The sequence below is a fragment of the Neorhizobium sp. AL 9.2.2 genome, assembly GCF_013317225.1.
GTDB lineage: Bacteria > Pseudomonadota > Alphaproteobacteria > Rhizobiales > Rhizobiaceae > Neorhizobium > Neorhizobium soli.
Genome location: NZ_JAALXU010000011.1, coordinates 1 through 57,671, shown reverse-complemented (window position 1 = coordinate 57,671; position 57,671 = coordinate 1). Strand labels below are relative to the sequence as shown.

At 58.3% G+C, this 57,671-nt stretch carries 48 protein-coding genes, 1 pseudogene and 1 riboswitch; of the genes and pseudogenes, 28 read left to right on the top strand and 21 right to left on the bottom strand.

All coding sequences use genetic code 11. From position 1 onward, the window contains the following. Positions 1-650: 650 nt before the first annotated feature. From G6K99_RS22730 to G6K99_RS22710, 5 genes are all read right to left on the bottom strand, one after another. Positions 651-1,796, bottom strand: a complete 1,146-nt coding sequence (locus tag G6K99_RS22730; RefSeq protein ID WP_174198111.1) for an esterase-like activity of phytase family protein — start codon at positions 1,794-1,796, stop codon at positions 651-653. Between the two features lie 280 nt (positions 1,797-2,076). Continuing rightward, the gene (locus G6K99_RS22725) at positions 2,077-3,186 is read right to left on the bottom strand and encodes a helix-turn-helix domain-containing protein (protein WP_210261662.1); all 1,110 of its coding nucleotides are present in this window, start codon (positions 3,184-3,186) and stop codon (positions 2,077-2,079) included. 146 nt (positions 3,187-3,332) lie between these two features. Further along, positions 3,333-4,049, bottom strand: coding sequence for an alpha/beta fold hydrolase (locus G6K99_RS22720; protein WP_244631604.1), 717 nt, complete (start codon positions 4,047-4,049; stop codon positions 3,333-3,335). Positions 4,050-4,508: 459 nt separating this feature from the next. Next, positions 4,509-4,652, bottom strand: coding sequence for a DUF1127 domain-containing protein (locus G6K99_RS23615; protein WP_371816286.1), 144 nt, complete (start codon positions 4,650-4,652; stop codon positions 4,509-4,511). A gap of 254 nt (positions 4,653-4,906) precedes the next feature. Further along, complete coding sequence (locus G6K99_RS22710) at positions 4,907-7,876, bottom strand: ATP-binding protein (RefSeq protein WP_174198048.1); 2,970 nt, start codon at positions 7,874-7,876, stop codon at positions 4,907-4,909. A gap of 777 nt (positions 7,877-8,653) precedes the next feature. Between G6K99_RS22710 and G6K99_RS22705 the strand changes: the two genes are divergently transcribed. Both G6K99_RS22705 and G6K99_RS22700 read left to right on the top strand, forming a co-directional pair. Next, a complete protein-coding gene (locus G6K99_RS22705; protein ID WP_174198047.1) occupies positions 8,654-9,298 on the top strand; it encodes a response regulator in 645 nt (214 codons plus the stop codon). Positions 9,299-9,378: 80 nt separating this feature from the next. Next, on the top strand, positions 9,379-9,750 hold the full coding sequence (locus G6K99_RS22700) for a response regulator transcription factor (protein WP_174198046.1): 372 nt from the start codon (positions 9,379-9,381) through the stop codon (positions 9,748-9,750). 7 nt (positions 9,751-9,757) lie between these two features. Here the strand turns inward: G6K99_RS22700 and G6K99_RS22695 are convergent, their stop codons facing one another. Both G6K99_RS22695 and G6K99_RS22690 read right to left on the bottom strand, forming a co-directional pair. Next, entirely contained in the window at positions 9,758-10,537 is a 780-nt protein-coding gene (locus G6K99_RS22695) for an SDR family oxidoreductase (protein ID WP_174198045.1), read from the bottom strand. Continuing rightward, the gene (locus G6K99_RS22690) at positions 10,534-10,857 is read right to left on the bottom strand and encodes a nuclear transport factor 2 family protein (protein ID WP_174198044.1); all 324 of its coding nucleotides are present in this window, start codon (positions 10,855-10,857) and stop codon (positions 10,534-10,536) included. Before G6K99_RS22690 ends, G6K99_RS22695 begins: the two co-directional genes overlap by 4 nt. A 102-nt stretch (positions 10,858-10,959) precedes the next feature. Between G6K99_RS22690 and G6K99_RS22685 the strand changes: the two genes are divergently transcribed. Then, complete coding sequence (locus G6K99_RS22685; RefSeq protein ID WP_174198043.1) at positions 10,960-11,901, top strand: LysR family transcriptional regulator; 942 nt, start codon at positions 10,960-10,962, stop codon at positions 11,899-11,901. A 16-nt stretch (positions 11,902-11,917) separates the two neighbouring features. On the opposite strand, the gene G6K99_RS22680 is transcribed toward G6K99_RS22685, so the two are convergent. Further along, positions 11,918-12,916, bottom strand: a complete 999-nt coding sequence (locus G6K99_RS22680; protein WP_174198042.1) for a class I SAM-dependent methyltransferase — start codon at positions 12,914-12,916, stop codon at positions 11,918-11,920. Between the two features lie 494 nt (positions 12,917-13,410). On the opposite strand from G6K99_RS22680, the gene G6K99_RS22675 reads away from it, so the two are divergent. From G6K99_RS22675 to qatD, 6 genes are all read left to right on the top strand, one after another. Further along, entirely contained in the window at positions 13,411-14,421 is a 1,011-nt protein-coding gene (locus tag G6K99_RS22675) for an AAA family ATPase (RefSeq protein WP_180215610.1), read from the top strand. A 93-nt stretch (positions 14,422-14,514) separates the two neighbouring features. Continuing rightward, a complete protein-coding gene (locus tag G6K99_RS22670; protein WP_174198041.1) occupies positions 14,515-16,905 on the top strand; it encodes a S8 family peptidase in 2,391 nt (796 codons plus the stop codon). A 340-nt stretch (positions 16,906-17,245) separates the two neighbouring features. Next, entirely contained in the window at positions 17,246-19,210 is a 1,965-nt protein-coding gene (gene qatA, locus G6K99_RS22665; RefSeq protein ID WP_174198040.1) for a Qat anti-phage system ATPase QatA, read from the top strand. Next, positions 19,210-20,145 (top strand): Qat anti-phage system associated protein QatB, encoded by a 936-nt coding sequence (gene qatB, locus G6K99_RS23465; protein ID WP_305798302.1) that lies wholly within the window; start codon positions 19,210-19,212, stop codon positions 20,143-20,145. The genes qatA and qatB overlap by 1 nt, the downstream gene beginning before the upstream one ends. A gap of 20 nt (positions 20,146-20,165) precedes the next feature. Then, positions 20,166-21,515 (top strand): Qat anti-phage system QueC-like protein QatC, encoded by a 1,350-nt coding sequence (gene qatC, locus G6K99_RS22655; RefSeq protein ID WP_180215609.1) that lies wholly within the window; start codon positions 20,166-20,168, stop codon positions 21,513-21,515. Beyond that, complete coding sequence (qatD, locus tag G6K99_RS22650) at positions 21,494-22,261, top strand: Qat anti-phage system TatD family nuclease QatD (protein ID WP_371816285.1); 768 nt, start codon at positions 21,494-21,496, stop codon at positions 22,259-22,261. Before qatC ends, qatD begins: the two co-directional genes overlap by 22 nt. Before the next feature lie 424 nt (positions 22,262-22,685). On the opposite strand, the gene G6K99_RS22645 is transcribed toward qatD, so the two are convergent. Further along, entirely contained in the window at positions 22,686-23,555 is an 870-nt protein-coding gene (locus tag G6K99_RS22645; RefSeq protein ID WP_174198037.1) for a hypothetical protein, read from the bottom strand. 254 nt (positions 23,556-23,809) lie between these two features. On the opposite strand from G6K99_RS22645, the gene G6K99_RS22640 reads away from it, so the two are divergent. The 4 genes from G6K99_RS22640 (at position 23,810) to G6K99_RS22625 (ending at position 28,877) form a co-directional block, all read left to right on the top strand. Beyond that, a complete protein-coding gene (locus G6K99_RS22640) occupies positions 23,810-25,567 on the top strand; it encodes an SIR2 family protein (protein ID WP_174198036.1) in 1,758 nt (585 codons plus the stop codon). Further along, positions 25,567-27,018 (top strand): nuclease PIN, encoded by a 1,452-nt coding sequence (locus G6K99_RS22635; RefSeq protein WP_174198035.1) that lies wholly within the window; start codon positions 25,567-25,569, stop codon positions 27,016-27,018. The genes G6K99_RS22640 and G6K99_RS22635 overlap by 1 nt, the downstream gene beginning before the upstream one ends. A 385-nt stretch (positions 27,019-27,403) precedes the next feature. Continuing rightward, entirely contained in the window at positions 27,404-28,045 is a 642-nt protein-coding gene (locus G6K99_RS22630; protein WP_202048853.1) for a hypothetical protein, read from the top strand. 175 nt (positions 28,046-28,220) lie between these two features. Next, positions 28,221-28,877, top strand: a complete 657-nt coding sequence (locus G6K99_RS22625; RefSeq protein ID WP_202048852.1) for a hypothetical protein — start codon at positions 28,221-28,223, stop codon at positions 28,875-28,877. A gap of 136 nt (positions 28,878-29,013) precedes the next feature. Here the strand turns inward: G6K99_RS22625 and G6K99_RS22620 are convergent, their stop codons facing one another. Further along, positions 29,014-32,811: a hypothetical protein gene (locus G6K99_RS22620; RefSeq protein WP_174198034.1), complete on the bottom strand. Its 3,798-nt coding sequence runs from the start codon at positions 32,809-32,811 to the stop codon at positions 29,014-29,016. Positions 32,812-33,059: 248 nt separating this feature from the next. Beyond that, positions 33,060-34,142: an RHE_PE00001 family protein gene (locus G6K99_RS22615; RefSeq protein WP_174198106.1), complete on the bottom strand. Its 1,083-nt coding sequence runs from the start codon at positions 34,140-34,142 to the stop codon at positions 33,060-33,062. A gap of 89 nt (positions 34,143-34,231) precedes the next feature. On the opposite strand from G6K99_RS22615, the gene G6K99_RS22610 reads away from it, so the two are divergent. From G6K99_RS22610 to G6K99_RS22580, 7 genes are all read left to right on the top strand, one after another. Further along, positions 34,232-35,884 (top strand): Mu transposase C-terminal domain-containing protein, encoded by a 1,653-nt coding sequence (locus tag G6K99_RS22610; RefSeq protein ID WP_042617858.1) that lies wholly within the window; start codon positions 34,232-34,234, stop codon positions 35,882-35,884. A 6-nt stretch (positions 35,885-35,890) separates the two neighbouring features. Beyond that, the gene (locus tag G6K99_RS22605) at positions 35,891-36,769 is read left to right on the top strand and encodes a TniB family NTP-binding protein (RefSeq protein ID WP_042617857.1); all 879 of its coding nucleotides are present in this window, start codon (positions 35,891-35,893) and stop codon (positions 36,767-36,769) included. Next, positions 36,766-37,647 (top strand): TniQ family protein, encoded by an 882-nt coding sequence (locus G6K99_RS22600; RefSeq protein ID WP_052496828.1) that lies wholly within the window; start codon positions 36,766-36,768, stop codon positions 37,645-37,647. The genes G6K99_RS22605 and G6K99_RS22600 overlap by 4 nt, the downstream gene beginning before the upstream one ends. 86 nt (positions 37,648-37,733) lie before the next feature. Further along, a complete protein-coding gene (gene nhaA / locus G6K99_RS22595) occupies positions 37,734-38,927 on the top strand; it encodes a Na+/H+ antiporter NhaA (RefSeq protein WP_042617856.1) in 1,194 nt (397 codons plus the stop codon). 175 nt (positions 38,928-39,102) lie between these two features. Further along, a riboswitch (Fluoride riboswitch) is annotated at positions 39,103-39,179 on the top strand. 86 nt (positions 39,180-39,265) lie between these two features. After that, positions 39,266-41,083 (top strand): voltage-gated chloride channel family protein, encoded by a 1,818-nt coding sequence (locus G6K99_RS22590; RefSeq protein WP_042617855.1) that lies wholly within the window; start codon positions 39,266-39,268, stop codon positions 41,081-41,083. Between the two features lie 75 nt (positions 41,084-41,158). Next, complete coding sequence (crcB, locus tag G6K99_RS22585; protein WP_082249875.1) at positions 41,159-41,485, top strand: fluoride efflux transporter CrcB; 327 nt, start codon at positions 41,159-41,161, stop codon at positions 41,483-41,485. After that, on the top strand, positions 41,482-41,919 hold the full coding sequence (locus tag G6K99_RS22580) for an EamA family transporter (RefSeq protein ID WP_042617853.1): 438 nt from the start codon (positions 41,482-41,484) through the stop codon (positions 41,917-41,919). The genes crcB and G6K99_RS22580 overlap by 4 nt, the downstream gene beginning before the upstream one ends. 925 nt (positions 41,920-42,844) lie before the next feature. Here G6K99_RS22580 and G6K99_RS22575 read toward each other — a convergent pair. Continuing rightward, positions 42,845-43,816 carry a malate dehydrogenase gene (locus G6K99_RS22575; protein ID WP_042617880.1) on the bottom strand — a complete coding sequence of 324 codons (972 nt, stop codon included), beginning with the start codon at positions 43,814-43,816 and terminating at the stop codon, positions 42,845-42,847. Positions 43,817-43,821: 5 nt separating this feature from the next. Further along, positions 43,822-44,607: a substrate-binding domain-containing protein gene (locus tag G6K99_RS22570; RefSeq protein ID WP_042617851.1), complete on the bottom strand. Its 786-nt coding sequence runs from the start codon at positions 44,605-44,607 to the stop codon at positions 43,822-43,824. A 126-nt stretch (positions 44,608-44,733) separates the two neighbouring features. On the opposite strand from G6K99_RS22570, the gene G6K99_RS22565 reads away from it, so the two are divergent. The 6 genes from G6K99_RS22565 (at position 44,734) to G6K99_RS22540 (ending at position 50,333) form a co-directional block, all read left to right on the top strand. Then, positions 44,734-45,612 (top strand): LysR family transcriptional regulator, encoded by an 879-nt coding sequence (locus tag G6K99_RS22565; protein WP_042617850.1) that lies wholly within the window; start codon positions 44,734-44,736, stop codon positions 45,610-45,612. Between the two features lie 5 nt (positions 45,613-45,617). Continuing rightward, positions 45,618-46,244 (top strand): uracil-DNA glycosylase, encoded by a 627-nt coding sequence (locus G6K99_RS22560; RefSeq protein WP_042617849.1) that lies wholly within the window; start codon positions 45,618-45,620, stop codon positions 46,242-46,244. Positions 46,245-46,307: 63 nt separating this feature from the next. After that, positions 46,308-47,450, top strand: coding sequence for a TDT family transporter (locus G6K99_RS22555; protein WP_082249874.1), 1,143 nt, complete (start codon positions 46,308-46,310; stop codon positions 47,448-47,450). Between the two features lie 77 nt (positions 47,451-47,527). Continuing rightward, entirely contained in the window at positions 47,528-48,136 is a 609-nt protein-coding gene (locus tag G6K99_RS22550; RefSeq protein WP_162196024.1) for a thioredoxin domain-containing protein, read from the top strand. Positions 48,137-48,558: 422 nt separating this feature from the next. Continuing rightward, complete coding sequence (locus G6K99_RS22545; protein ID WP_042617848.1) at positions 48,559-48,960, top strand: DUF305 domain-containing protein; 402 nt, start codon at positions 48,559-48,561, stop codon at positions 48,958-48,960. After that, a complete protein-coding gene (locus tag G6K99_RS22540; RefSeq protein ID WP_092937832.1) occupies positions 48,957-50,333 on the top strand; it encodes a YncE family protein in 1,377 nt (458 codons plus the stop codon). Before G6K99_RS22545 ends, G6K99_RS22540 begins: the two co-directional genes overlap by 4 nt. A gap of 99 nt (positions 50,334-50,432) precedes the next feature. On the opposite strand, the gene G6K99_RS22535 is transcribed toward G6K99_RS22540, so the two are convergent. The 8 genes from G6K99_RS22535 to G6K99_RS22500 all read right to left on the bottom strand — a co-directional run bounded on the left by G6K99_RS22535 (position 50,433) and on the right by G6K99_RS22500 (position 55,722). After that, positions 50,433-51,212 (bottom strand): anti-sigma factor, encoded by a 780-nt coding sequence (locus G6K99_RS22535; protein ID WP_042617846.1) that lies wholly within the window; start codon positions 51,210-51,212, stop codon positions 50,433-50,435. After that, a complete protein-coding gene (locus G6K99_RS22530; protein ID WP_042617877.1) occupies positions 51,209-51,715 on the bottom strand; it encodes a sigma-70 family RNA polymerase sigma factor in 507 nt (168 codons plus the stop codon). The genes G6K99_RS22535 and G6K99_RS22530 overlap by 4 nt, the downstream gene beginning before the upstream one ends. 57 nt (positions 51,716-51,772) lie before the next feature. Next, a complete protein-coding gene (locus G6K99_RS22525) occupies positions 51,773-52,195 on the bottom strand; it encodes a hypothetical protein (RefSeq protein ID WP_042617845.1) in 423 nt (140 codons plus the stop codon). 176 nt (positions 52,196-52,371) lie between these two features. After that, positions 52,372-53,178 carry a universal stress protein gene (locus G6K99_RS22520; RefSeq protein WP_042617844.1) on the bottom strand — a complete coding sequence of 269 codons (807 nt, stop codon included), beginning with the start codon at positions 53,176-53,178 and terminating at the stop codon, positions 52,372-52,374. A 217-nt stretch (positions 53,179-53,395) separates the two neighbouring features. Next, complete coding sequence (locus G6K99_RS22515; RefSeq protein WP_042617843.1) at positions 53,396-53,833, bottom strand: EamA family transporter; 438 nt, start codon at positions 53,831-53,833, stop codon at positions 53,396-53,398. Next, positions 53,830-54,024 (bottom strand): CrcB family protein, encoded by a 195-nt coding sequence (locus G6K99_RS22510; protein ID WP_052496826.1) that lies wholly within the window; start codon positions 54,022-54,024, stop codon positions 53,830-53,832. Before G6K99_RS22510 ends, G6K99_RS22515 begins: the two co-directional genes overlap by 4 nt. A gap of 55 nt (positions 54,025-54,079) precedes the next feature. Then, on the bottom strand, positions 54,080-54,766 hold the full coding sequence (locus G6K99_RS22505) for an SMC-Scp complex subunit ScpB (protein WP_042617842.1): 687 nt from the start codon (positions 54,764-54,766) through the stop codon (positions 54,080-54,082). A 2-nt stretch (positions 54,767-54,768) separates the two neighbouring features. Continuing rightward, positions 54,769-55,722 (bottom strand): DUF1403 family protein, encoded by a 954-nt coding sequence (locus G6K99_RS22500; RefSeq protein ID WP_042617875.1) that lies wholly within the window; start codon positions 55,720-55,722, stop codon positions 54,769-54,771. 123 nt (positions 55,723-55,845) lie between these two features. On the opposite strand from G6K99_RS22500, the gene G6K99_RS22495 reads away from it, so the two are divergent. Beyond that, positions 55,846-56,979, top strand: coding sequence for a site-specific integrase (locus tag G6K99_RS22495; protein WP_132449789.1), 1,134 nt, complete (start codon positions 55,846-55,848; stop codon positions 56,977-56,979). 359 nt (positions 56,980-57,338) lie between these two features. Then, positions 57,339-57,671, top strand: a pseudogene (locus G6K99_RS22490) (integrase); the annotation flags it as partial.

Genomic DNA, 57,671 nt, shown 5'->3' with positions numbered 1-57,671 from the left:
GGCGTTGCGAAGTGCGACCAGTTGAAACCCGCATGCTGCGAGAAAGTTATGCTGCCATCTAGAAAGGGACGGTGACGCGAACGTTCATCAGGGTCCCGAGCAACTCAGAGACTGCCCACGAGTATGCCCAGATCGACGCTAGCGAGATCAAGGTTATTACGCCTGTTCGAAAGACACTCCATACATCTAATTGGGCGAACGTCGGCACGCTTGAAGCCACGTCCGCTTCCTCCAAGCCAGTTCCGGACGTTACGTCCGAGCAGGGCCCGCCGTACCCGTGATCGATAGGCTGAGGAAGCCGACGACGGGTGAAAAAACAGACTACGACGCCTCCGGGTTGTAAACAACCCGTTACGTGCGAGTCACCGCCTTGGGAACATTCACTGCCGCGATCCATCATCATCCAAAATCCAGTTGCTCATGATGAATGTGGTCAAGTTGTTTCCTTTCGATTACGCGGCCGCCGCGTACCATTGCGTTTGCAACAATCGATTGTGGCTGGAACTGGGCTGCGCCCAGACCGATGAGTTTGCATTTGTTGGCAGGAGCGCGTTGATGCCGGCAAATTTCACCTAACCTGCTGCATCAACGTAAAATAACTCCCGCTGGCTGGACCAGCGAGAGCAGTCAGTGGCCGAAGGTTCTCGGGTTCAGTGAGCTGCACGGATGATCTTGAACGCCAGAAACTGGGTCTTCTGTGTCTTTGAGAAATTGTTGTCGGCGGCCAGCAGTAGGATCTCCGTGCCATCGCGAGCCCGGCCAACCGCCATGGCTTCGATGTTGTCGGGTTGGAGACCCATCCCGTTCAGATCCAGCACTTCCGTTTTGCGGATCGGGACTATGCGGTCCTTGCTCTTCGTGAACGCCAGGACCTTGGATGCGTTTGTCGCACCGGCGAGATCGATCATGAACAGCTTGATCGTATTGCCGACGCCTTCGGCGAAGCTCCTCTCGACGGTAAGCGCCCAACCGTCTTCGAGAGCGATCATCTCGGACAGGCCAGTCATCGATTTCTCCCCCTCGACGCTCGCTTCGGGAATAGGCGAGATGGGATAAATGTATTGCGCTCGCGGCCTACCAGACTGGGCATCGTACTGAATCATGCGTGCGAGACTACCCTGCATCAATCCAGGCTTCGGTCCGTCCTGCTGAAGCGACGCTTCAAGTGCTACAAGAACATCCCCTGATGGCAAGACAGCAAGCGCTTCGAAGGCGAGATTGTCACGGATGCCGGATGATCCGTCAGCGCTGGCTGCAAACCCCTCCGGCAGGTCGAAGACCCTTAGATGGCCGCCGTCTCTCGAACTGACGCGAACGGATGGAGGAAGATTGGACTTCCCGCCTCCCTCGCTGGTCCAGTAGATGCCATCGGGAGCGATACGGATCGCTTCCGGATCAGCAGATTGTACCTCGAACGTTTGCTCACTCTCATTGCGCAACGGAATATGCTTGAGCACCGAGACTTCATGAAGGCCTTTAGCATCGACATCCACCTCCAGTTCGTAGACCCGCACCGGACCGCGCTCCGCACGATCGTCGCTGAGCGCGAGATAACGGCCCGTACGTGGATCGTAGTCCAGGCCGGAAATTCCGCCGAACTCAACTCCGGCTTCTTGGTGACCGGTGGGAATGACGACTTCGCCCAGATAGCTGAAGGAGATACCGGCCGAGCAGGCGCCGAGGGGGCAAGCCTTTCCGGTTGTTGTTCCGATCTCGGTCGCGTTTGAAGCAAGTGCTCCGCACACGAGATAGATAGCTGCGGCGCTAAGAGCGAGCTTCAGTCGAGGGAGGCCCATCGGGCGGGAGCTTGAGCTGACACAAGGTAGTTCGCCACCCGAGCGGGCGGGCGCATGAGAGAACTTCATCTGAAAACCTCTAGATTATGGGACATGTCCTCTCAGTGTCCGGGCTGCGCAATCCCATCGTTTCAATGCTGGCACACTTGGTTACAGATCACATTTCGCCGGTCATCGATCGCCGGTGGTTAGCCGGCAGCCTGCATCTTGTCGGGGAATCGTGGTCAGAAACTTATGCGGCGGGTCAGATCACTAAACGAGGTCCGTCGCCGTGAGGCGTTCAGGTATTCAATGGCATGAGATCCAGAGCTGGAGGCAACCTGCCCTGCTCTTCTCCTGCGTCCAGAACCATAAGCCGGATCAGATTGGAAATAGCGTCCGCGATCGTGATCAGAGCATCGCGCTCCTCGTCCTTCAGGACACGCGGAACGACATCGATAACGCAGACCGATCCTAGGGCGAACCCGAGCGGATCGCGAACAGGCGCACCGGCGTAAAACCTGAACCCATAAGGTTCTTCGAGGGTCGGGTTTTTCTTGTAGGTCTCGTCCCGGGTCAGGTCCTCAACCACAGTGAACTCGTTTGCAACCAGCGTCTCGTTGCAGAAGGCCCAGTCGCGAGAGGTGTTCTCGGCGTCGAAACCGACCCTGGACTTGAACCACTGCTGGTCCTTCATGATCAGGGTGAACATCGCAATCGGCGCCTTGGTGACATAGGCTGCCAGCCGAACGAGGCGGTCGAACCTGCTATCTGCCTCGGATCCGACCAGCGCTGATCGCTTGACGGCCTCCAGACGCGCCTTTTCGTTCCAGGGAACGCCGAACGATGGGAGATCACCCACCTCCTGTTGCGTCCCCTTCAGGTAGTCGATCACACTGCCGCTCGTGGCAGCCACATTCGGAAGCATCTGCAACTGCGCACGCTTGGCGCCCCGAACGGCGGACGGCTCGATACTTCTCTCCGTCATCGCAATCACGAGGGTCTGCCGGTATCGTGCATCGCTCCCGAGCTTGGTCGCGAGCTTCTTGCGCTCCGCGTCCTGGGCATCCTCAAGGATCATCAATGTCGGCGGGGCAAGGTCGATACGTTCCAGAAAAACATCGGCATCTTCCTCGACGAAGACAAGGAGACCGGAGCCCGGAAGTCCGACCTTTTGCCACGCCTGCCCGCGACCACTCCCGGCAAGGATGACGGCATGAGCGGCAAGCGTGACTGGCTCCTGCGGGGTATCTTCGATCAGGTCCATAACTGCCTGTCGCGGGATCCGACGATGCCCTCCGGGCGTCTTCCAGGACGGGAGCTGGCCGCTCTCGACCCATAGCTGCGCGGTACGAACCGACACGCCAAGAAGCTCTGCCGCATTGGCGGTAGTAAGAATATCTTTCATCATCGGACCCACTGCTGTGGGAACAAATGTAGACAAAATTAGAAAATTTGCAAGAAGTGGCAGTCGGGTGCGCTGTTTCGGCGCAAGCGCATTGCCAAAATGCGCGGGGCGAGACCGCCTTTCAGACGATACCACCCCGCTGACTGGTTTCAATTCGATGCGAGGGATTTCGCTGCGCCATCAATCGTGTCGGCGATCTCGGTCGCACGGGTGAGGAACAAGGCATGGCTGGCCGAGACCTTCGTGACCTTGGCGCCGATCCGTTCGGCCATGTGAACCAACATCGCCTGGTCGAACGCCTTGTCTTCCGTCGCGATCACAGCCCAGCTCGGCCTGCTGCGCCATGCGGCATTTTTGAGCTTCGTGCTGAACGACGACATGTTGATCGGCACCTGGGAATCTCCCATGAAGGCCGCCTGCGCATCGCTGACATCATGCGCAAAGCCCTGCTTGAACTTGTCACGCTTGATGAAGCCAAAGCCGTCCTTGCCGACTTCCAAAACGAAATCGGGCGTCGGGGCAAAGCCATCGTATTGCTGCGCTGACGTTTCTCCCGCGTCGGGGGAAAGGGCCGATACATAGACTAGACCAGCTACTTTGGGGTGGATGCCGGCTTCCGTGATGACGGTACCGCCCCAGGAATGACCAACCAGGATTGTCGGACCGTTCTGAAGATCCAGAAGCCGGTTGGTCGCTGCGACGTCATCGTCGAGGGAGGTCAGGGGGTTCTGCACGATCTTTACGTTGTAGCCGCGCTCCGTCAGCTTGTCATAGACGTCACGCCAACCTGCTCCATCAGCGAATGCCCCGTGGACGAGAACGACGTTCTTCACAGGCTCAGCCTTCGCGGCGATAGGAGTGAGCATTGCGAGTGCGAGCGTGGTTGCGCCGGCAAGTGAAAGGGTGAGTTGGGTCAGTTCCATCATCATGTTCCTTCTTTCGTGTGTTGAAAAAATTGAAGCGACTGCCTTGCCGAGCAGCGAATAGGAACCGCTGCCCGGGTGGGGGTTGCTGAACTGGCTCGTTTCGGAGGGGACATGAGACCGTCGATCAGCATCCTTAGACTTGCAGGAATGCCAGACTGCGTATATCGACCATCCGTTTCGCCAGAGCATCCGATGGTATTAGTCGACTAAGCTGGTCTGAGGACAAATCGAAGGTCGCCTTAAGCTGAGCTTTGACGCCCCTCGCGTGCTTGGCAGGACGGTATGGCCAATAAATTCACATTGGAAAGACATCCGTCAGGCCAAATACTTTCGCGACAACCTTGACAAAGCGTGTCAACGAATATCACTAATCCCGGTTCTTCAGTTTGGCACCGACGTCTAGTGTTCGCGCTCTTTAAAATGGTCGACTTGAAACCTGGAGATGCCAATGTCGCGGAGGAGATAGTCCGGCATGTGTCGCAGGCTTTCAGAGCCCTGCCGCCTATGCCGCCAGCGGATGAACCGGCGCACGGCGCGCTGCATGCCATCTTGATAATCCGGCCTGAACAGTGGCCGATCCCAAATCCGTCGTAGATTTCTGATCATCTCATCCTCGCGTCTCGATGAAGAATTTTCAGTCGAGCTCGCCGGTCGCACCGTTGAACTCGACCCGACTGTCCACCAGGCGCGACGCGTGCCTGTTTCAGGCACGGTAAAAATGCCTACGAATGCAACGAAGAGATCCAGACGCGGTCTGGTAGTGATGTGTGTTCAAGCAACGGGTAAGCGTAGGCCGTTTACCGCACGACCGGCAGGACGAAGGAGAACCGAGCGCCGCCGAGGGAGCTGTCATTGTCGGCGCTCATGCGCCCACCATGCGCTTCGATGATGGAGCGCGAAATTGGCAGCCCCATGCCCATGCCGCCGCTTTTCGTGGTGAAGAAGGTTTCGAATATCCGGCTTGCCCCCTCCGCTGGGATCCCCGGCCCTGAGTCTTCGACCGAACACTGCACATGCAAACCTTCGTCCGTCGTCCGAAGGACAACCTCGCGCTGCCCGGAGTTGCCCGCGGCAATGGCCTGTATCGCGTTCACCGCCATGTTGACGATCACCTGCTGGAGCTGGATCCGATCGACAGTAATGCGTGCCGAACTGTTGGACGGCAGGATCGCAACCTTGACACCGTGCGCCTGAAACTCGTGTTTGAGAAAAAGCACGGCCTCGGCGACGAGTGCATCCAAGGATATGATTTCTTCGCGCATCTGGGGGGACGCCATGTTGCGGACGCGCGCGATGATGCCGGCTGCGCGCTGCGCATCTTCGACGATGCGTGTCACGATATCGCGGACTTCTGAGAGCGCCGGGTTTGGACGGTCCAGCCAACGAAGGCCCGCCTCCCCGTAGGTGGTGATTGCGGCGAGAGGCTGATTGACCTCGTGGGCGATGGATGCGGTCAGTTCCCCCAGCATCGAGATCCGCGCCGCGTGCGCATATTCTGCCTCGATCTGCCGAAGTCTGCGCTCAGCGTGCCGCTTCTCGGTCATATCGACGAAGGCATTGATCGTGATACCAGACCCCGCCATCCCGGGTGGGAACGTGACAGTTAGCACGCCCTCGCAGATCCGACCGTCATAGGTGGTGAACGTGACGTTCTCCTCGTAACCTCCAGTATCCCGATACCGGGTCTGCAGCAGCCGCGCATAGACTTCGGGATGATCTCGCCACAGCGACGTGATCGGGCCGCGAATCTGCTCTAAGTCCCTGGCTCCCAGCACCTTGATTGCGGCGTCGTTCGCCTGCTCAATCACCGTATTTTCGAGCGCTGTCCAGAGCAGGTCCGGGTGGTCGGCCATATAGATGCCGATGTCATCGACGCCTTGGTCCTTGAGTTCCTCCAACCGGGTCAGTAAGCCCGTCGAGTTGACCTGGAGCACGGGAACAGGGACGTGCTGGAAGAGGTCGCGGAAACGCTGCTCGCTCTGCTCGAGCTGGCTGAAGGCGTTCACGCGTTCACTGATATCGGTGACGGCGGCGAGGCCGCGGCGGCGGTCGTCCGTCGAGAACCAGAGCGTAAACTGGGCATCGAACTCGACCCCATCCAGCCGCCGCAATCGCGTCTCGATCGTTAAACTCTCGTCATTGGTCAAGACGGTCAGGACAGCGGCCGCGCCATCTATCCAGTGCTCGGGCGACCAGAACTGATCGAGCGTTCCAAGCAGGTCGTTCTTCCCTATCCCGCCGAAGAGAGCGAGGGTCTGATCGTTCACGTCGACGATCCGTGCCGCTTTGAGGATCATTTCCACGCAGTCTGGATAGTTCTGAAGATAGGCTGCGAAATTGCCATCGGCACCCGGACGGCGTTCCTCAAGGAGTTCGTTGATCGCGGTCAGATCAAGCTCCCAGAACGAGACGGTCATGGCTTGGAAGAGATCCTGGTAGCGCCGCTCGCTGCGTTGCAATGCCTGTTCTGCGCGCTTTCTATCGGAGATGTCCATGAAAGCAACGAGGCTTTTGTTCGGCAGGCTGCTATGTCTGGATGCAGCAAAGAGAACATCCACCAGGCCTCCATCCATGCGCCGCACCTGGGCTTCTTGCTGGAAAAAGTCCTCCCCTCGATACCGAGCTTCTAGAGATCTGCGCAGCGTCGGCTGGCCGGCATCCCAATAGCGTTTGATGGAGCCCTTCATCTGTTCCCGAGAGCCTGCACCGAAAAGGTCGGCGTTGGTCTGGTTCACCTGCTCCACGAGCAGCGCTTCCATTGCCGCATCCATGAACTCCGGATGCTCGTCGATATAGGTCGAAAGGTCGGTCACGCCCCGCTTGCGAAGTGTAGTGAACAGCTCAACCAACCCGCTGGCGTCAACCTGTGTGAGAGCGATCGGCATGTATTCGAACAGGTGCCTGTAGCGACGTTCGCTTGCCTCGATGTCCTCGAACGCTTGGCGCTCGGTCGAAACATCGCGGATCGCCAATAGGAGACGGGAAACGTCTCCTATTGGCGACAATGGAACCGCTGACACCTCGGCATCGAAGGGCTTGCCTTCGCGAGCAATCAGCCGGCAGGAGCCATGGACCGGCCTTGCGTCGATGACAACTGAAACGATCGTGTTCACAAAGGCTTCTGTACTCTCCTCGGGCCAGAAGGTGGACAGTTCTCGACCAGCGGGCCCGAATGCTGCGACTGCTGAAGTCGACAGGGCTTGCCCCGGTGCCTCTACATCCGCAACCATTGCAGTCCGCATCATCTCAACAATCAGCTGTGGCTCGGCCTGCAAGTATTCGCGGTAGTTGGCCCTTTGATCGGCGCTAAGCGCTGCAATTCTTCTTGCCACTGCTGTGACGTCGAGCGGCACGACGACAACGCCCGCGGCGTCCAGCAGCCGGGCCAGACCGTCGTTGTGAACGTGGCGTTCGCTGGCGACAGGACGCGACGTTTCAACGATGGCGACCGGCTGCCCGTCAACGCGCCGCTGGAGCTTCACGGTCGCTGAGACAGATACGGAAGCAGAGGTTCCTTTCATTACACGCGTGATCGTACCGGCCCATTTCCCGGCCACATCGAGGGTGGCACGGACCTCTGTGCTCAGGTCCTCCGCCGAGTGTTCGATCAGCGCATCCATGCTGACGCCGACCGCTTGCTCGCGCGGGATGCCGTAGACCTCTTCCGCTTTACGGTTCCAGCCAGTGACGCGACCGTCCAGGTCACGAATGATCACGCAGTCATCAAGAATATCTAAGATCTCGCTGCAAACTGGAATGGCACTCATGGCGGCGACTGTCTCCAAGCAAGGTTGGTTAAAGTATTCCAGGTGACGAAGGTTGCAGGCGACCTGGGTTTCGAAGGACAATGGCTCAGCCCCCGAGGGCTCACGACTTCGCAACAACCTTAGCGAAAGTAAAGTTCAACTTCACGACTGATCGCGACGTTTTCAACCCTCCAAAAGCGCCATGCTCCCTCGAACTTGGGGTACGGAACGTCGCTGGCATGACGGCCGGCGCGTATCCAGTCGCGCTGTTGTCAACGACGTCGTTTCGCTCATAGCAATCAAACTAAGATATGCTTCCGGTCGTGTCGTCTGTGTCGTGATAGCCTCTTAAAAGTTTCCAGACCAGTCCTGCCTAGATTGAACAAAAAATCATGGTGGAGCTTTCCGACCGAGTAATCTGGCATGAATGGGAGAAGTGCGAACCGCCTTCATACTCTAAGCCGCTTATATCTATGTAGCGGCCGGCACGTGGAAGACATCATCGTTGGCGCACTTCGAGAGTGGCTAGGTCGCAGAATCAGTTTGGGCTGGCGGTTAGGAGCGAAATCTTTATTCGCGCGTCGTGTGGACTCTTCGATCACAAGTCCCTGTGGAAAAGTTTCGTGATGGTTCGAACCGGAAAACGTTCACGGCATTGAAAATTGGTGAATCGTAGCCGTCACCCGATCTCCAGTGGTCCGCAACATGTTTAAATTTCTTTCCATACGGATGCTTTTTTGGCATCACCTCTGACGAGATTTTACAACCGGCGTCGCCAGTCGACCGCAGAGGCAGCAAGTGAACAAGCGCGCACCGATCATTTACATTCTCGACGACGAGGAATCCGTCCGGCGGTCGCTCGATAGTCTGTTCCGGTCTGTTGGCTTTGCAACCCGAACGTTTGTTTCCACCCGGGAATTTCTGGCATTCGAGCGCCCGGACAGTGATGCTTGCCTCGTGCTGGACATTCGCCTCCAGGGAACAAGCGGACTGGATTTCCAGGAGCAACTCGCAAGTCAGGGCATTCAGATCCCTGTCGTCCTGATGACGGGGCACGGTGATATCCCGATGTCCGTTCGCGGCATGAAGGCCGGCGCGGTCGATTTCCTGACAAAGCCATTCCGCGATCAGGACATGCTCGATGCCATTGCCTCCGCACTGAAGGTCGACAGCAAACGTCGCGCCAATCAGGAACAATGGGTCGATATCGAAAAACGCTTCGAGACCCTGACTTCCCGAGAGCAACAGGTTATGCTCATGGTCACCCGGGGCCTTCTAAACAAGCAGGTTGCGGGCGACCTTGGCATCAGCGAGGTCACGGTCAAGATCCATCGCGGCTCGGCGATGAAGAAGATGGGCGCCAGAACGCTTCCCGACCTCGTTCGCATGGCAGACGCGCTAAAGCAGCGGGGCATGAAAGGCGCCGGTAACACCACCGTATAATTTCCGTACTGGCTAAAGTGTGCGATTGGGGGAGCATCTGAAGTCTCACGCCGAGAAGGCAAGTCTCGATGCCGGCCCCCATGAATATACAGATTGCGGTCATTGACGACGATGACTCCTTCCGGATCGCGACGGAAGCACTGATCCGATCGCTTGGTTACGAAGCGACAGGCTATGCGTCGGCAGAGGCTTTTCTGGTCGACAGGCCGCACCAGGATGCGGACTGTATAATCTCTGATATCCAGATGACGGGCATGACCGGGATAGAGATGAAAGAACGGCTGAACGAGCTGGGATCCGGCGTCGCAGTCATTTTCGTCTCGGCTCACACCGATGCCACCCTGCCCCAGCGGGTACGCGAATGCGGAGGGTTCACCCTGCTGCATAAACCGTTCCACGGGCAGATCCTTATCGACGCCATTGATCGGGCGCTTGCAGCACTTCAAGAATAGGGCAAGCCTAGACCGTCGGAACCGTCCCGCCGTCGATGACAAATTCCGTGCCGGTGATGGAAGCGGCCCGATCGGAGGCAAGGAAGGCTATGAGATTGGCAACTTCTTCCGGCTTTGCAGGCCGACCGAGCGGTATCCCACCGAGACCGTCCATGATGATCTTCTTGCCGCCCTCATAATCCGTTCCCGCCTCTGCGGCCAGTCGCTGAGCCAGGCGCACCGATGCTTCCGTTTCGATCCAGCCGGGCGATACCCGGACAACCCGGACACCCTTGGGAGCGACTTCCTTCGACAGGGCCTTGCTGTAGGTGGAGAGTGCCGCCTTGGCGGCAGCATAGGCCGTCGTCGATTCCGGCAAAGGCAGAACACGCTGGATGGAAGTGACATGGACCACGACACCACGCCCCTGAGCCACCATTTCCGGGACCAGCTTTCTATCCAGCCGAACAGCGGGATAAAGGTTCGTGTTGAGCTCGTTTGCCCAGTCTTGCTCGCCGAGTGCCGCAAATCCCCCGCCGGGAGCAGATGAGCCACCGAGCATATGAACGATGATGTCCACACCGCCCAGCCGCTCGCGCACGGCTTCGGATACGGTCTCGCATCCTTCTTCCGTGGTCAGATCGGCCGCAACGAACAGATCCTCGGCCAAGCTCTCCGGCCGGGACCGCGCGGTTGTGAGGACGCGCGCTCCGAGGCTGCGAAAGAGCGCTGCCGTTGGCCCCCCAGCGCCCTTGGTGCCGGCTGTGATGAGGGCACGTTTTCCTTCGAGTTCAAGAAAGCCAGTCATCCGCCGATCTCCAGTTCGCTAATTTTGCCTGCCTCGAGCACAAAGCGGAAATGCAGCTGTGCGGGACTGTTGGGGAAGTTTCCGCTGACGGTAGCCAGCACGCAGGTTGCGTCGCCAGCGTCTTCCACGCTGATCGGCTGTGCCGTGTGGCTGTATTTCTGCTTGGCATCGAGCCACCACCGGCGCACTTGCTCAAGGCCGCGATGGGTCGCGCCTTCGTCTTTGACAATTGCGTTGTCGGAGAACGCGCTGGTCAGCGCATCGGCGTCGCCGGATCGTTCCGCTTCGAAAAAGCGTTTCAGGGCATCTGGTAAAATCATGGAAATGATCCTTCTCCTTCAGGGAACGAGCAGAAGATAACACTTGACCATTATCTTTATAATCGGGACAGATCAGGACGGAGTATTGAATGGATCGGGACAATGGAACACGCGGCACTCGATGACCTGGCCGCCGTTCTCGCGATCGCGAGGAAAGGAACCTTCCGCGCTGCGGCTGTCGAGCTCGACATGTCGACGACGGCTCTCAGCCACGCGATTGCCCGGCTGGAGGCAAGCCTCGGCGTACGTCTGTTCAACCGCACGACCCGAAGCCTGTCCCTGACGGGCGCCGGCAGGATTTTCGTTGATCAGGTCGGCCCGGCACTGCAGGAGGTTCGTGGCGCGCTCGAAGCGGTGCGATCCGAGCGCGATACGCCGTCTGGAACCCTGCGCATCAATGCCGCGCCGTTTGCCGCACAGGCTATCATGTCTCCGCTCGTGATCGAGTTCCTCCGTCGCTTCCCCGACATGACGGTGGATCTGGTGACCGAAGGACGGCTGGTGGACATCGTCGCCGATGGCTTCGATCTCGGGGTCCGTGTGGCCGGCCTCGTCCCGAGCGACATGATCGCCGTATCGCTTGGCCGCCCGCAACGCTTTGCGATCGTCGCGTCGCCGGAGTATTTCGAGAGGCATGGAAAGCCGATGGTTCCTCCTGATCTCCTCAACCATCAATGCATCCGGGTCCGCCTTCCCGATGGCGCGCTTTTCCGCTGGCGGTTCGAAAAGGACGGTCAGACGCTGCAGCTAGACGTAGACGGTCGCGTCATTCTCGACGAAGCGCACCTCGCCCGTACTGCGGTCATGGCGAATGTCGGCATCGGCTATTTCATGGAGCAGAACGTCATCGAGGACATCGAGGCAGGCCGGCTGATCCGCGTCCTTGACGACTGGACGCCACCTTTCCCCGGACTTTGCGTCTACTATCCGAACCGCCGAAATCTCTCGGCCAGCGTCAGGGAGTTTCTCACCCTCGTCCGCCAAAATGCTGCAAAGGAGCCCCGGCCGTCGACTACCGAAAACGCCGATCCGCCGCCGCGATAAGCGGAGCTCTCTAGGCTCACGGGAGCCTGCCGAAGACGAAGGTTGCGACAGGCGCCACGCTCATTTCGACGTCGACATAACCTCGAGCTTCCATCATCGCCTTGATGGCGGCCGGATCGTTGATGTCGCCGCCGCTTCGAAGCGTCCTAAGATTAGCCATGAGTGCCAGGAACGGGTCCTCCGGTCGGGTGTAGGCACCCGCGACAAGATACGCGTCGCTCATCGAGGCGCGCGCGATACGGTCGATCGCCGTCTCGATGATCGGGCGCTTGAGAAACATGGTTGGCAGCCAGGCGAGCGAGTACCGCTTGCGTTCTTCAAGCGCAGAGACATCGAGATTGCGCACGTTCACGCGGTCCGCATAGGGGCTTTCAGCTACGTTTTGCCGGGCGAGCTCCAGTGCTGGTTCCCATATATCGATCCCATCAACTTTGAGATCAGGGCAGGTCCGGGCTGCTTCGAGCGCGATACCTGCAACCCCGGTGCCAACATCAAGGAATTCTCCCTTCAACGTTTCCTGCATCTTCGGGTACTTCGCAGCAACGGAGTGAATATGGGTGAAGGCGCTTCTCGAAGCACGCCCGATGGCCTGCATCGCAGCGCCATCGGCAATCTCCCAATTCGATCCCCGGTCCGGATTGCGAAAGAGTTCACTCGCCTCGCTCAGCGCCATCTCGACCATGGTGAGAGCCACAGACGCCTGCCCCTCTTCGGCTGTATCGGCACCCTCCCCCAGCGCCATCCATGCACCAAGGTCGATCTGCTCACGAATGGCTGGAACAACCGAAGCGTTCGAGCGCAACTTGATCGACGCGCCGACAAGTGCCAACATTCTCGCCGACTTGGCGAGTTCCTGAAGCTGTGGGATGAACGTTTCAGACATTTCGTTGACCTCGTACACAGGGGGCTGGGAGTGGTTGAAGCAGACTAAGAACAGGCTCCGTTCGAGTTGACCACTGAAAAGCTGTTGCATTTGTAAAGGGGGACGGGGAGGCGTTGGAAATGGAGACTGCATTAGGTTCAACCTGTCTGGGACGACAGCATGCGCCTACATTCGCATGGGGCCGGGACGGCAGTCACCTTGGCCTTTTGGCCCGCCTGGTACGATGTCGATGCCCCAAACGCAAAGCAACCGCAGCTTCTGGGTAGGGTGTTTCGACTGATTTGGTTGCCGGGACCTGAACGCACAGAGACTTGCAAAATTCGTCGCCTTGAAGAGATTCGAACCTTCGACCCGCTGGCACGTCGAACCAAAGCGCTGATTATAAAGGTAAAAGAGATTCACTTGCGCGGCCATCACGTTCCTCATATGTTCTACAATCGATTTTCATGATGTGGACTCTGTGTTTTGAGCGTGATGCAGGATTTGCGGCCGCTGCTTCGACGAGCGTGATAGGAGCGAGTAATGAAATATTGTAGCTTTCATTGCACGATCCCGGTGTGGATGACCTCCGCCGCTACCTTATATTGCCGGCCGGTTTTGTAGTAGTATGGCTCAACGAAGAGAGAATGACCGTGTCGAACGCCAAGCAAATCCTTGCCATGCTGCGAAGCCGCGCTGAGGGCGACGACGACCTGTTTTTCTCGATCGCTCTGCAGATTGCCGCATCCGAGGCCCGTCAGGGACACAAGACCACGGCTGATGAGATGCGAGCCGAGGTTGACAGAGCCCGGGCTCGCAGATCCCGAGGAGCTAGTGTTGCCATTCCGCTCGCGGCGCCTCGAGGCGACCTCGAAGGACTTCTCGAGCTTCGCGAGCCACGCTTCAAGCTGAAGGACATGGTTCTGGCGCCGGGATTGCTCGAAAATCTCGAAGATATGATCCGGCAGCAACGGAAGCGCGACTGGCTGCGGGAACATGGCCGCACACCTAATCGCCGGGTTTTATTCGTCGGGCCGCCTGGTTCGGGCAAGACGATGTCCTCGGAAGCGCTGGCCGGCGAGCTCAACCTGCCATATTACGTGATCCGGCTAGAAGGGCTCATCACCCGCTATATGGGCGAGACCGCAGCAAAGCTCAGGCTAGTTTTCAACGAAACGGCAAAGCGCCGCGGCGTCTACCTCTTTGACGAATTCGACGCGGTTGGTGCACATCGCACGTCGACGAACGATGTCGCCGAGATGCGCCGTGTACTCAATTCATTCCTGCAATTCATGGAAGAGGGTAATTCGACGGACAGCCTCATTGTTTGTTCGACCAATCACCCCTCGCTTCTCGATCGAGCGCTGCTGCGTCGATACGATCTGGTCCTTGAGTTTGAAGCGCCGACGGCCAACCAAATCAAGCAAATTGTCATCAAAAACCTCAAGCCGATGTCATCGGCCAGACTTGGCTGGACGAAAATCGTCAAGGCAGCCGACGGTCTCAGCCAATCCGAAATCGTTCGCGCGGCCGATGATGCAGTCAAGACTGCGATCCTCGATGAACGCAAGACAATTGCAACCGAGGACGTCGTGCAACGTCTTGACCAGCGTCGGGAGATGCGCGACGCTTTCCTTGATGAGAAGCGTGTACACTGACCGATGGCAGGCCGATTCACGCTTCCCCACATTGATGTTTCGGCGCTCCATACCGCAAGCCCATATACCGGTACAGGTAGCGGTGGTTCGAGCGTGCCGCGGATCCGTGCGGAGCATGGGCGCAAACTCAGCAACTCACTGGATGTCGCGCTTGCCGCAATTACGGAACTCAGGGGTGCAGACCCTAGACTGGAACCTGCCGCAGGCGGATACATCGAAGTTGAGTTGCGGCCGGGCACAAGTGCCGACGTCTTAGAATGGAAGAAGCAGGGCATACGCCCAGGGGCGACGAAAGACCGCGATAACTTGCGCACGGTGGCGCTCTATGTTCCGGACAATGCGCGAGAAGCCATTCAGCAGATCCTCGATGACTATCTTTCAGGTCCCCTCTCTCCGAAGGGAAAACCGCCAAACGCCAGCCGCGTGGAGAAAATCGAGGAGATCAGGCGCGTACGCCTGGAAGTCTTCTGGACCGACGACCCTAATGCCCTGCCCGATAATCCTCAGCATCTAATGTGGTGGGCGATTTGGGCGCATCGCGATAATGAAGCGGCCGTTGAAGACGTCTGCCGCCGGCTCTCCCTTCGTGCCGCCTCCGACGATCGCCGGCTTTATTTCCCGGAAGCCGTCGTCATCCCCGTGCTCGCGCGCCGCGCCGCGATCGAGTTGATGACCTTCGCGACCGGCGTCGTCAGCGAGCTCCGACGCGCGAGCGACAATCCGGTGTTTTTCCTTGAAGACGCCCAGGAAAACCAGAACGAATGGGTCGACGATCTTGCTGGCCGTATCGTCTGGCCTGGAAACGAGGTTCCTGCCGTCTGCGTCATGGATACGGGGGTCAATCGCGGCCACTCGCTGATCGAGCCGGCACTTGCTGCAGCTGACCAGCACGCAATCGACCGTGACTGGGGCGTCGACGATCATCATAGCCATGGCACGGCTATGGCAGGCTTGGCACTGCACGGCGATTTGACGGCCGCACTATCCGATCGGTCCGAGCGACGGCTGAACCATCGACTGGAATCGGTGAAGCTCCTGCCGCCGCAGAATATGGACCCGAACGAGCCGCACTCCTACGGCGTGATCAGCCAGACCGCCGTATCGCTGGCAGAAATCGCTGCACCCGAGAGAAGCCGGGTATTTTGTATGGCGGTGACGAACGACAATGTTTCCGGTGCCCGGCCATCGACCTGGAGCGCTGCGATCGACCAAGCCGCAGCTGGCACGATGAATGGCGACGACGACGACGCTCCGAAACGGTTATTCGTCATTTCTGCCGGCAACGTTCCCGCCGAGATCGAATACGCTCGGATTTCTTCGCAGGACGATTACCCCGCCGAAGATCCAAGTCAGGCCTGGAACGCCATCACCGTCGGGGGATACACGGATCTAAATCAGATCGCCGACATGGGCTACGAAGATTGGTCGTGCCTTGCCGGCCCCGGAGAACTCAGCCCCTACAGCCGGACGAGCGTCAATTGGGCTCACGCCCGCGCGCCGATCAAGCCGGAAGTGGTCCTGGAGGCCGGTAATCGCGCGCTCAGCCCGGCCCGCCGAGAAGTTCTCAGCCTAGATTCACTATCACTTCTAACCACATCGCCGACAGCCGGTGCAAACGCCCTAACGGCGTTTCAGGCGACGAGCGCTGCGACCGCACTAGCCGCGCGCCTGGTTGCGAGGCTCACGGCCGAGCACCCAAACTATTGGCCGGAAACCGTCAGGGCGCTTGTCATTCATAGCGCCGAATGGACCGAACCAATGCTTGAGCAGTTGAACAGTCCTGCGGGAAAGAAGGACCGGTATCCGCTGATGAGGCGGTTCGGCTATGGCGTACCTGATTTCGACCGCGCCTCGGCTTCGGCGCAGGACCATCTGGCGCTGATCGCTCAGAACGCTATCCAGCCGTTCCGTTTGAAGGGGCAGCGGGAATTCAACGAGTGCCACTATTACCAGCTCCCGCTTCCGGCTGCGATCTTGGAGGATCTGCAGAACACCGTAGTAGAGCTGAAGGTCACGCTGTCGTACTTCGTGGATCCCAATCCGGGATTCTCGGCCAATGTCGATCCACAGCGCTACCAATCTTTCGGCCTGCGCTTCGACATGCAGCGCCGAGGCGAGCTTGCCGAGCGCTTCAAGCAGCGGGTCAATGCCGCAGAGCGCGAAGATGGTGCGCGGGCGCCAAGTCATGCCGACGATGCCCGATGGATGTTTGGCCCGGGCAGCATTTCGGCAGGCTCCCTGCATTGTGACGTCTGGTCAGGTCCTGCTATTGAGCTGTTGAGCCGTGAGCTGTTATGCGTGAAGCCGGTTGTAGGCTGGTGGCGCAATCGAGCTGCAAAGGATATCGTCAATCGCAAGACACGCTATTCGTTGGTGGTTACGTTGAAGGCTCCAGGGGTCGAGGTTGATCTCTACAGTGGCGTTATCGCCGCGAAGGCTCGCATTGAGACGAAGGTTGCAGCAGAAACAGATATCCTGGTCTAGTCTCGCCACAGAGGCTTATAGCTAAAGATGGCTTGCTCTTGAAGAGATACGAACCAGCGACCCCTTGTGCATCAAGATTCGCGCATTGAAATCACTAACCATTTTCAATTTTGCCAGAAAGTAGGCTAGGATGGACGGCATTATCGCGAGCACGCCATCCGTCGCCAAATTTTTGCTAGGTCGGCTTGATGCTCTTTGCAAAGAACTCACGTCCATCTGCATTCAGAAGATTGTGGATACAGGCCGGTTCCTTGCGTGGCCGACAATGAAGTAATTGACAAGCAAATCGCAGCAGGAGCCAAGCTGTTATCCTAGGTTGAGCAATCAGCGTAGATATCGCTTGGCAAACGCATCTTCTACCCGGAAGTTGGGGTATATCAGCGACCACGAAACGAAGGTTGATCTTCTCCGGAACAAGGCGATAGCAACCACCATCCTAGGCATCATCACCGGAAGCGGAACAAAGCCTCTCACGATCGGCGTTCATGGTTATTGGGGTGCTGGCAAGTCAAGCGTTCTCGAAATGATCGCCGAGCACCAGTTTCCTGGTGGAAAGACTCTGGTAATCCGCTTCAACGGTTGGCAATTCGAAGGTTTCGAGGACGCCAAGATCGCCTTGATCGAGGGCGTGGTCGATCAATTGATCGCAAACAAGACTATCTACGCCAAGGCCAAGGAACAAATCCTCGATGTCGTCAAACGCATCGACTGGCTCAAGGCAGCAAAAAAGGCCGGCGGGCTTGCCTTCACGGCCGCCACCGGATTGCCCTCGCCTGATCAGGCCATCGACCTCGCAAAGTTCGCCATGGGGAAAATCACAGGCGGAGAATGGGCGACACAGGAAAATGTCGAAGCGGCGGCCGAGGGTGTAAAGGGCTACCTCAAGGATGCCGAAGACAAGCCGACGGTTGCGAAAAACATCCGCGAGTTCAACAGCGCCTTCCAGAAACTCATTGAAAAAGCGGATATTGAGCGCCTGATCGTCCTTGTGGACGACCTCGACCGATGCCTTCCTGAGACAGCGATCGAGACACTGGAGGCGATCCGGCTATTCGTCATGCTGCCGCGAACCGCCTTCGTCATAGGCGCGGATGAGGCGATGATCAGGTATGCGGTCACGCGGCATTTCCCCGATCTTCCTACAGGGAACGCGACCCAGGATTATCCACGGGCCTATCTCGAGAAACTCATACAGGTTCCGTTCCGCATCCCTGCCATGGGTGAGGCTGAGACGAAGACGTACCTCACTCTGTTGGCGGTGGGGTCTCTGGTGGGCGAGGGAAGCGATCAGTTCAAGGCGCTCCTTAAGAAGGCCGAAGGCTACATGTCGACACCGTGGCTTCAGAAGTCGATCGGCGATAGCGAGGTCGCTGAGGCCCTCGGCGACGCCTACGACTCCGATGTTGTAGCGGCGGTTACTATGGTCGATCAGATATCCGCCGTTCTGGCATCCGGGACGAAGGGCAACCCACGGAACGTCAAGCGCTTTCTGAACTCCCTAACGCTGCGTCTCGCCGTGGCCAAGGCGAGAGGCTTCGAGAACGCAATCGATAGCCAGGTCCTCGCCAAGATCATGCTTGCCGAGCAATTCTTCCCTGACGTGTTCGAAGAGATCGCGCGTGAAGTCGGGGCAAATCCGGACGGGATAAGCGCTAGCCTGCTACGGCTGGAACAGCGTTGCGACAAGACGGCTAAACCAGCCGAGAGTGCGGTGACCGACCAGGCGGAACCGATCGCGCCGGTGGCTAGCGCGCAGGCCCATGAGCCGCGGATCGATGCGTGGATGATCCAGCCGAACATCATTCCTTGGGCGGGGCAGGAACTCAAGATCGGCGCGCTTGACCTTAGGCCCTATCTGTTCGTGGTCAATGACGTCAAGAATTTCGCGATGCTCGCGGCAGCACTCGACCCGCGCCTTCTCGTCATCGTCGACAAGCTCACGAAAGACGACATTTCGGCAGCTACCGCGCTCGTCTCAGTGGCCGCACTCGTCCCGGAAGACCGGATGCTGGTTTTCGAAGAACTCCGTGCCAAAGTACTCAGAACCACTGATTGGGAGCGGAAGCCCCAGGCGGTCACAGGCATGATCCAGTTCCTGACGAAGGTCCCGGAATTCGAGAGCAGATACCTTGAACTGCTGGCACAGCTACCTGCGGACAAGCTCGGCGCATGGGCAGCGTCGGGCCATAACCGGGCGGTGAAGACTCTGGCAGGAAAGGCACGCCTCAAGCAGATCATCGAGGGCTGGAAGACCACGGGAAGCGACAGCCTCAAGTCGATGATCCAGGTTGATGGGGAAGACTGATGGGTACCTCCACACCTTTCAACGGCGGCAAGAACTCGAACCCGCTCCTGCCATCCTGGCTGGACGACCCCTCCGGCGACCCGGGGGCACCACCCGCACCACCCGCCCCTCCAGAGCCTGGACAACCCGGCCAGCCGCAACCGAGTAATCCGCCACCTGGCGGCCCTCCACCCGACGCGCCGCCTCCCGGGGGGCCTCCAACACAGACTCCTCCCGCAGCGCCGGCGCCGCCTCCGCCCTCCGACAAGCGCTTCACTCCAGGTCGGAAGGCCTTCAACAAGGGCGCGCGATCAGGGGATTCGGGTGATCGGGAACGGGCCTTCGGAAGATCCGCTTCGTCGTACGTGTCTCGTTCCGGCGGCGGAGCGGGCGCGTCTGCAAGAGCCAGCACTGACCGACGTGCCGCTGGACGGCTGGTCGATCTCCTCATGCGCGCAGGTGCCGAGGGCTCTGACATCCGCCAGGAGTTGCGCCGCCTCGACCTCGCGTCGCTGGCACAACGCTCGACCGCAGAGATCTTCGAGGCTCTGATCGACTATGTCTGCGAACCAGGCGGAGACCTCGACCAGGCTTTCGTCCGCGACGCGTATTCCGAGGCGCTGCACGAGGTGCCCAAGGACATGATCGACCGCCTCGAGCGCCCCGACAGCGCGACGATCAACTTCGTACTAGAACGCTTCATCACGAACACCATCATGAGCAGGCTGCTCAACGCCGTCGGGAACGGTGCCATCACGCTGCCTGAGACGGCGGCCTCCGCCGTTTCGTTAAACGATTCATTCCGGGAATGGATTCTCGGGCGTGTTCAGGATGCTATGGAGGCGACCAAGGGGGTGTTCCGCGAAGGACAGGTTTCCGCTCAGATAGACCGCATCTACGAGACCGCCTACGGCATCCTCGAACGGGCCGGACAGCACGATGGAGATGACCAGTGACCAGATACGTAATCGCTCCCTTGCTTGGCCCATCCGACGGTTTTGATCCGGCACCGAGGGGTGACGAGCAGATCCACCGTTTCGACATCCTTCACGACGGTCATCTAAGGCTGGGCATCAAGAGCGCTCTGTCACAACTGAGAAAGGCGGAGGGGGTCCCGACCGGGCATGGTCTCGAGCTGCTGCTTCTGGCCACGGTGGTATCCCTGGCCGACACCCGCATCAACCGGGCTCGTTCAAGCCAGGACGGATGGACCCGCGAGATCGGGCTCTATCTTCCCGTGGCCGACCCGGTGAGCTGGTATCCCGCGAAACCCATCCTCGAAAGGATGCTGCGTTTCCTGACTGGCGACCTTTGGACCGTGGATTTCAGAGCCTGGCTTGGCGAACTCGGTCGAGTGCGTCTGCAAGGCAGCTTGATGACACCGACTTTCAATGCAGTGTCGCTATTCTCGGGCGGTCTCGATAGTCTTATTGGCGCGATCGATAAACTCGACGATGGGGCCGAGAACATCTATTTCGTCAGCCACAAGGCAGACGGCGCGATCAGCAAGCCCCAGAACGATGTCTATGAGCTCGCCACGCGGGCCTTCCGCAACCGCTCTCCAATGCGGTTGGCCTTTCCTACGGGGAAAGTTCAGGACGTATTCCCCGAACTAGGGAGCGAAAATTCCACACGAGGGCGCTCATTCCTCTTCATCGCACTGGCCGCGTTCGCTGGCTCGGCTCTCGGAACGCCATTCCCCATCTATGTTCCGGAGAACGGCCTTATCTCGCTTAACGTGCCGCTCGACGCGACGCGACTGGCGAGCAACAGCACCAGGACGACGCACCCGTTCTATTTCCACCGCTGGAACGAGCTGCTGACGACGCTTGGCATCGCCGGGACAGTGCAGAATCCCTATTGGAACAGGACCAAAGGCGAGATGATCCTGGAATGCGCACGTCCGGACATCCTCAGGGCGACAGCGGGGTTGTCGATTTCCTGCGCCAAGCCCGCGCACGGCAGGTGGGAAGGTAGCAGCGAGCCTCACTGCGGCTATTGCCTGCCCTGCATCATCCGACGCGCCGCCTTTCTCAAAGGAACGGAGGTCATGGCCGATCCGTCCAAGTATCGAATGGAAGATCCCGCGAATTCGGACCTCGATAGCACGAATAAGAAAGGCGAGCAGTACCGCGGCTTCGAATACGCGATCGAACGTCTCCGTCAGGATCCGACCCGGACCCGATCCTTCATCTACAAGACTGGCCCCCTCATGGAGGATCTGGACAAGATCGAGGGGTTGGAAGGTGTCTATTCGAGAGGTATGGAGGAGGTCGCAGCGTTCCTGAAAGGGATCGAGACCATATCTTCAGAGGCCGAAACCTGACCCGTCTTGTAGACTTCCATTGTCACCTTGACCTCTACCCGGATTTCGAGGCCCTCGTCACAGAGTGCGAGCGGCTTTCCATTTACACGCTTGCGGTCACCACCACGCCGCGCGCTTGGACGAAGAACAAGTCCGTCGCATCCAAGACCAAATACATCCGTGTCGGGCTTGGCCTCCACCCCCAACTTGTCGGTACGCATGGCAATGAGATCGATCTCTGGGAGAAGCTTCTCCATGAAACCGCCTATGTGGGCGAAGTGGGTATTGATGCCAGTCCCCAATACGCCAAGTCGCTGCCAGAACAGAAGCACGTCTTCGAACGTGTCCTAAAAGCCTGCTCGTACGAGGGCGGCAAGGTCCTCTCCATCCACGCTGTCCGGTCCGCTTCCCTTGTCCTGGACATGCTTGAAGAGCATCTCGACCTATCGACGAACACTCCGGTACTCCACTGGTTTTCCGGTTCACCCTCGGAAGCGCGTCGGGCTGCTAAGCTCGGCTGCATGTTCTCCATTAACGACCGCATGCTGACCGGATCCAAGGCCGAGCAGTTGCTGAAGGCCATTCCGGAGGAGGCGATGCTTACGGAGACAGATGGCCCGTTCACGGAAACGGGCGGCAAGGCGAGCCGCCCGAAAGATGTCGGTATCTGCGTCAAACATCTCGCTGCCCAGATCGGACGTGATCCGACCGCAGTGCAATCACTCGTATTCGAGAACCTTAAACGCCTGCTCGGCCAAATCCGGTGAGTGGCCTAATCTCCAGCTCACTTCGGCTGCCGTGAACTATGCTGGACTACACGAACTCGCGACGGATAGAATGAGGATTGGTGACAGGCGAGCTCAACTCTTCATCCGTTATTGATGGCCTACATGCGCATAGCCCCAGGCGGCCTGGATCCTTCTCGATTTCTCGGACCTTTCAATCGCTTCAGACATAAGACGGATCACGTGTATACCTACTGAACAAATTCCCTGTCACGGTCCGTGAAATACACTGTCGAGCCGTGGAAGAGGTTGTTCCGTATCGTCCTCACCTGAAGAAGCACATCCACGGAGGTCACAGGAATCAATGCGTCTCGGAATTCACATCCCCCTTCCGCGGTCTTAATCAAAGTGCGCGCCTTAGCCAGCGCCGCGATTGCGGCTACCCGCACTGCGATTTATCTCCGCGTCAGTATTCGTTTTCAACGCCCATTTCAACCAGAAGCAACCGCTCCTGTTCTGCCTCCAAGTCAGATCGAGCAACCTCTATCGCCTTCATGTCGAGCGCATAAAGTGGCATCTGCCAACGACCATACAGGTCGCGAGCATTATCCGTTGTCGCGCTCTCCGATGCCATTTTTCTTTCGAACAATAGCGTCAGCGTTGCTTCAATCAACCGATCGTTTTCCCGCGCCGGCGTCTCATCTCGAAAATTGATCTCGCTCCAAATAGAGGAGATCAGCTCCAGGCCCTCGACCGTAAATGCACCGAACGCATCAAGCGCTTCGGCGACGACGAGGGCGTCAGGCTTGGGATTGTAGAAGCCGACGTAGGCAGACGGTACAACCCATTGCAGGCTACCATCATCCAAGGCTTCGATGTCGGCATAAAGTCTCGTTTCGCGGCGATAGATGAGATCGTTTGGTGCGATGAATTCTCCCATATTGCCTTCGACATAGTGGGTCACCCTACGTCGGTCGATGATCCTGCGAAGTTCCTTTAAATCGACCGGGCGCCACTGGCAGGCTTCAGCATAAAGAAGACGTGCCAAATGGTCGTAATACCATCCCATCAACACTCCAATGCGCCTCGAAACCTCTTTTTTTGGGCACCGTATGATGTCCATGAGGATGAGTATTTTGGCAGCTTCTTCTTCGGCATGCCCTTTGAGCAGCATGGATTCTCGCGGCATTTGCGAAACCGCTTCGGATGCTGCGTGTAGACCTTGCGCGCTCTGAAGGAGAATCGGTAATCCCTCCGCGATGAACGCCAGGCGTTCGGCAAAAGGCAGGTTAACGATCTTTCGAGCCTGCCGTAATCCGATATCAATTCTTGCCATCAATCACCCCTCACCAGCTCATCCGACAGTAACGGTGGATTAGTCTGCGTGCTGTTCTTTCGCGTTAGGCCCCACGCTATCGAATAGATTATAAAACATCGAGAATCGCGCGAAAGAGGAGCGTAGCTATTCCACCCATTCCGACGATTTCTGCGGGAGCTTTCTCGACTGCTCTCGCCTTGAGGCCAAATCTGGTCGCATGGTTTTTGGGCGCTGGCGCATCGGCGGCTTCCGGAATTCCGACCGGTTACGCGATGATCCGCGACTTTAAGGCTCAGATTTTCTGCCGTGAGAACAAGCTCTCTAAGCGGGAGATAGACATCGGCGACCCGGTCTGGATCGACCGGATCGACGCTTTTTTCCATCGCACGTCCCTGCTCCCGCCAGACGGAGATCCGACTGAGTATGCTGCAGCCTTTGAAGCGGTCTATCCGCAGGCTCGCCATCGCCGGCAGTATATTGACGATGCAATCTTGAAGGGTTCCCCATGTTTCGGCCAGAAGGTCCTGGCGAGCCTCATCGCCGGCGGCAAGACTGATTGCGTGTTCACCACGAACTTCGATCCGCTGATCGAAGATGCAACCTTATCGGCCAACGCGCAGCGTTCAGTTGCCATGCAGCGCAGGCCGACGGTGGCAGGGATCGATTCTGCTGAACGGGCGCTACGCTGTCTCAATGAGTCGGACTGGCCGCTGGTTGCAAAGCTCCACGGCGACTATCAGGAGATATCCATCAAGAACACCGGCTCCGAGCTGGAGAAACAAGACGAGCGCATGAGGCATGTGCTGGTGGAGGCCAGTAAAAGGTTCGGCATGGTTTTTGTTGGATATAGTGGGCGCGATGCTTCCGTCATGGACGCCTTGTCGTCTGTGCTGACCGAGCGCTCGCCGTTTCCCAACGGGCTTTACTGGATGACATCGTCCGCGTCCCGTCTGCTGCCGGCCGTGACCGAATTCTTGACGAAGGCGCAAAGGGCAGGGGTCGATGTTGCGGTTGTCGAATGCGCAACCTTCGACGAGCTTGCGGCGGACGTCATCAGTGCAATAGACCTCCCAAGCGAATTGCACGACCACATCATGAAGGCCAGGCCCAACTCTCGGTTAATTCCGGTAACTGTACCCACCTCCGAGGCGCGGGCCTTTCCCGTTTTGCGATATTCCGCCCTCATGGTGGAGACGCTTCCTTCGCATGCGCGAAAGATTGTCCTTGGGCAGTCGACAACCTCCCCCGCCGTAAGGGAGCTCCTCAAAGCTGCAAAATGCCGGGCGATCGTCGCCGCGAACGGTCGCGAGATCGCAGCGTTCGGGAATGACCAGGAGCTATTGAAGGCTCTGTCGTCGCTCAATCCGAAACTTGCCGGAACGGTTTCTCTCGACCCAGAAGCCGACAGCTGGGCTCTCGGCATTCTTTATGACGCGCTGGTGACCGCCTTTTCGCGTTGGCGCCCGCTTACCCCACGCCTACGACGGTCAGGGCACTCCTTGACCGTATCGTCGCCACGCGAGGGCGAAGATGAGCAGCGGCGACGGAGACGTAGCGAGACCCTGAAACCGCTGCGTGACGCCTATCAAACCCCGCTGACCGGCGCAGTCCCCGGGCTTGGTTATCCATTTTCTGAGGGCATTCTGTTGAAGCTCGAACAGATCGACGGACGATGGTGGTGTGGGTTTGACCCATACACCCATGTGGACATTCCAAGGCTGGACCCCACGACAGGCACCGGCGGCATCGTCGACGAACCTTCGGTTGATTCGCTGTCCGCCCCCCGTGAACGCCATGGCGGCGATCCGGCAGGCGACTGGCGACGGGAGCGCTGGGCGCAGAGATACAACAAGCAGTGGGCCGCCATTATTCACGCATGGGCTGGCCTTTTGACCCGTTCCACCGATGGCGAGACCAAGGCATTCGGCCTTGAGGACGAAGTGGGCGTGGATGCTGTATTTCGACTGTCCGAAGTTACGGGATGGAGCCGGCCGAGTCACCACCACCGCTATTTTGACAGGAAGAAGTGATGGCAACCCAAGGTCCTACGTCGAAGCTTCCACCTTTCTCGCTCCTCGACGAGCCGCTGCTTTCCTTTTCGGCGTCCGACGACCGGGAGGTCGATGTTCATCCGCTGCGCGGCCTGCTCAATTTCGGACCTTTTTCGAAAGGTTCTTTTGGCGGCTACACATCCAAACTACGGATTGCGACTGTCGGGCCCGAGGCCTCGTTTAGGCGCCGTGGCGACTTGATGGCGTCGTTGCGCAATGCCTATCAGCCGAGTGATCGCTCTGAATATGTGCCGCCCTATCCCGGCTTCGAGGCGCTTTTTCGCGTCAGCCTCGAACCCGCCGGACGCGGCACCCATATCAAATGGCCGGACGCTCTTGATCAGCTCCCTGGCCAAGGCGATGCCCAGTCTCGTCTCTTCCTTGCTATGGAAGACGCGTTGAGGCGGTTGGACGCTGTCCGGGCAGAATTCGACGTCGTCCTTGTGCATTTTCCCGACGATTGGGCATTCGCGACACGCGGCAAGTTTTTCGACGCCCATGATGCGCTGAAGGCGCTTGGTGCGAAATACAACATCCCGACACAGGTTATCAACGACCGCGTTTTCTCATTCTCACACGCAGCGTCCCGCTCCTGGCGCCTCGCGATCGCTCTTTATGTGAAAGCCGCCGGCACGCCTTGGAAACTTGCCCCTCTGAAAGGTGTTCCGACCGATACGGCCTATATCGGGCTGGCCTATGCGCTGAGAGGAGATCAGCGAGACGCGCATTATGTCACTTGTTGTTCGCAGGTTTTCGACATGGATGGCGGGGGAATGCAGTTTGTCGCGTTCGAGGCGCGCGATCCGGTTGCGGATGCCGCCGAAGCCCGCCGGAACCCCTTTCTGAGCCGGGACGACATGCGGGCCGTGCTTGCCCGCAGCCTGGAGCTTTATCAGGGCCGCAACGGCGGGATCCTCCCGAAGCGGCTGGTGATTCACAAGACCACCGCATTCAAACAATCCGAGATCGACGGAGCATTCGATTCTCTTGCCGGTGTTCCGGAAATAGAATGTATCGAGATCAACCCGTCCCCCGGCTGGCGTGGCGTATGGCTCATCTCGTCAGGGCGAAAGACCCCACCTTCGCAGCCGTCGGGCTATCCCGTCCCAAGGGGAACCTGTGTCGTCAGGTCTGGGACCTCGGTGCTTGTCTGGGTGGCAGGCAATGCGCCTGAAGTTTCGACCAAGGGCGACTACTATCAGGGTAAGAAGAGCATCCCAAAGCCGCTGCAATTGATCAGGCACGCTGGGAGCGGCCCGCTCGAATTGTCGGCCCATGAAGCACTGGCATTGACAAAAATGGACTGGAACAATGATGCGCTCTACGATCCGGTCCCGGTAAGCATACGCTACTCACAGCGGCTCGCGCGAACGATCGCGAATGTCCCCGACCTGCCAAAGAGTGTCTATCCGTACCGTCTTTTTATGTAATAGGTTTCGATCGCGGCCTGACATGATGGCGCGATCGGCGACAGCCGGCAGGTTAAAAATGCGCTTTTAGCTGGGTCAGGCCACCACCTGAAGCCCCCTAAAACCCCAGGAGCATCGGGAAGACAGGGGAGGACGGCAGCACGGGAAGACGCGGAGCACCGCACACACTCCGCAACCTACTGTATTGCAACCATAATTTCCACACCTTTGCGCTAAATCGCGCAGTTCAGGTAATCAGGCCCTGCCAAATCGTGTCTCTACCACTACGCCGAAGGCGATTTCGTGGGATTGAAGACAGCAATCTGGCGCGCGTGTTCCCTCGTTGCGGCGCGCGTCCGGTTCAGTCATTGTCAGTTCAGCAACGAGCCGAAGAGGATCTGGTCAAATGGCCAACGGACGGCAATCAACGGTAAAGCGCCTTAAGATGGCCGAGCGGGCACAGCAGCAGATGCAGCTGCATTTTCCTGGCGTGCCGGCAGCTTTCTTCTGGCACCGCAAGACGAATGATGGCTATACCACCCTGCCGCGTACCCTCCCGATCGCCATGCAGGCGATCGACGACCAGTCTAAGGGACACCCGGCCGGCCACACCCTATTCAGCTTGTGGGCGCGCGCGCCCGACTACCCGTTCCTGACAATCGAGAACCCAACGACCTTTGCGGCAGAAGCTGGCTTTGCAGGTACAAGGGTAGTCGATACCTGGCGAAAGCGGATGAAGGCCTTGCGAGCCCTGTGGTTTATTCAGACCAAGGCGGGTCCGTCGGGAGAATTTCATTACGTCTTTCTCGTCAACCCCAACGTCGCGGTCGAGTGGATGAAGATGAACGGGCAGATCCAGGATGGTCTTTACGCCCGCTTCATCGATCGGGTCATGGAGGTCGGTGCTTTCGGCGAGATCGAAGGATTTCGCGAGCATATGGACCTAGTGAGACAGCAGCAGGCCGCAGCGGAAGCAGCGAAAACCGCAGCCGCGGGGCAAGTCGCCTCCGAAGCACCCGTTGCAGCTGCCAGCGAGCAGACCGTCTGATGGCGGCGGACCAAAACGAGAAATGCCCGCCAGAAGCGGGCATTTCCCTTAGATCGTATGACGATGAGGGTGGTGTTAACCCGCGACCTCACGCGCCTTTCGGACACCCGTTTACTACAAGCACGGCACTACTGTCAACGAAATCGTCGCCTGCTGACCATATGGAATAGAGACAATGCCATTCACGCCCGAAGAGATCCATAGGTTGCCGACCGTCCTGTCGGCTCCTCGCTTTGCGACCTATCTCGCCGAGAAGACTAGTGACAAGGAAGCGGCGTTAGAGCTGTATCGCTGGAACATGGAAGTATCGGCAGCGTTTTTTGTTCCTCTTCAGATATGCGAAGTCAGCGTCCGAAATTCAATCGTCAGCGCCATTGAAAACACGTACGGCGCCAACTGGCCGTGGGAGAAGGGCTTCGAGATTTCGCTCAGAAACCCACAGCGCGGCTATAGTCCGCGGCGCGACCTCACCGATCTTGCACGCCGGCTGCCGACGGCCGGCAAGATCGTCGCCGAACTGAAGTTCGTCTTCTGGGAACGCATGTTCACTTTGAGCCATGACAAGACGATCTGGAATTCTCAGCTGATGGCGGTCTTTCCCAATGCCGACCCGGCCAAAACCGTCCAGCAGCTGCGCGGCGAGGGTTTTGACAAGCTTCAAAGGATCCGCGACCTGCGCAACCGCATCGCCCATCACGAACCTATCTTCCGCCGCAATGTCCAGCAGGAGTATGATCGCATCCGCTCGATCGTCGCCTGGACCGACGTCACCACCGCCGATTGGCTCGACAAGGTCGAGACCGTCACTTCAATGATCGCGACCAAGCCCTGATCCCGCCTGTTCTTGCACTAATCGCACACCACATCTATTGATGACTACCACTCCACCGGGGCCTTTCGCGTATGCCAAGCTCCTAACCGGTCTCCCGCGCCGCCCGAATAGCCTTGTCTGTCAGCCCTCTCGGCCATCAAGGGTGCATCCATCCTACTGGCTCCGGCCATTCCTTTTCGCCAAGCAGGTGCTTTTTCAGCTTGCCACCCAAGGCCAAATTGTTAAGGCGCAGCTTTTCTAGCAGTTCGTTGAATTCGACATTCTCTTCATTCGGATCTGTTAGAAGTCTTTGAATGCGACCGTAAGTGCCGTGCAGACGGGGAAGTTGTCTATTAAATTGCTCAAGGAGCTCGAGCGCTGCTGAGAGCCTGTCCTCCCTTTCAGAAACCTCCCTCGAGGTCATGATCGCTTTGATATCCGGTTCGAGGATGTGCAGCGCAATTATCTTATCGCCTTCGTCAAGTAACCAGAGCTCTAGGTCTCCCAAGTCTTCTAGGATCACTGTCGTGTAAATTAGCGCGCGGCTGAGCCATTCGGTCCGCGTGTCGCGATCAGGGGCTTGGTCCAGAACAGCGGACCATGCTTGAGGCATAAAATCCCCGACGCGTCCAACCTTGTGTTTGATCAACAGACCGAGAAACAGTTCGGCGTGCTGGAGTCCACAGTCCTCGATGATTTGGCGCACGATGTTGGCCTTGCCCGTCCCCGATATCGCATTCCATGCCAATTCGAACAACGGATGATCCGGCCGGCGCACGATGAGATCGACCACCGGTTGCCATACGGCTGCATTTCTGTGAGCCCTATTCCACAGCCGCGACGGCTGGCCTGTGAAGGCTTGGATACATGCCGTCAAAAGCTCGACTGGAATATCCGCCAAGAGGGTTTCGGGGGGATCATCGAGTGTTAGGCATGCCGGCAACAGCAAATGCTCCAAATCCTTCGGCACTACGGACGACGTAAGAACAGACGCTTTTAGCCACACGGCATCCGAACGGGATGATTCGAGGATGTCTTTGAGGAGTTCACGCTCCGTATTACTTAACGTCTCCCAGTGCTCCGCGATATCGCTCACTACAACATAAGACGCGCTGCTTCCCGGCAATGAGAGGGCGCGTGCAAGCCGTCCCTCTCGGAGCTCAGGTTTCCCATTTGTGATATCGAGAAGCAGGTCGACAAAACCAAGTGAAAAATCGTCGGGGACCAGTCCCTCCCCTGTAAGTCTCTCGAGCCAGTGCAGCCAACTCTCGCAAATGGACGTCAGAAGTTCGGGTGCAATCTTTCCTCGCGCTTCCATAACGACGTTGAATAGGCGTGCCTCCGTGAAATCGGTCGTTGCCGGTAGCGCATCGAGGGCACTCGGCATTACTGCGGCGAAGAGATCCCATGCGCCGGCCGGCCCCGTATACTCAATGCGGTCAAACCTCACGAGGTTCGGCATCATGGCCGCCGCCGCGGCCGGAGACGACGCTTGCGCGGAGATAATCCCAATTAGGCGCGCTCTCCTGTCTTGAGAAAGAGTCGGCCAGCCCTTTACCGCCCCATCAAGCATGGCGGACGCGACGGCTGGGTGGTCGTCGGCGTTGAGTTGACGGAGGACGTCGTCATCTGCTGAACGATCCACTGAAAACCAAATTTCAGCGGCGGTTGCGCGAATAAAGCCTTCCCCATAGTTGAGGAGGCGAGACATGGCCTGGTGACCAAGTGCAAAAGGTTCGCCTTTGTAATAGCTTAGGGCGCGGCAGGCACCTTGTGGCCGGAGATAGGACTCTTCTGGTGCTTCGAGGAGATTCAACTCAGTCAAAACGTCTTCTCGCTCAGGCGGAAACAGAAGGGCTTCAAGCCGTTCTGCGCCGCTGAAGGTCCGGCCGAGCGGAAGGCAAGCTTCATCCTCTCGCCACGCCATCGTTGCCACGTCCCGTCGTTGGATTGCGATTACCCAATCAGGCAGGCGTGCCTGAAAATCCCGGGGTAATTCGCCGATGTAGCGCATAAGAAACGCATAGCAAAGGTCGCGCGTCGCCGGAAAATAGCTCTCTAATCCGCGTTCCGCGAGCTCCGGAATTGCGTTTGGTCTTCCGGAACGCACAAATCGGTCGTGGATCCAATCGAGATTCCGGGCGGCCGCCTTCGAGGTCGACCCGCTCCTGCAGAACAACGCCCGCGTGAGTACCATAAGTGCGTCTTCGACCTGCTTTTTGGTCGACACCCCCGCTGACGCTTCGCCCGCTGCACGGTAATAGGCATGTGCGAAATTGACACTCTCTGAAGACCCGTAACTGATCAGGCGGCGCGTTTCGAACGCGTCCAAACCGACGAGTGCCGTTTGGTCGAGCCTTGGTTTTTCGTCATAATCTGGATCGGGTGACGGTTCGGGAGGATCACCGCCGATCTGAGTAACGGTGAAGTTTGAGGTTGGCATACCCGGAAGCCCCTCCCCTCCCTTCCCCAGCAGGAACGCAAGTTCCAATTCTGAGATCGGCTCCATGGCAGTGGTCCCGATTGCGAGGCTTCGCGCAAGCGCCTGCAGACCCTCCGCTTTCCATACATCGGCCAGCGCTGAAGCGCGCTCGTGCGCAATCCGCTCAATTTGTCCTACCTTGTAAGGCACGCGAGCCTTTGCGTAGTGTCGCGCCAGGTGACGGATACTGCCGGCATCCAAAACCAATTTTCCGGACGAGAGTGCATCGTTCACAAACCGGGCGAGTTCGGGAGGCATGGCGACTGGTGCAGCTTCCTGACACCAGATTCTGGCGGAAAAGGCTGCCCTGAAGTCGCTGAGGTCGTGCCATGGGTGGCCGTCAATATCCAAGTTTGACGCATCACGCGCGCCAGTCGTCACCAAGAGCTGCTCCTGCGATTGAGATACAATCAACCGTCGGTCGTGGCGCAGGTGACCAATCAGATCCTCCAGCTGCTGGTACATCTTCACGTGTTCCGGCTCTGTATGAGTCCCGCCCAAAGGGTCATCCAGAACGGCGAGCCGCTGGGAGCTACTGGGTTCGCTCAAAAAACGTTCCGCTTCTTTAACGTCAGACAGGACGCGAACGCTGTAACCGAGCGTTTGAAATTTTGCGGCGACGTATCGCGCAGCATCTGATTTCCCAGTTCTTGGTCGGCCTGTCAGCAGTAGGACCTTGCTTTGGGAAAGCGTATCTTCCCAATGTGCTTCATCGCCCCGCTCGATGTAACCCTGGGGCAAGAGCGAGCCCGCCGAAGATGCGTCCAGAATTCGCGCAATGTCAGGCAAGACATTCGCTGCCAAGCCTTTAGCTGTCTTGATCACGTCTCGTAGGCGACTGATGGTGTCGCTCGTGCGGTCTTTCGGAACGTCGTGAATGCGCACGAGAATATCGTCGCACACCGAGGTTAGTCCAATTTCGTCAAGCCGCTCGATCAGCGCAAGGCGTTGTAGCGCGATATTCAACAAGTCCGGTGTAAGGCCGGCCGCAATAGTAGCTCTATGCTGATCTCGCGCCTTCGTCAGTTTGCTTGGGTTCTTTTCGCGTGATGGTTTAGCAAAAGCTGTCAGCAGTGCTTGGGCGTTCGCTATGCCAAAGGAATGATCGCGCTGGGATTCTTTCCACCCGAAGGGTTGCACCAGCGCTGAGGTCGCGTCGTCGCACCGGCTCGACAACACGAGTACGACAAAACGGGAGCTGTCCGCCAGCAGCCTTTCGAGAAGCGTATTTCCCGCGACCCTTTTGCCAGGATGACCGAGGTAATCGGCGAGGTCTTTGATGCCGAACCGACCTTCCGCACCCTTCACCTGGATTTCCACGACGGCGCCGTTCTCTCGAAGCTCGCAGTCTTCGCCACCATCAGGTTCGATTAGCAGTTCCGCCCCAGTTCGGTGAACCGATCGAAGACCAAAAGCAATGCAGACCAAATCTTGAAAGTCATATTTTTTTGGTCCCGTTACGTTGATCGTCAATTCATCCTCCCAAAGCGTAGCTAGCAGGCCGCGACTTACAATTGAGTAGCACGTTTCAGCATGCCTACCTTTTATATCGACCGCCCGTCATCTGCCCAAGCTCGACGTGTAGCTTCGGTGGTTCGGCAATCCGTTCATCGGCGTTGGTGTCCTGCCAGAGAAAGCGCATCAGAAAATACTGACACCGCTTTTGTCTTCACGACCCCGCCACCACCTGCCGACTCCATCTAGAGAAAGACAGTGGGTGCCTACAGAATTCCCCATGCCCGAAACCTTCCCCTCCCGGTCATCTCGCGCAGACCGAGCTCCAAAACGATCCGCCGCGCCGCCTGCGGCGTTACATCCAGCGTCTTCGCCACCATCCCGGCCGACACCAGCGGTTTTGCTATCACCAGCTCGACCAACTCCGGCAGCTTTGACGACGTCCGCCGCCCTTCCAGCTTTCGCTCCATCAGTGTTCGAGCCAGCGCCAGCCTGTCATGCTCCTTGAGCCCGGTCTCCGCGGCCGCCAGAAGCCCATGTGCGATGGCGAGTAGCCGGGTTTGGCGATCGCGATGCCGGCGCCGATCGACGGGAATGGACTTGAGCCCAAGATTGAGCGCCGCAAGATGGGTACCGGTGGTGACGCCGGCCTGGCGCAGGATCGACGCGGCCAGCAGCCGGCCGAGCCAAGGGGCGTGCTGCAGCACGGCCAGCTCATTCCAGGCATCGAGGGCGACGATCGCCTGCAACACCGCCGGCAGTTTTTCGGCCTGCCGCAGCACGCCACGCCATTCATCGAGCCGGGCATCCTCGTCCCAGTCGAGATCATAGACCAGCGGATCGGCCGGAGCCCGGCCGGGCTTTTTGGCTCGTTCGATCGCAGCGTCAGAGCGCGCGAGCAGCGCATCGATAGCCGCATAGTCGACGCCGGGGAGATCTTGGGCGTCGTCGGCGTCATCCCCCTCCCCTTCCGAGTCGATCGCGATCGCCGGCCGAATAACTCCGGTCGTCGTACCCTCGTCCGCGCCGCCCGCCCCGATTTCCGAGGTTTTCCGTAGCGAGCGGATGCCGTCGGCGGACATGGCCCAGTCCGGCGATTGCCCAGCGATGCGCCGGCGGGTGCGCAGCACGTCGCGGGCGATTGTCAGCTCATGGGTGGGTGTGCGAATATCCTTAGTGGCGTCGTGGAGGACAAGGTCCTCGAGATGGACCAGTTCGCCGTCGATCCACAGCGAGGCACAGGCGTCGGCGAAATTCTGACGCTCGATCCACCCGCTTCCGACGGTCGAGCGGGCGATGCGCTCGTCAAGGCGCGCCAGAGCGATACCGGCTGTGGGTTTTAGTTTAATTTTTCAACTCGGAAATTGTCATACGGACGTAAGGGTTAGGCGATAAATTTCAGTAGATTTTTCGCTAAGGATTTCAGCGAGGTCTGCCCATGCCAAAGCAATTGCATGATCAGGGATTGCCGGCGACACGCGCGATCTCAGATGAGCATTGGTCAGTCGCGCTCCGCATGGCCCGCGAACTGGACAAGATCCTTGATGGCATCGGGCCGAAGCAGGTGGCCGTTTCGCGCGCGGCGGCCGAGTTGCGGCTAACGCGGCGACAAATCTACAATCTCCTCGTCCGCTATCGCATGGACAGGAAGGTGACAGCCTTACTCCCGCGCACCGCAAAAAGCCGCCGCAAGCGGCTGTCAGAAAAACTTGAAGCAATCATAGCGACAACACTGCGCGAGCAATGGCTGACACTGGAAGCTCCGCCCCTTGCCCCGGTCGTGGCTGAAATCCGCGCTCGTTGCGAGGAAGCCGGGCTGACCTTGCCGTCATACGTTACGGTTGCCCGACGTATCCCGATGCTGTTTAGCGCTGAAGAGATCGCCAAGAAACGGTCAGCCAATCCGAAACACCTGCTCCGGCTGAGGCCACGACCAGGATATATTCACGCAACTCACCCGCTCGACGTCTGTCAGATCGATCACACTCCGGCTGATATCAATTTCGTGGAGGTCGTTGACGGAACTGGCGTGTTTGTGGGTCGGCCTTATCTCACGATCGTGACCGATGTGGCATCACGCGTTATTTTAGGTTTCTGCCTGACTTTGGAGAAACCATCTGTTCTGTCGGTCGGACTTTGCCTTGCCCATGCGATGTGCGCGAAGGACGAATGGCTTGCCAACCGTAGCCTTGCTCATGCCTGGTCGACATTTGGCAGGCCTCGGGTACTCGTCACCGACTCGGCGATGGAATTCAAGGGGCACGCTTTCCAGCGTGGCTGCGACGATTATGGCATCCGCATTCGATATCGTGACCGCGGAAGAGTGCATCAAGGCGGCGTGGTCGAACGACTGCTGGGCAAACTCAACGCTATCCTCGCCACCTATCGCGGTTCGACCGGAAGGTCTGTGGTTGATCGCGATGAATATCCCTCGGAACGGCGCGCCTGTCTCGGATTCGCGGACCTGGAGCGGTGCGTTGCGCTGGCCATCCTCGATCACAACCGGCAGGAAAACACCAAGACACTGAATGTGCCGAATACGGAGTGGCAGCGCAACAACGCAGCTTTACCGCGCTTCAATGACGATCCACACACCGTTCTATTGTCGTTTCTGCCGGGTACGGAAAGAAGATTGTCGCCGCAGGGGATCAGCATGTTTGCCGTACATTATTACGCGTCATGGCTTGGCGGCCTCATTCCGCAGCGCGACCGGCTGGGAAAGCTGGAAGTAAGATATGACCCTCGAGACATCAGCCATATCTATGTCCGGGATCCGGAAGGCAGACACTTCCGACCCGTCGAACGGCGCGATGGCAGGCTTACGTCGCTGACGCTATGGGAACATGAGGCTGAGCGCGCCCGCCGGCGCGATGCAAACCATCGCTCAAGTGTTGCAAGGGTGGAGTTTCGCCGCGAAATCGCTGCTATCGTCGGGACTGCGAAACAACCCAGACGCCAGTTGCGAACTGCTGTCCGCGGTATCCACGCGGGCGCGTCGCAGAAGCCTTATGCGGCTATGCAGGAACAGGCGCGCGTTGCCTCACCTCATCCCACCCGTCAGAAAAGCCGACTACCGGTCGAAGACTGGTAGCATGGCATGTCGGACCATCTGCTCGACCATGTCCGATCCTACCTTGAACGCGACCAGGATGAGCGGATCGCCTACATCCGTGCCCCACGATGGATCGGACATCAGGTTGCTCAAGACAGCCATATACGGCTCACCGAGCTACTCTCAAGACCGCCGTCATTACGAACCCAGGGCCTGATGCTGGTCGGCCCCTATGCCAATGGCAAGACGATGATTGCGGAGCGGTTTGCCGTCGAACACCTGCGAACATCTGTCCAGCAGAAGCTTTGGATGGTCCAGACGCGAGAGGGCGCGGGCCTTGGCCATTTCTACGCGAGCATTCTCCAGGCGCTCCACGCTCCTGGGGGCGACATTTGGAATGTCAGCCGCAAGGCGGAACAGCTGGATCACTTGCTGGCAAATCTCAAGCCAAAGGTGTTGATCTTCGACGAGTTTCACAACGCATTGCGCGGACGGGCGCGCGACATCGAGGCGATTTTTGCATTCCTGCGACGAATCGGCCGTCAGTATGACATCGCCCCGGTTCTGATCGGGGACGTATCCGTCTACGACTTCCTCAACGCCACCAGCGAGATGGCAAGCCGTTTTGATCTGGTCGCAGTCCCGCGATGGCAATACGATGAGCCCTATCTGATGTTGCTCGATAGCCTTGAAGCAGCGTTGCCACTTGCCAGGATCTCGGATCTGTCCAGCGAGCCGTCGGCGCGGCTTATCTTCAGGTTATCGGAAGGTTTGATAGGCGAGACCGTCACCATCGTCACAAGAGCGGCCGTCGCGGCGGTACAATCCGGAGCCGAACGTATCACCAAGGCGGGCATCGTCGAACTGCGGCACATACCAATATCGCAGCGGCGCCTACCGGCTTTACGGGACAACCTGTTATGACGATGGGCGATGCTGGTATCCCGACAATCAGCATACAACGGAGATACCGTCACGTCGTTTCCGACCAGTGGCCCATCGACGTCTTACCGCAAACCGACGAATTGCTGTCGAGCTGGCTGCACCGCCTTGCTTATGCCAACGGTGTTGCACCACGTGGATTCGCCCGCGTCTTCGGACTTGGATCTGGCATGTGGTCACCAGCCATCGATTTCAGACCCTCGAGCGACATCGAAAACCTGCTTCGCGCAAATGCCGGTGTATCCCACGCTCAGATCGTGGCAATGACCCTGGCAAGTGGCATCCCGACGGAGCTCTTGCTGCCGTTACGAAACAGCGGTCGGCGCGGGACTTCAACCTGGTTGCAGTACTGCCCCCAATGCCTGGCTGGCGATGAGCATCCATATTTTCGCCGCAGCTGGCGTTTGGCGACCAAAGTATCTTGCCGCCACCACCGCTGCGGCTTGCGCGACCGGTGCCCATCCTGCCAAAGACGTATCGAAGCCTACGGTCAAAGCAAGCTTGTTCCCCAGCATTTTTGCGTCCACTGCGGTTTCGATTTGCGCAAGGCGTCAAAGGTCATCATCAGCGTTGCAGCGCACCTGGTGGATTATCGCATTGATCAGATGTGCCGCGGGGCGAGTGTCACTCCAGAACATCAGCGCGTTTTCCTTGCACGATTGCTGCAAATCCCCACGCTGGTGATGACCCACACTTCCGGCTCGCTGCTCAACTTTTCCAGCTCGACGCGAATCCGATGCTTCGAAAAGTTTGCAGATCGCGTTTGCGTACGAATAATGCGTGATGACGATAGTGCTGTCTGGCCAAGCCCCTATAGGGCCGAATCTGCTGGAAATCGTCGAGCAAATACCCTAGTTTAAAGCTTACAGTGCGTGCTGCGTGCGCTGCGGGCTTCCCCCGAAATTGACGGATACTTCGATCAACCTCTCACAAGGAGCGCGAACCCATGTCTTCGACATTTTCTCAGGGCCGCATTCAATCCACTCTCCGTCAGTTCCTCGATAATGAAGCATCGGGGGGCATCATCCTGATGGCAGTTGCTGCTCTGGCAATTGCCACGGCGAACTCGCCGTTGGCAGAGAGCTACTTCCATGTGCTGCACGTCTATGTCGGCCCGCTGAGCATCCAGCACTGGATCAACGACGCCTTGATGGCCGTCTTCTTCCTGCTGGTTGGCCTGGAGATCAAACGCGAGATGCTCGACGGCCAGCTTTCAAGCTGGAGCCGGCGCGTCTTGCCAGGCGCGGCTGCTGCAGGAGGCATGCTGTTTCCGGCACTGTTTTACCTCTACTTCAACTGGAGCGACCCGACAGCTATCCGTGGCTGGGCAATCCCGACTGCGACCGATATCGCCTTCGCTCTTGGGGTCCTTTCCCTTTTCGGTAATCGTGTTCCCGCATCGCTGAAGATATTTCTGGCGGCGCTGGCCATCATCGACGATCTCGGCGCCGTTGTGGTTATCGCTCTCTTCTATACTGCGGAACTGAACCTGCTCGCATTGGCTGGCGCGGGCCTCGTCGTTGGAAATCTGATCATCTTCAATCGCATGGGCGTGAAGGCCCTCTGGCCCTATCTCGCCCTCGGCGCGGTCCTGTGGGTGTTGGTTTTCGCATCAGGCGTGCATGCCACCCTTGCAGGTGTCTTGCTGGCGTTGACGATACCGCTGAAGCTGACGCCGGGGACGCCGGAGGCCACACACGATGAATCACCTCTGCACAGGTTCGAACACTTGCTGCACAAGCCGGTCGCCTTCGCGATCGTGCCGATCTTCGGCTTTGCCAACGCAGGTGTTTCGTTTGCCGGTTTATCGATGTCGGTCTTCGAAGAGCCGCTCACAATGGGCGTAGCGGCCGGCCTGTTGCTCGGAAAGCTGGTCGGCGTTCTGGGAACAGTGGTCGTTCTGGTAAGACTGGGCCTAGCCGATCTTCCAGCGAGCGCCAGTTGGGGTCAGATGACCGGCGTGGCCCTGCTGTGTGGAATCGGGTTTACGATGTCCCTTTTCATTGGCCTGCTGGCCTTCAGCGATCCAGTTGTACAGGATCACGTCAAGATCGGGATCCTGATGGGGTCGCTTGTGTCCGGTCTTTTGGGTGCGGTCTTTTTGACCGTCTCGGGCCGGCGAGCGAGGCGTGCGGTCTGAGTTGCTATTACTCTCCCGCGACCTTCTCCGACCTCCGCACCCCCCAAATATGTGCTGAGATAAATCGGTATCACTTAAAAAACTGCGTTCAGGTCGAAGATGTGGCCACCGTGCCAAGCAATCCCGCTCACCATGGTGAGTGGGATTGACATTATTCGGATCAATTGGCTATTGAAGTCACAACGGTAATGGATTCTGCCGGGCATTACGCCGAACCGCTTCCCCGATGAAGCTGATGACTCCTACTCAACGCGCAACACGCGAAGGAGTAGAGTCGTGCCTAGAATTCTGTACCTGTCCTCCAAGACGAAATGTGACCGTGCGGGAGCGTCCATCTGATGGCGTTTTCTGCATTTTTCGGACTTCGTATCGCCCAGGTCCGTAGCCTCGCGAAATGGATCGTGATCGTCGTACCGATGGCTGCTGCCGTCGGCTCGCTCGTAGCCCTGTTTCTCTGGAGCCTTGACCGGGCAACGGAGCTTCGTTTCGAATTTCCCTGGTTGATTTACGGCATGCCTGTCGCAGGTTTTGCGATGGTCTGGGCCTACCAGAAATTCGGTAAATCGGCGGAGGGTGGCAACAACCTCATCGTCGACCAGATCCATGAGCCGGGCGGCGGCGTGCCGCTGCGCATGGCGCCCTTCATCCTCGTCACCACCGTACTTACCCACCTCGTCGGCGGCTCGGCCGGTCGCGAGGGAACCGCGGTCCAACTCGGCGGCAGCCTGGCCAGCGCTTTTGGCAAGATGTTCAAGCTGACGCCGGGCGATGTGCGCATTCTGCTAATGGCCGGCATTGCTGCAGGCTTCGGTGCGGTGTTTGGAACACCCATTGCCGGCGCGATCTTCGCGCTCGAAGTCCTGACCATTGGCCGGATGCAGTATGAGGCCCTGTTGCCGGCTTTGCTGGCTGCCGTCGTTGCCGACTGGACCTGCCATGCATGGGGCATCGGCCACACCCACTACGCAATTGCCTATCTCGGCGGCGTTGGAGAAGCGGTCGGTTTCCACCTCGATGCCCTCCTCCTGCTCAAAGTGGTCACTGCCGGTTTGGCTTTTGGCCTGGCGGCCCATTTCTTCGCCGAACTTTCCCACCTCGCGTCGTCCGCCTACAAGGCGATCCTGCCTTATGCGCCGCTGCGTCCGGTACTCGCCAGCGCCATATTGCTGGGCCTCGTCTACCTCCTCGGTACGCGGGAATATCTCGGTCTGGGTGTCTGGTCCCCCAATCCCGACGACGCGACGATCCTAGGCTTTTTCCGTCCCAATCACGTGGATTACTGGAGCTGGGCCTGGAAGGCGCTGTTCACGATCGTCACATTAAACGCCGGTTTCAAGGGCGGCGAGGTCACACCGCTGTTCTTCATCGGCGCAGGTCTCGGCAGTGCGCTGGCCGGTGTTCTCGGCGCACCGGTCGATCTTTTTGCGGCACTTGGCTTCGTGGCCGTCTTCGCCGGCGCCACTAATACGCCGCTGGCTTGCATGATCATGGGGATTGAGCTCTTCGGCGCCACCCATTCGGTCTACCTCGCTGTCGCCTGCTTCGTTGCCTATCTGTGCAGTGGCCATTCCAGCATCTACCTGTCGCAGCGCGTCGGCGTTCCGAAAACCGCTGCCGCCAACGATATTCCTCCCGACATCTCGGTTCGCCACATGCGTGACATGCGGACTCAGAGCCTCGGCGAAATCGTCGGAAAGGTCCGTCTCCGGTCGATCGCCACAACCGCAACACTCAACGAAAGGCCCATCATCGTGAAGCAACACAAGCTGCATTCTACCGAAATTGGCATGGTCCGTATCTACATGAAGCCGCGTGAGAAGACGCCCGGCAAGGGCGGTTGGTTCGGATCGAAGCCTCTTTACCGGGAATTGGTCGTGCAGGCGAAGTCGGCCGGCATCAAGAATGCCGTCGCGCACCATACGCATTTTGGCTATTCGAACAGCGGTAAGCTTCAGGACGAGGGCTTCGAGATCCCCAATCCGGATCTGACTATGTGCGTCGAGATGATTGCATCACGCGACCAGCTCGAAGAGTTCTGCCGGACCCATGGCGCGGTCCTGAAACACAAGGTGATCGTCTACAAGCACCTGGAACAGTGGGATGTCGTCCATCACGACGTCGAAACGGCAGAAGCGCTCAAAGTCACGACATCCTGAAGGAGGCGCGATCTTGGTTTATCTGATCGTTTCCTTGGCGCAGGTATCGGTGGTGTTTTCCGGCACGCCGTCAACATGGGAGCGGCGCGCCTGTTCGGCTTCGGCTTTCCCTACGGCACACTCACCGTCAATGTTGTCGGCTCCGTCGTCATGGGCCTGCTCACGGAATTTTTCGTGTTTCGCTCAGGCCTGCCACAGGAGTTGCGCCTGTTCCTGACCACCGGGTTGCTCGGCGGGTTCACCACCTTCTCGACCTTTTCGCTGGATGCCGTGACGCTGTGGGAACGCGGGCAATGGGGTGTTGCTGCCGGATATGTCGCTCTTTCGCTGGTCCTGTCGATGGCGGGACTTTTTGTCGGCCTCATGCTGATCCGGATGGCCGGACATGGACAAGCCGCATGAAAATCTTCCTTACAAGCTGGCCGTTCTGGGCCCTCCTTTCGGCCGGCTTTGCAGCCCTGACGGCGATCTTCGCCAAGATCGGCGTCGAAAACGTCAATTCCGACTTCGCCACCTTCATTCGCACCATCGTCATCCTGCTGGCCGCTGGCGCGATGGTCTATATCACCGGAAATTGGCAGGAGCCGTCGACGGTCTCGACCAGAAGCTGGCTATTTCTTGTACTTTCCGGTTTTGCCACGGGCGCATCCTGGATTTGCTACTTCCGGGCGCTGAAGCTTGGTGACGCCGCCCGCGTCGCGCCGATCGACAAGCTGTCCGTGGTGTTCGTGTCCATTTTCGCTGTGCTGCTTCTCGGTGAGCGCCTGACGCTCCCGAACTGGCTCGGTGTCGTGATGATCGCGGGAGGCGCCGTTCTCGTCGCCTACAGGGCTTAAGACCGTCAAAAAACTTCAAGGGGGAGGAATGCACGATGTTGAAGGTGTCGTTTTGCATTTAATCGTGAGATTCCAGTCCTAACAGTTTCAGTAAGATAGCCCGGCACTTAATTTGAGACTTGGCATTTAATTTGAGACTCTGGCTTCTGTTTGGCACTTAATGTGAGATTCGCCGCCAGGAAAATATGGCTGTTTACGGCCACGCCTCAATGGAATTGCGAGAGACCGATTGTCGTCAATGGCCTTGCAGCCATGTGATTACAGACACATGCCGCTACCACTGGTCATCAAAGCCCGTCGTGCTGCTTCGACGTGGCTGCAATTCTGTCCTGCGTGCCTCGGTTCTGATCAGCCCCCATATTTTTCGGAGGCGATGGCGACACTCGACTAGAATCTCCTGCTTTATCCACGGGTGCGGATTACGCGACCGTTGCCCATCGTGCCACCGCGGAATTACTGCCTTCGCTCAGCCACGGCTTGTCGGCCAGCATGTCTGCACCTCTTGCGCTTATGACCTGCGGCGGGCGTCCAAGGTGCCGGTGACAATTGAAGCGCAATACTTTGAACAGATAATCAATCGTTCTATCGGTACAGTGGCGAATATCCTTGCGACGAACAATCCGCCGAAATGGCCTTGGCGACGAGATTTGATCGCAGTTCTACCGACTCGGTTTCCAGCCGGATACGCTTGTTCGAGCGCTTCATTCCCGACGACGCCTATCTGGATGAGGGCTTCGTCCTTCCCATTCGGCGGTCAAAGCGGATTATGAAAGATAAAATCGAACCGGCCCGTCAAACTGCAGCTCGCTGATCGTCGTGGTGGCATTCGCCTCTTCTGAGGCTGGCGCCTATTCTCCAAAATTAGGCGGAGAATAGGCGTGCAATCTCCGCACATCTTTTGTGCCAGCCTCCGCATCCCGCGATATCAGGATAAAGCGTCGCGCTCGCCGACAAGCTCTTCTATCGTTTTGTCCAGCATACTTTTCTGAAACCCGTCCAGATCGAGACCTTCAACGACGCTATAGTCACCGTCCTTGCACATCACAGGTACGCCACACACAAGCCCTTCCGGTATGCCATACTGCCCCTGCGATATAACAGCCATCGATGTCCAGCGCCCATCAGTACCACGCATCCAATCACGCATCTGATCGATCGCTGCATTGGCGGCAGATGCTGCAGAGGACGCGCCGCGCGCCTCTATGATCGTAGTGCCCCGCCTTGCGACCTCAGGGATCAGCACCTCCTTGTACCAATGGTCGTCGCCGATGGTGTCCGGCAGGGGCCTGCCGGCAGCCGTTGCGTAGGTCCAGTCGGCAAACATGGTCGGCGAGTGATTGCCCCAGATCACGAGCTTATCGATGTCGCCGACGCCACAGCCGACCTTGCGCGCCAGTTGGGTCAAAGCCCTATTGTGATCAAGCCGGATCATCGAGCTGACCTGCCTTGGGTTAAAGTCCGGCGCATTGGCGATCAGGATGGAAGCGTTGGTGTTGGCCGGATTGCCAACGACCAAAATTCTAGCTTGTCGTCCGGCGACCTCGTTGATCGCCCTCCCCTGCACCTTAAAGATCTCTGCATTCGCTGCAAGCAGGTCTCGCCGTTCCATTCCCTTTGACCGCGGCCGGGACCCGACCAAAAACGCTGCGTCGACACCGTCAAACGCTTGCCGAGGATCGTCGGTCGTGACGATGCTGTGTAGCAGCGGAAAAGCGCAGTCCTCCAGTTCCATGACGACGCCGCGAACGGCGTCCTGGGCTTGAGGCAAATCGAGCAGCCGCAGTTCGATCGGCTGCGACTTGCCATAAAGGTCACCATTCGCCAATCGAAACAGCAGGGAATAGCAGATCTGGCCGGCAGCACCGGTCACGGCGATCTTTTTGGGAGTGGATTGCATTGTCATTATCTTTCCTGAGACGGGATAAGGTTATTCGAGGGCGTGGTCCAGCCGGCCTTGGCAAAGATCGCCTTGGCCTCGGTGCCCTGAAGGAATTCCGAAAACGCCTTGGCGTCGGCATTCTTGCCTCCGCGCTCGGTCAGCACGATCCCGGTGTCTCGGTAGATGCGATAGTCCGGTTCGACCTCGACGACGTCTGCGAGTTCTGGGTTGGCGACCTGCCAGATATTCCAGATGATCCAGGCATCGAAGGACTTGTCCTCGGTCCAGGCCTTCTTGGCTTCGGCACTGTTGGCGGCAAAGGTCCTGATGTTGGCGCGAAGGGCCTTCACCTTCTCGATGTCACCGGTCCGGCCGGCCATGTCTTCCCAAAGACCGTTCTGCCCGGCACCATTGACGACAAGCACTTTGTGGCCGGGCTTGAACAGATCAGCGAGGCCGGTGATCTTCTCCGGGTTCCCCGGACGCACCAGGATAGCGGAAGGACGCAAGTAGAGCGGTACGACATCGGCGTCCTTGATCTGGCCGTCCATCGCCTTCACGAAATCCGACATCATCGTCTCTGAGCCGCTGAAGATCAGGTCGGCATTGTCTTTAGCCTTGCCGATCCATTGCGGCGTTGGGCCGGCGGTAACGATCACCGTGTTGCCGGAGCTTTTCTCGAAGGCGGCTGCCGCCTCCTTCATGGCAGGGAGTGGTCCACCGGGACCATAGACGTGGATATCGGCGGCAAGCGTTGGTGCTGTCGTGGCGCCAAGCATCACCGCGCCGGTGATGATGGATTTCAGCATGGTATTTCCTCCGTGTCTGGTAGGAGAAAACTAGCGCCATTCTGCATCAGTTCCATCGCATAATTTTGCTTCGAACATTCGGATAAATCGATTATAACTCGGAGCCGATTCAAGGTTGCTATCCTCATGACCCTCGACCAGTTGCGCATCTTCGCCGAAGTCGCCCGCCAACAGCACATCACCAAGGCTGCCAAAGCGATGAACATGACGCAGTCGGCCGTCAGTGCTGCGGTCATCGCGCTTGAGGAACGGCACGGCGTGGCTTTGTTCGACCGGATCGGTCGTTCTATCGTTCTCAATCAAACCGGAACGATCTTTCTCGAGCATGCACTTCAGGTCTTGGCTGAAGCGAAAGCCGCCGAGTCTGCGCTAAGCGACCTTGCCGGACTTTTGCGCGGGGAATTGTCGGTTATGGCGAGTCAGACTGTTGGCGCCTATTGGCTGCCCTCCAGGCTTGCGACGTTCCACACACGCTATCCTGGTCTCGGTCTCGACGTCGGGATCGGCAATACCGAGGCGGTAGGCGACGCGGTTGAGGCAGGGCGGGTTGAGCTCGGCGTTGTAGAGGGCGCGGTCGACAGACCGGCCTTGTCGTCGCGCATGATCGCCACGGATGAGATGATCCTCGTCGTGTCGCCAACTCATCCATGGGCCAAAGGCAAAAAGCTCGGAAAGGCCGATTTTGAAGACGCGACATGGGTTCTTCGCGAACCCGGATCGGGAACACGGCTCGCCTTCGAGACGATGATGACGAAAGAGAAATTGAAGCTGCAGGCGTTGAACGTTGCAATTGTCCTGCCCGGAAACGAGGCCGTGCTCGGCGCAGTCGAGGCCGGCATGGGGGCAACACTGACATCGCGAAGTGCTGCCCAGACCGAACTCAACAGCGGCCTGCTGGTCGAGGCCAATGCTTCTCCGCTTCCGCGCCCATTCTTCCTGCTCCGGCATAAGGAGCGGTATCGCTCCAAGGCGGCCGATGCGTTCGAAGCCCTGTTGTCGGAATAGACACGATGACCTATCGCGGACCTGATACGCTCTGGCACGAGCATCGACGCGAGGAGCGGTTGGCCGCGCTTGACAGTGCGCATATGCAGCCATTGAACGCCTTCCGGGAGCACGTTCAGCTCAACTCCGACCGGGATATGCCGAACTTCGATCCATACGATGGCGGTATCAGCGCAAGACTGCTGATCCTTTTGGAGACGCCTGGACCAAGTCCGGTTGAACGCGGCCAGCGTTTCGTTTCGATCGATAACCCGACCGGCACGGCGAAGAACCTGCGCAAGGCACTGACTGGCGCAGGGATATCGCGCCGGGACATCGTTCTGTGGAATACGGTCCCGTGGGTCCGCGCAACCCGAAGCTCGATCGTGGCCAGCGAGCGGCGCGAGGGCATCAAGGGACTTGCAGGCCTTCTGCCGCTGCTGCCGAACCTACGTGTCGCCGTCCTGGCGGGCGCGGTGGCGAGTGGTGCTGAAGATGTACTGGTGGATGCCGGCATCGAGGTGATCCTCTGCCCCCATCCGAGCCCGACGCTGATCAATACCTCGCGGACGCTGCGCGACCGCCTTCACGCGGCTTTCGAAGCTGCCGCCGCAAATCTAGATCAATCGGAAACGGCGATTGAAATATCCTGAACTATGCGTTGGAACTAATCGTTGTACCCACGTATTTTCTCCTCGACGATCAGGAGAAATTCGATGCACAAGATTGTTGCCTTCAAGGAGCCGGTAGCGCCAGCCTCGGATGTTCCTATGCAAGGCCATGTCATACGGAACTTTACGCCAAATTGGTTCGCGACCACTATGGGCACCGGCATCCTTTCGGTCGCCTTCGCACAGTTTCCTGGGCATCCGGGGCTTTTCGCGATGGGTCAGGCGCTTTGGCTCTTCAATATCCTGCTGTTTGCAACCTGCACAACGCTCTACGCGGCACGCTGGCTGCTCTATTTCCAAGAGGCAAGACGGGTCTTTTCCCATTCCGTCGTGTCGATGTTCTTCGGCTGCATTCCGATGGGATTGGCCACGATCATCAATGGCTTCCTGATCTATGGCATCCCACATATCGGCGACACGGCGGTGTCGATCGCAACGACGCTTTGGTGGTTTGACGTCGCTCTGTCGCTTTGTTGCGGCCTCGCCATCCCGTTCATGATGTTCACGCGCCAGTCGCACTCGATCGACCAGATGACCGCAGTCTGGTTGCTGCCGATCGTGGCAAGCGAAGTAGCGGCCGTCAGCGGTGGTCTGCTTCTGCCCCATATCGGCGATGCTCAGACGCAGTTGACGGTGCTGATGACGAGCCTGGTTCTCTGGGCCTGTTCGGTCCCGCTCGCCATGAGCGTTCTCGTCATCCTCTTCCTGCGCATGACGGTCCACAAGCTTCCGCATGTCAACATGGCCGCCTCGAGCTGGCTGGCTCTCGGCCCGATCGGAACCGGTGCGCTTGGTCTTCTCGTCATGAGCCAGACCGGACCCGCCGTGTTGTCGGCGAATGGATTGGCGAGCGTTGCTCCGGCCTTCGGTGGCGCCAGCTTCCTCGGCGCGATCCTCCTGTGGGGCTACGGCATCTGGTGGCTGGCGACTGCTGTCCTGATCACCCTGCGCTACCTTCGCGAGGGCCTTCCATTCAATATCGGCTGGTGGGGCTATACCTTCCCGCTTGGCGTGTTCGCCGTCGCCACGCTTCGTCTCTCAACGATGGTGCCGATGTCGTCTATCGCAATCTTTGGCGCGGTTCTTGTTATAGCACTTGTCTGCATGTGGCTGCTGGTCGTGGCCAAGACGATCAAGGGCACTCTTGACCGCTCGCTCTTCGTCTCGCCCTGCCTCAAGGCCGACTGATGATCGAAACACTCCGGCATTGCTCATGCCGGAGTGTTTTTTCTCGTAACCGAACAGGAGAAGACATGACGTTTCGTATGATGGCCGTGATCGTCGGCATTGCCTTAGGATGCGTGACATCGGCCGAGGCCGAACCCGTGCAGGATTTGATGACCCCGGCCGTATTCCAAGACAGCTTCGTTGGGCAGAAGACCGCTCCAGTCACGCTGGTCGTCTATTCCTCCCCAACCTGCAGCCACTGCGTCGACTTCCATGAACGAGACCTGCCGAAACTGCAGGATACATATGTCGCATCGGGTAAGTTGAAGATCGCGTACCGGCCCTTCGTGCGAAACTCGGTGGATGCCGTTATCTTCATGCTGGCGAATGCGCGGGGCCGAGACAAATTCGACGAGACGGTATCGTCCTTCATGACGAAATTCGATGAGATTGCCGGCGCCGCCAACGCCGAGGATGCATTGCGCGAGATCGCCGCTAGCATGGGCATCGACCGCGCAGGTTTCGATCGCGCTGTCGCCGATCAGGCCTATCTCGACAAGCTCAATGCTGCGACAACCGAAGCGAACAAAAAATTCGGAGTCGCCGGCACGCCATCGTTTTTCGTCAACGGCCAACAGGTTCGGATTAAAATGAGTTTCAACGAGGTCGCCAAAGCAGTCATGAAAGCCACCGCCAGCCTGGAGTGAAACCAAAATCTGAGAGTGGCGGAATTCCCTGTAGGAAGTTTTCCTACGATCGACCAGGCTGGTTTTCCTCTGAAAAGACGGACGACTGGGCGCCGTCGTCGAACGGCTTAGAATGTCTGCTTTTTCGCCCTGTTCCAACCGGCCGTTCATTCTCCATACCGCAATCCGCTGCGAGTATCGTCCTTCAGACATCGTTCACAGGCCGATTGGATCCAACACGCGTGATCCTCTTGGCGGCATATGAACAAGCCGTATTTCGGCACGCCTCGAGTCACCATCCGCGTTCCGTCGTTCTTCGCGCAGACCGGTATAGCACCGCGCGTGCCAACCGCTCACGCCGACGTGAGAACAAATACGGATGAGCAGTGGAATAAACGGCGACCCACAGCGTTCTTATCCACTAAAGCCAAAAGGATTCCGCCATGCGCGTTTACAGTTTCATACTTGTTGCCAGTTTTGCCATTGTGGGAAGTGCAACTGCTGAGCAGTTCCACGACCACCAACCGGCGATGAGCATGGAGGATAGCGGCCCTTCAACTGCGTTCTCGAAAAGCATGAAGGTGGCCATGGACAAAATGCATACCGGCATGATGGCGGTACCCGAAACAGGCAATCCAGACCACGATTTTCTGGCGCAAATGATCCCGCATCACCAGGGCGCCATCGACATGGCCAAGGCCGTGTTGCTCACCACCCAAGATCCGCAAATCCGAAACCTCGCCCAGTCGATCATCACAGAGCAGGCTTACGAAATTCAGTTGATGAATTCGATGCTCACACAACAGCGCGGCTCCGTCGCCGCCAACCCGGAGACTTCGAAATGAAACGTTCCGCAGCCCTGCTGATCGCCTTGATGGCGAGCACGCCAGCCTTTGCCCTGCCCGAATCCAAGGACCGGGTCTATGCTGCTGACCAGAACAGCAACACCGTATCTGTCATCGACCCATCGACCAACACGCTTCTCGGCCTGATCAAGCTCGGCGACCCACGCCCGAATGTCTTGAGCCCGCTTTACAAGGGTGAGGTCAACGTCCACGGCCTTGGCTTCTCGCCGGATCACCGTACCATCGTCGCCGTCTCGACGGTGACCAATTCCGTGACCTTCATCGATACCGCGACAAACAAGATCAAAGGTGTCGCCTATATCGGCCGCAACCCGCACGAGGCCTTCTTCACGCCGGATGGCAAACACGTCTGGGCAACCGTGCGTGGCGAGGATTACCTTTCGGTCATTGATGCGAAGACATTCAAGGAGACCGATCGCATCAAGACCGAGAGCGGTCCCGGCATGACCATCTTTACGCCAGACGGCAAGCGCGCCTTTGTGGCCAACAGCTTCAATCCGGTCGTTCAGGTGTTCGATGTCGCGTCGAAAAAGCTGCTTGCATCCATTCCGGTGGTCTCGCCATTCTCGCCGTTCATTCAGGTGACGCCAGATGGAAAGGAAGCCTGGCTAACCCACAAGGATGTCGGCAAGGTGACGCGAATTGATACCAAGACATTGAAAGTCAAGGGCGTGATAGATAGCGGTCCGATCACCAACCATCTGGCGTTCGCCGACACATCCGCCGGAACTCTGGCTTATGTGACCATCGGCGGCGAGAACGTCGTGAAAGTCTACACGCTGGACGACGAGGCCAAGCTGATAGCCACCATTCCCGTCGGCGCCTTGCCGCACGGTGTCTGGGGTTCGGGCGACGGCAGCCGCGTCTTTGTTGGCCTCGAAAACGGCGACGCGGTGGACGTGATCGACACTCAGAAGAATGAGAAGATCGCCCATATCCCCTCAGGCCAGGCCCCACAAGCGCTGATCTACGTTCCGGATGCGGTCCCGACAGGCGATGGCCGCCAAAACCTTGAACCACGCAAGGACATGCCGGAGAACATCACACTTATGCTGAAGCCTGCCGCAGATGCGCAAGGCGGCGGAATGGTCGTCTCGCGCAATCTTGGCCTGATCGATATCGTAGATCTCAGCGTTTCGAAATTGAAGCCGGACACGGCTTATGCGCTGTTGTTCGAAGGTCAGCCGGAACCGATCGTGGCGTTCAAGACGGATGCCAAAGGTGCCGCGATGGCATCTGCCACCAGTCCGACCCGCTCCATCGTCAAACCGGGCGAAGCCTCCAAGACACCTAAGGTTATCCTCGTTGAGGGAACAGAACCGTCAGCAAATGCGGTCTTGCAGAGCAACTAACAGTTTGGCTACCTGTTATGGGCAACCCCAAAACAAGTTGACTGCGGCGTTCTTACAATGCCGCAGTCATTTTTGATACCGCACTGAGATTGACCGGATTCAAATCATTCCTTGATAGATCGCAGTTGCGATCGGAAGGAGCTTTGCCCGATCGACCGAGGCGGATACCGCGAAATCGAACCCCTGATCCACCCAGACAAAGCTGGACACGCCGTTTTTCTCTTCAAACGTGAACGCTGTCTGCGCTGATTGGCCGGCGCGTAGATAAACGGCCAGCCTCTCGCCTTTGTCATCCTCGTACATGAGTTGTGCAGCCGCAGCGCCACCGCCCGGAAGGACGCGTCCGCCGAGCAGCTTATACCCGAATGCCGAAAGGTTCGGTGGCGTCAGTGCCCGGCCGGATCGCTTCGACAGCCATGTGACCAGATGTGCCTCGTCATCCGCTCCAACTTCGACCGGATGGGCTACTTCGACCACGAAGGTCCGATAGGCGTCAGATGCGTTCGCGGCGAAACCCGCCTCGGACAATCGCGCTGCGTTGATTTGCACGCCTTCAGGCTTTAGCCACCAGCCACCGGCCAGGCCCATTCCCAAGAAGATGCAAGCTGCCATGGCGGAGCGATACCAACCTTGTCTTCGCAAAGCTGCATTGGACTGAAGGTTGGCGATGCGCAGCCGCGCTGGAATGGGCTCCGAGAATTTCTCAGACAGCCGCACACGCAAAGCTTCCCGATCCGCAAGCTGTTGCGTGACCCTTGCGCTCGCTTCAGGATGACCAGCAAGATAGGCGTCGACAAGCGCCTGCCGGTCAGGCGTCAGCTTTCCGTCGATGTAAGCCTGAAGATCATCTTCGCCAATCGGCGAACCGGTGTTCATCATTTTACCCTTCGCAAGGTCACGGGCGTCTTGTTGTCGAGAATGGATCGGAATTTCTGCCTGGCGCGCGACAGCCGCGACATCACGGTTCCTACCGGAACACCAATGACGGCGGCAGCCTGCTCATAGGACAGATCCTCGACGCCAACCAGAAGCAGAAGCGATTTTTGATCGTCGGAAAGCCTATCGAGCGCTTCGAGTATATCGCGTACGGCGATGCCATGATCCTGATCGGCGGGCGATCCGGGGAGCGTGACGGTATCGAGCTCGTGGTGTGGCCCCCGTCGCTGGGATTGGCGTCCAGCCGAAATGTGCAGGTTTCGCATGATGGTAAACAGCCATGCCCGCAGGTCACCATCGGTCCGACGCAGATACCAGCGTGATATCGCACGCTCGAGGCAATCCTGCACGAGATCGTCGGCGCGGTTGTGATCGCGCAGAAGCGCGAAGGCATAGCGTCGCAGTGCCGGTATTTCCGCCTCCAGTCGCATCGCCATTGTCGACATCATCAGCCCTTCGGATCGGTGGCCATACCGGGGATGCTGGCATGGCCACCATTCGGCTTACTTTGCAGGCGGGTTAACCTGCCAGATTTCGTCGACAAGTTTTCCGTCACGATAGGTCATGATATAGAGAACGGGAACCTTGTTCTTGCCGGCAAAGACAACATTTGCTGCAACGGTCGCGCCCTTCGGATTGGCTGCCTCCCAGACTTCGCCGACTGTGGCGGTCTGTTCGCCCTGTGCCGTCGAGAATTTGGTCCAGACTTCAGCTATCGCCTTTTCCGACGCATAGGTGCCGTCGAGCGGACCACCAATCCAGGCAAGGGAAGGATCCTTACCGTAGTCCTTGGTGATTGTCGCGACATCGCCCTTGGCGATCGCTTCGATACGGGTTTTGGCCATGTCCATGGCAGGGCCAGCAAGGGCTGCACCGGTGCACATGAGAAAAGCGAGCGGCAGAGCCATCAGAACTGTTTTGCGCATAGTATAATCTCCTTGTTGAAATGACAGGAGAGAGACGCTGGCAATCACGCGTTATTCCACCCGGCAGCAAAATAATTTTCTCCTCGCTCACCGCGCTCAAGGATATTGAACTCCCTTTGGCTGGTAGAACGGATTCCAAGGGCGAAGTTCTACAGGAGGATGTGTCGTACGTAGGCCTAATGGCTGAGAAACACGGGCAAACTTGTGTGATCCATCACTGTCTTCGTGGCCCCGCCAAAGACGGTCTCGAGGAATAGGCCATGACGGTAGGCGCCCATCAAAAGCGTATCCGCGCCGCCCCTATTGGCCTTCTCCAGAAAATCGTCGGCGTTTTTCGCCACGGAGGTCTGCAGCCGCCCTGTCCCGCTGACATGCAATGTCTGAAAGAACGCAACCGCCTCTGAGATGTCGTTCTCGTGTGCTGCGAGAATTATCAACGTATCAGCAGCGCGGAGCCAAGCTCTGGCCTTTTGAAGGCAAGAACGTATTCCGTCATCGTCCCTCCAGAAAATGGCGATTGAGCGGCCGAAAGAAACCGGAGTGCCGTTAGTATCCGGCGTAAAAACCACCAGCCTATGGTGATCGAAGAGCGCCGCATGCAGGGCATCGCCGCCGTCCATCGATTGCGGGTGGGCGATGGTCACAAGATCGGCTGATCCAAGATGTTTGCGGACACCGTCTTCTTCTCCACCATCAGCTTCCACCCACTCGACCTTGGCGCCAGCCGGCGACGGTTCACGCCCTGCCGACCACTCCTCGAAGATCTTTCTGACCTCGTTCCGTCGCTGAAAGGCCGTGCCCTCATCGCGGATCCGCATTTCCTGCATGTCGACTTCCTCTACACTGCCTCCGATCTTGGCGGGATCGACGCAAACATGGAGCGCCGTGATTGTTGATCCCGGTTCGACCGCTGATGCAGCGTCGGCGATGAGCAGGCTGGAAAGGGCTGTTTTAGGATGTGGGATGAGTGCAACAATGTGCATGGTTTTCCTCCTGGTTCAGGTTTCCTGCGACGCAGCTTCCGCGTCTTTTTGTTCGTGGCTCCGAACAAGCGATACCATCATCGCCGTGCCGTCGTATCCCATCGCCTCCAAACATACTCCAGTCAGAATACGCGATCATCCTCGGGCAGAACCGGGGTGCCACGCGTACCAGACCTGCCATATCGGGAGGCAAAGTGGGTTCGACATCGGATCTGCTCTAGGCTCGGTAAGCGACGAGGATAGCGCCGCAGGCAATCAGGCAGACGCCAAGCCAATTGGGAAGCGACAGACGCTCCCCTAGAAAGAGTACGGCGAAGATTGCGACGAAGACGACACTGAGCTTGTCGATCGGCGCAACGCGTGCGGCATCACCGAGTTTCAACGCCCGGAAATAGCAGATCCACGACGCGCCGGTTGCCAGGCCTGATAGAACAAGGAATACCCAGCTACGGCCGGACACCGTACCCGGCGATTGCCAATTTTCGGTGACATAGACCATCATCCCGGCGGCCGCCAGAATGACGATCGTGCGAATGAAAGTCGCGAAATCGGAATTGACGTTTTCGACCCCGACTTTTGCGAAGATAGCCGTCATTGCCGCAAAGCCAGCCGATAATAGCGCCCAGAAGGGCCAGCCGAGAAAAATACTTTTCATGCCGTTTGACCTCCAGCCATACCACGCACCAGCACCATGCCAGCGAACATTGCAATGAATGCCAGGATGACAGAAGCGCTGGCGTAGAGGATGGCGGCGCTAGCCTCTCCCCTTTCCCAAAGCCCTACAGCATCCAGCGAAAACGTCGAGAAGGTCGTAAAACCGCCAAGAATGCCGGTTGTCAAAAACAACCGCAGTTCTTGCGGCAGCCCGATGTGCGCTACCGCGGCGCCAAGCCCAAACCTGTCAATCTTCCAACATGTCGTCTCCGGCGGCCGGGTCAGTATCCACGGCGCTACCCTGTTTACTCAAGAGACCAGCGTCTTCCAGCGCCTCGATGTTTGGCAGGTCCCGCAAGGTCTCCATGCCAAAGGCCGAGAGGAAATATGGCGTCGTGACATAGGTATATGGCGCGCCCAGCGTAGGGCTCCGTGGGCCGGAGCCGATAAAACCTGCTCCACGCAAACCGCCGATCGTATCGCGGCTGACTTCCTTGCCAAATAACTTTGACAACTCACCGCGCGTGATCGGCTGGAAATATCCGACAGCTATCAGCACCATCGCCTCAAATTCAGACAACGCCGCCACACCGCCTCGCGTAGGCGCGGACGAAGCGCGGATCGTCTCAGCAAACCTTGGTCGGGTCCGGTGTTGCCACCCGCCTGCGACCGAGATCAGTTCATAAGGGCGATCTCGCAGCTCTCCGACCAAGTCGTCGATCAGCAGATCGACGCTGCAGTCTTTGCCGACCACCCGCGCCAGAGTCTCGCGGCTGACCGGCTCGGCGGACGCAAAAATGACCGCCTCGACGCGCATCATCCATTCCCGCCAGCGCATTTCCGACGGCAAGTCCAGTAGCTCGCGATCATACAGGAGCTCTTGCTTGCGTCCTCCGGCTTGACGGCGGCGTTTAGCTGCGCTCGCTCCTGCCATTGTCACAATCCAAATATTCGGAAGGAGGACCGGCCCGAGAGCTCGCGTATCGCCTCAAAGCCTTCGAGCCGCTCGAACAGCCGGTTTGCCGCCCATCGTGACAGGCTGGCCCCGGCTGCCGAAGCGGATACAGCGTCTTCGTTCAACAGCCGACGGATGACCGGTTCAGCTCCTCTGGTCCTGACTTTGGCTGCGATGGCCAACAAGCGGCTAGCGCGGCGATCGATCTCCGCAGCGGAACGCAGTGCCAGTTCGGCGCCATCGACAATCGCCATGCAGATTGCTTTCGAATAGGCTGACTCACCCGGCTTCACGCGACCCCGGCCACCGATGGTGCGGAAAGCTGGGCCAAAGCGCTCGGGTAGCAACAGAGGAACCGGTTGCGACCAGTTCAGCTTCTGAGCCAGCACCATCTCGCCAAGACCAAGTGCCAACACTTCTGCGTCCGGGCGAGCCGCAGAAATCGCCATTATAAGGTCCGCCACCGCGAAAGGTGCCGAACGTCCGGATCGGATGGCAGAATCGACAAGATCTGGGACCAAGGCAAGATCGTCGTCCCAACGGATCGATAGAAGCGTGGCCAATTCCTTAGTAAACGATGTGCCCGGCATGCCGATCCGGCGGGACAGCATTCGTGTGGCCAAAAACAGCTTCCCGGCAGGACCGGGATCACCGTCCACGGGCGTCAACAAAACGGCGTCCCGCAGCGCGGGCTCTTCCTCGTTGCGACCGAGCATCCTGGCCGCGACGGCGGCTGACTTGAGAGCAAGACGATCGCGCCAGCAGCCTATCCATGGTGTATCCGAACGGATTAAATCGTCGAGTGATTTCAGCGCGATACCTGCGGCAAAAGCAGCATCCAGCTCGTCAATGTCACGGCCACGCGCCAGCGCCCAGCTTGGGAGGTAGCCGGTCCATGTGGAGGTTGCAGAGAACGAAGATGTGATCGAATCCATACGCAGCAGCATAAATCAGATGTGCAGTTTGTGCTACTTTTTCGTTATAAACCGCACAGCCTATCGCGAAGATAAAACGTCCGATAATCTTGCATTATCGGACGTATTGTTCATTATAGAGAAATGGCCCAAATCATCGAGCAAAACACCAAAATTCACGTCGAGGAGACCTCAGCGCCGTCTCTCAGCACTGCTTCTGGCGGTGATGTTTCCGCGCCGGAGGTGGCAGGCCACAGCCCCCTCTCCTCTCCCGCCGGTCAGGATCAGACGCTCGCCCATCTTGCAAGCCTTGCTGATCGCGCCCGGAGTTATGTCGAAGCCGCGAGTTCCGCCAATACCCGCAAGGCTTATGCCTCCGACTGGAAGCATTTTGCTGCTTGGTGCCGGCGGTCAAATCTTGCTCCGCTCCCGCCACACCCGCAAACCGTTGGGCTCTATATTACCGCCTGCGCCTCCGGGACGGCCGAGAGAGGAGCCAAGGCCAATTCCGTTTCCACAATCGAGCGCCGCCTTTCCTCCCTGTCATGGAATTATGCGCAGCGCGGGCTCGCCCTTGATCGTAGGGACCGGCACATCGCAACCGTTATGGCGGGGATCCGCAACAGCCATGCCAAGCCGCCGGTGCAGAAGGAGGCGGTCATGGCAGAGGATATCATCGCCATGGTCGAAACGCTCGACCGCGGTTCGCTGCGCGGTCTGCGCGACCGTGCCATGCTGCTCGTCGGCTTTGCAGGAGGTCTTCGCCGCTCCGAGATCGTTGGTCTTGATCTGAAGGCAGACCAGACCGAAGACGGGCGCGGCTGGATCGAGATCCTCGACAAGGGCATGCTCGTCACCCTGCGCGGGAAAACCGGATGGCGAGAGGTCGAGGTCGGTCGCGGCTCGTCTGATGCGACTTGTCCAGTCGCCGCGATCGAGACCTGGATCAAGTTTGCCAAGCTGGCTCATGGCCCCCTCTTTCGCCGCGTCACGGGACAAGGGAAGGCCGTTGGCTCGGAGCGACTGAACGACAAAGAGGTGGCGCGGCTTGTGAAGCGGGCCGCAATGGCCGCAGGCGTTCGCGGCGATCTCAGCGAGATCGAGCGGGCCTTCAAGTTCTCTGGACATTCCCTTCGCGCTGGCCTCGCCTCCTCTGCCGAGGTCGACGAACGCTACGTCCAAAAACAGCTTGGCCATGCTTCCGCGGAAATGACCCGCAGATATCAGCGCCGGCGGGATCGCTTCCGCGTGAATCTGACCAAAGCTTCAGGGCTTTAGCTGGCCCCCTCCCCTTCCCCGCATGAAATCGTAAGCGGAGATTTTGATGTCGGAATTTCCGCCTAGCCCTTCAATTGAAATCCGGAGCTAAAAGCCACACCGGCGTCGAAAGCCAGCCGCATTAGAGCTGTCATGCTGATTTTCTTGAGATCGTAAGCCATTAAAATCATGGTAAATGATTTCTTATAAGAACTATATCTGAATATTAGGGTTCCTCACATGGTATGATTGATGGTTGGCGGCCTAACCATCGATAAGTACTTCTTATCGAGGGTGATTGATTTCACGCCGCAAATCAGAAAGAATCCGGTAAATCCACGGCTGCTCGGCCGTGGAAACCGTCGATCGTGAGGTTTTCTATGGCAATGCCGCCCCGTTCAAAGACCGCCGTCGATCGCCGGGCCGACGAGCTCGACACCATCGCCAGCGTGCTGCCGATCGACCGCCGCGACGAACTGGCTGAATTGCTCACCGACCAGGACATCGAAACGCTGCGCCACCTGGTCAACGAAGGCATGGGCGAAAACACCCTGCGCGCGCTCACCTCCGACCTTGCCTATCTGCAAGCCTGGTCGCTGGCCGCAACCGGTGCATCCCTCCCCTGGCCGGCACCCGAAGCCTTGGCTCTGAAATTCGTCGCCCACCATCTCTGGCAGCCTGATCAGCGCGACATCGACCCCCAACACGGAATG

What these genes read in the sequence shown, in the direction of transcription:
- G6K99_RS22515 (WP_042617843.1), bottom strand. Translation starts at nt 53,833, where the DNA reads ATGAAAAGTATTTTTCTCGGCTGGCCCTTCTGGGCGCTATTATCGGCT.
- G6K99_RS22550 (WP_162196024.1), top strand. Translation starts at nt 47,528, where the DNA reads ATGATGGCCGTGATCGTCGGCATTGCCTTAGGATGCGTGACATCGGCC.
- G6K99_RS22725 (WP_210261662.1), bottom strand. Translation starts at nt 3,186, where the DNA reads ATGATGAAAGATATTCTTACTACCGCCAATGCGGCAGAGCTTCTTGGC.
- G6K99_RS23615 (WP_371816286.1), bottom strand. Translation starts at nt 4,652, where the DNA reads ATGCAGCGCGCCGTGCGCCGGTTCATCCGCTGGCGGCATAGGCGGCAG.
- qatB (WP_305798302.1), top strand. Translation starts at nt 19,210, where the DNA reads ATGGGTACCTCCACACCTTTCAACGGCGGCAAGAACTCGAACCCGCTC.
- G6K99_RS22680 (WP_174198042.1), bottom strand. Translation starts at nt 12,916, where the DNA reads ATGCAGTCTCCATTTCCAACGCCTCCCCGTCCCCCTTTACAAATGCAA.
- G6K99_RS22520 (WP_042617844.1), bottom strand. Translation starts at nt 53,178, where the DNA reads ATGCACATTGTTGCACTCATCCCACATCCTAAAACAGCCCTTTCCAGC.
- G6K99_RS22505 (WP_042617842.1), bottom strand. Translation starts at nt 54,766, where the DNA reads ATGGCAGGAGCGAGCGCAGCTAAACGCCGCCGTCAAGCCGGAGGACGC.
- G6K99_RS22525 (WP_042617845.1), bottom strand. Translation starts at nt 52,195, where the DNA reads ATGCGCAAAACAGTTCTGATGGCTCTGCCGCTCGCTTTTCTCATGTGC.
- G6K99_RS22730 (WP_174198111.1), bottom strand. Translation starts at nt 1,796, where the DNA reads ATGGGCCTCCCTCGACTGAAGCTCGCTCTTAGCGCCGCAGCTATCTAT.
- nhaA (WP_042617856.1), top strand. Translation starts at nt 37,734, where the DNA reads ATGTCTTCGACATTTTCTCAGGGCCGCATTCAATCCACTCTCCGTCAG.
- G6K99_RS22625 (WP_202048852.1), top strand. Translation starts at nt 28,221, where the DNA reads ATGCCATTCACGCCCGAAGAGATCCATAGGTTGCCGACCGTCCTGTCG.
- G6K99_RS22685 (WP_174198043.1), top strand. Translation starts at nt 10,960, where the DNA reads ATGGAACACGCGGCACTCGATGACCTGGCCGCCGTTCTCGCGATCGCG.
- G6K99_RS22635 (WP_174198035.1), top strand. Translation starts at nt 25,567, where the DNA reads ATGGCAACCCAAGGTCCTACGTCGAAGCTTCCACCTTTCTCGCTCCTC.
- G6K99_RS22610 (WP_042617858.1), top strand. Translation starts at nt 34,232, where the DNA reads ATGCCAAAGCAATTGCATGATCAGGGATTGCCGGCGACACGCGCGATC.
- G6K99_RS22560 (WP_042617849.1), top strand. Translation starts at nt 45,618, where the DNA reads ATGACCTATCGCGGACCTGATACGCTCTGGCACGAGCATCGACGCGAG.
- G6K99_RS22495 (WP_132449789.1), top strand. Translation starts at nt 55,846, where the DNA reads ATGGCCCAAATCATCGAGCAAAACACCAAAATTCACGTCGAGGAGACC.
- G6K99_RS22700 (WP_174198046.1), top strand. Translation starts at nt 9,379, where the DNA reads ATGAATATACAGATTGCGGTCATTGACGACGATGACTCCTTCCGGATC.
- G6K99_RS22630 (WP_202048853.1), top strand. Translation starts at nt 27,404, where the DNA reads ATGGCCAACGGACGGCAATCAACGGTAAAGCGCCTTAAGATGGCCGAG.
- G6K99_RS22535 (WP_042617846.1), bottom strand. Translation starts at nt 51,212, where the DNA reads ATGATGAACACCGGTTCGCCGATTGGCGAAGATGATCTTCAGGCTTAC.
- G6K99_RS22640 (WP_174198036.1), top strand. Translation starts at nt 23,810, where the DNA reads ATGATCCGCGACTTTAAGGCTCAGATTTTCTGCCGTGAGAACAAGCTC.
- G6K99_RS22720 (WP_244631604.1), bottom strand. Translation starts at nt 4,049, where the DNA reads ATGCTCACTCCTATCGCCGCGAAGGCTGAGCCTGTGAAGAACGTCGTT.
- G6K99_RS22645 (WP_174198037.1), bottom strand. Translation starts at nt 23,555, where the DNA reads ATGGCAAGAATTGATATCGGATTACGGCAGGCTCGAAAGATCGTTAAC.
- G6K99_RS22600 (WP_052496828.1), top strand. Translation starts at nt 36,766, where the DNA reads ATGACGATGGGCGATGCTGGTATCCCGACAATCAGCATACAACGGAGA.
- G6K99_RS22565 (WP_042617850.1), top strand. Translation starts at nt 44,734, where the DNA reads ATGACCCTCGACCAGTTGCGCATCTTCGCCGAAGTCGCCCGCCAACAG.
- G6K99_RS22545 (WP_042617848.1), top strand. Translation starts at nt 48,559, where the DNA reads ATGCGCGTTTACAGTTTCATACTTGTTGCCAGTTTTGCCATTGTGGGA.
- G6K99_RS22675 (WP_180215610.1), top strand. Translation starts at nt 13,411, where the DNA reads ATGACCGTGTCGAACGCCAAGCAAATCCTTGCCATGCTGCGAAGCCGC.
- G6K99_RS22575 (WP_042617880.1), bottom strand. Translation starts at nt 43,816, where the DNA reads ATGCAATCCACTCCCAAAAAGATCGCCGTGACCGGTGCTGCCGGCCAG.
- crcB (WP_082249875.1), top strand. Translation starts at nt 41,159, where the DNA reads ATGGGAGCGGCGCGCCTGTTCGGCTTCGGCTTTCCCTACGGCACACTC.
- G6K99_RS22540 (WP_092937832.1), top strand. Translation starts at nt 48,957, where the DNA reads ATGAAACGTTCCGCAGCCCTGCTGATCGCCTTGATGGCGAGCACGCCA.
- G6K99_RS22530 (WP_042617877.1), bottom strand. Translation starts at nt 51,715, where the DNA reads ATGTCGACAATGGCGATGCGACTGGAGGCGGAAATACCGGCACTGCGA.
- G6K99_RS22690 (WP_174198044.1), bottom strand. Translation starts at nt 10,857, where the DNA reads ATGATTTTACCAGATGCCCTGAAACGCTTTTTCGAAGCGGAACGATCC.
- G6K99_RS22570 (WP_042617851.1), bottom strand. Translation starts at nt 44,607, where the DNA reads ATGCTGAAATCCATCATCACCGGCGCGGTGATGCTTGGCGCCACGACA.
- G6K99_RS22695 (WP_174198045.1), bottom strand. Translation starts at nt 10,537, where the DNA reads ATGACTGGCTTTCTTGAACTCGAAGGAAAACGTGCCCTCATCACAGCC.
- G6K99_RS22710 (WP_174198048.1), bottom strand. Translation starts at nt 7,876, where the DNA reads ATGAGTGCCATTCCAGTTTGCAGCGAGATCTTAGATATTCTTGATGAC.
- G6K99_RS22580 (WP_042617853.1), top strand. Translation starts at nt 41,482, where the DNA reads ATGAAAATCTTCCTTACAAGCTGGCCGTTCTGGGCCCTCCTTTCGGCC.
- G6K99_RS22590 (WP_042617855.1), top strand. Translation starts at nt 39,266, where the DNA reads ATGGCGTTTTCTGCATTTTTCGGACTTCGTATCGCCCAGGTCCGTAGC.
- G6K99_RS22500 (WP_042617875.1), bottom strand. Translation starts at nt 55,722, where the DNA reads ATGGATTCGATCACATCTTCGTTCTCTGCAACCTCCACATGGACCGGC.
- G6K99_RS22605 (WP_042617857.1), top strand. Translation starts at nt 35,891, where the DNA reads ATGTCGGACCATCTGCTCGACCATGTCCGATCCTACCTTGAACGCGAC.
- G6K99_RS22555 (WP_082249874.1), top strand. Translation starts at nt 46,308, where the DNA reads ATGCACAAGATTGTTGCCTTCAAGGAGCCGGTAGCGCCAGCCTCGGAT.